The organism is Microcoleus sp. Pol17C6 (assembly GCF_036701145.1).
Lineage (GTDB): Bacteria > Cyanobacteriota > Cyanobacteriia > Cyanobacteriales > Microcoleaceae > Microcoleus.
In genome coordinates this window covers 1-57039 of the sequence record NZ_JAUBQH010000030.1, presented here as the reverse complement: position 1 = coordinate 57039, position 57039 = coordinate 1, and the positions used below count along the sequence as shown (strand labels likewise).

The window sequence follows — 57039 nt, the reverse complement described above, 5'->3', positions numbered from 1 at the left end:
TGAGTTTTGAGGACCACCTCTTTCATGTTCAGGAGAATTTCTAGAACATCCTCACGTACCCCTTCGATCGTGGCAAACTCGTGATTGACGCCCGCGATTCGGACTGAAGTTACTGCCGTTCCTTCCAAATTTGACAGCAGAACTCGCCGAAGCGCATTCCCAACAGTTGTTCCTTGACCGCGATCGAGCGGTTCCAGGACAAATTTTCCGTACTGACTGCGGTCTTTGTCAGTGTTAGACTCTATACATTCAATTTGAAACTGCGCCACGGAGTGACCTCCCTTTTCCACTTTGGATTTTTGATTTTGGATTTTAGATTGCAGAGCATACCCCTGAACGGATTTCGGATTTTGGATGGACGGGGCAACAGTTAGAACCATTAGTTTTTGACTTTAAGCAGTTAGCCATTATCCAAAATCTAAAATCTAAAATCTCAAATCGTTTTAGACTCTACGCCGCTTGGGAGGGCGACAGCCGTTGTGAGGAATTGGGGTAACATCTCTAATCAGGGTGATTTCCAGTCCCGCCCCTTGCAGCGCCCGGATTGCAGTTTCTCTACCTGCTCCGGGCCCGCTCACCATTACTTCTATTTGGCGCATTCCTTGGTCGTTGGCTCTGCGGGCAGCACTTTCTGCTGCTGTTTGAGCGGCAAAGGGAGTTCCCTTCTTAGCTCCTTTAAAACCGCTGGAACCTGCCGATGCCCAGGATATCACTTCGCCGTTGAGGTCGGTAATAGTTACAATCGTGTTGTTAAAGGTAGACTGGATGTAGCCTACCCCATTGGGTACATTCCGTTTCTGCTTTTTTGCACCAGATTTCTTGCCTGTTTGTGGTCGCGCCATATTAGTCTCTTTAACGTTTCTCTCAACTAATGTCCCGAAGCGCTAGGAGCCAGCAGCCCCCAGCGTATTTTTCCAAAAAAGATGTTACTTCTTGGAAGGTGCCTTTTTCTTGCCCGCAACTGTTCGGCGGACGCCACGACGGGTTCTGGCATTGGTACGGGTTCGTTGTCCCCGCACCGGCAGACCCAAACGGTGACGCCGACCGCGATAAGTTCCGATGTCCATCAGGCGCTTGATGTTCATTGACTCCCAGCGCCGGAGGTCTCCTTCGATTTGGTATGTGGTTTCTACATGAGCCCGCAGAGCTGTCACGTCGGCCTCTGTTAAATCCTTGACGCGAGTGTCAGGATTTACGCCTGTTGCAGCGATAATTTTTTGGGCCCGCGACAAGCCTATTCCGTAAATGTATGTCAGACCTATTTCGACGCGCTTATCGCGTGGAAGGTCTACCCCGGCAATCCGTGCCACACTTTTTGTCTCCCTAGTTTTCCTGTTTGGCTACAATGTTCAATTAGGATGCACCTGCGTGCAGTGCCCAATCTTCGTTTTTTCTAACCTTGGCGCTGTTTGTGTTTCGGGTTAGTGCATATCACCATCACTCGACCGCGACGGCGGATGACGCGACATTTCTCACAAATTTTTTTGACAGATGCTCGAACTTTCATCTTTCTTCCTGCCTGGAGAACCCCGCTCTACCGGAGAGCAGGCACGCTGGGACTGCCCGTAGAGCGGTGGGAGGAGAGGCTGGGCAAGGTGTAGGCCTCTCCTCGATTAAATTGTATAAAGTGCGGGTTGTTTCATGAAGGAGCCCGCTTGCACCCACTCCCATTGCTGGGTAAAGTTCGCCTGCGCCAGAGTGTTGGCGAGCGATACTTTTACGGTGTAACAATGACTTAACCCGGTACACCGGTAGGTTGTTGACGCCCTTCTCGGCAACACTACAAACGTAGCATTATAGCATAAATTTGAAGCTTTTTACCAAATTCTCTCTAAATTAAACTTAGAATTCGTTTTTAGAAAGTTTTATCTAAGCCTATTTTTTCCGAAGGCGATAAGTAATCCTGCCTTTGGTCAAGTCATAGGGAGTCAATTCGACTTTGACGCGATCGCCAGGCAGAATTTTGATGTAGTTGCGGCGGATCTTGCCGGAAATGTGAGCCAGCACGTTAAACCCATTATCTAGGTCAACGCGAAACATCGCATTGGGCAGGGATTCCGTCACTGTCCCTTCCATTTCAATTAAATCTTGCTTAGACAATTTGGTATTTACCTCAACTCTACATTTGATTAACTAGGAGTGTCCCGGCGTTGGCCTCCAAACCTATTTACTGGTAGGAGTCAAACGGGAGCGGGGGGCAATAATTAGGGCGACTCGATAGACTTTAATACTCAACCAACCGCTTGTTTTAGCTTTACTTGAGTAAAGTTGTGGCAATTAGTATCGAGTTCAATCCGGTCTCTAGCAACCCTCACAAAACCTGATAGCACAAAAAGCTCCTAGTTAACATATCTTAGCAAAAGCTTGTGAGTAACAAGCTGTATTGAGAGGGTTCAAGAGTCGATCGAGAGAGCTTGCTGCAGTTCAGCAGTGACTAATTCCATTGCTCGATCGCCATCAACCGCAACTAACTGTTGACGGCCGCTGTAAAAATCAATCAAAGGCTCAGTTTGCTCGCGATAAACTTGCAACCGACGGCGGATCGTCTCCTCATTGTCATCCTGCCGGCCCCGCGACAGCAGGCGAGACACCAAAATGTCGTCAGGCACGTCGAGATTAACAGCTTTGAGACCACATTTGGGGTTCGATGTACTCTCCTCGGCACCGCTAAGCTTGTGCAGCAGTTTGTCTAAAAAAGTTGCCTGGGCGACAGTGCGGGGAAAGCCGTCGAGAATCCAGCCCGCATTCGCGTCCGGTTCATTCAAGCGTTCCTGCACGATATCCATCAGCAATTGGTCGGGAACCAACTCACCCCTATCCATGTAAGATTGCGCCTTTAGGCCCAAGGCAGTTTTCGCCACCACACAGGCGCGCAGGATTTCGCCCGTAGAAATGTGGGGTATTTTCCAGAGAGCGGCTAATATCTGAGCCTGAGTTCCCTTTCCCGCCCCAGGAGGTCCCATGAAAATAAATTGCATTACGATTACTTCACCATTCCTTCATATCGCTGGGAGATGACGTAAGTTTGAATTTGCTTAGCAGTTTCGATCGCCACACCTACTAAAATCAGTAGGGAAGTTGCGCCAAAACCTCTAAAAGTTTGCACACCGATCGCGCTTTCTACAGCAGTTGGTACAATAGCCACCAGACCTAGAAAAATCGCTCCCAAGAAAGTCAAACGGTTCAAAACCTTCTCCACATAATCACTCGTTTTCTGACCCGGACGAATTCCAGGAATGCTAGCGCCCATTTTCTTCAAGTTCTGAGACATATCTACGGGGTTGACAATCAACGAAGCGTAGAAATAGCTGAAGAACAGAATCAAAGTTAGATAAAACAGCGCGTAAGCCCAAGGGGCAGGGCCGTTCGGACTCAAAACATTAGCAACTTGAACCAAAAACGGGTTATTGAGAGACTGAGCGAGGAAAGAAGGCACAATCAACACCGAAGATGCAAAAATAATCGGCATCACTCCGCCTTGATTCAAGCGCAGGGGCAGATAACTCCGGCTCTCCCGATAAACTTTGCGGCCGACTTGGCGACGGGCCGAAATAATCGGAATGCGGCGAGTACCTTCCTGAACAAAAACAATCCCGACAATCGTTACCAAAAAGACCAGCAGCAGAACGACTACGCGGCCGACAACTTGCGTGTCCCCACTTTGAGCCAATTCAAAAGTTTGTCCCAAAGAGCGCGGCAATACCGACACAATATTGATAAAAATCAGCAGCGACGCTCCGTTCCCGATACCTCGTTCCGTCACCACTTCCGATATCCACATCACAAACATTGAGCCGGCTGTCAGAGCCAAAGCAGTTTGTGCTATGAATAAAGGCGATGGAGACTGAGCAAAAGGGCTGACCCAAATCGCAATGCCAATACTTTGCAGAATTGCCCAGCCCAAAGAAACGTAGCGAGTAATTTGAGAAATTTTGCGTCGCCCCGCTTCTCCTTCATTTTTCTGCAAGTCTTCTAAGCTTGGCAGAGCCGCAGTTAGAAGTTGCACAATAATTGAAGCATTAATGTAGGGCAAAATCCCCAACGCGAAAATCCCCAACGCTGACAAGCCGCCTCCTGAGAACAAGTCCAGAAAGCCAATTAAAGGGCTATTTTGGACGTTTTGGGCAAAGGCGACTCGATCGATGCCGGGGACTGGCAAGTGGACACCCAGGCGTACTAAAATCAGTAAGCCAACGGTTACGAGGATGCGGCCTCGTAAACCAGCAGCTTGAGCCATCTGCATGAACGTCTCTTGTGCAGTTGGCGCTTTCTCTCTACTAACGTCCATAGTTACGATTTTGGATTTTAGATTTGGGATTTTCGACTAAATCATTTTCTGATAGCAAGCTTGAGGATTTGAGATTTGGACAGACTCTCAAACCTCAAATCTTCACGCAACTAATTCACAACTTCCGCCTGCAGCTTCAATTTTGGTGCGAGCACCTGCGGTAAAAGCCGAGGCGCGCACTTGCAAAGGTACATTCAGTTCACCATCTCCTAAGATTTTCAGCGGCCCGTCGTCTGTGGTGACAATTTTTGCTTGGATCAAAGAGGTGAGAGTAACTTCGGTGTTTGCTGGCAGCGATGCTAATTTACTTACATTAATGGTAGTGTACTCTTTCCGGTTCACTAGAGGGAAGCTTTTCAACTTGGGGAGACGGCGGTAGAGAGGATTTTGACCTCCTTCAAAACCGGGTCTAGTGCCGCTACCGGCTCTAGATTTTTGACCGCGCATCCCTTTGCCGGAGCTCGCGCCTTGACCGGCAGAAATACCTCTGCCCAAGCGTCGGGGGCGCTTTTGGGAGCCTGCTTTGGGTCGGGCGTCTTGCAATCTCATAGTTTTAGTAATTGGTAATTGGTAATTGGTATGTAGAGAGGGGGTACGCAGTAGTTTTGAGTGCGTGAGTTTTAAGTTGCGGATTTTTTTATTTTCACCGCAAGCACTTAACACTCAAAACTTACAGTTTCCCATTCTCGCGTGCCCTAACCGTAGAGATTTTCTACTGGAATTCCGCGCTCTTGAGCAACTTCGGACAAGGTGCGGAGGGTGGAGAGGGCATTGACTGCGGCTCGGGCGTTGTTTAAGGGATTTCCAGAACCTAGCTGTTTGGCTAAGATGTTGCGGACTCCTGCTAGTTCGAGAACAGTTCGCACTGCTCCCCCTGCAATTACCCCGGTTCCCGGAGCGGCCGGCCGCATCATCACTTTAGCTCCGCCGCCGTCACCGTTGATGGGGTGAGGGATGGAGTTAGATTTGGTGAGGGGGACTTCAATTAGGTGCTTTTTGCCGTCAGCGACGCCTTTTTTAACGGCACCGATTACGTCGCTAGCTTTGCCGACTCCTACTCCAACTTGACCGCGTTCGTTGCCGATAATGACTATGGCGCGGAAGCTGAGTTTTTTACCACCTTTAACTACTTTGGTAACGCGCCGAATCTGAACAACCCGTTCTTGCCATTCGGATTCTTTTTCGCGCCCTTTGTTGTTGCTGCTGCTTTTTTTCTTGTTGCGCTGTTCTTTTTGTTCTGCCATAGTTTTGTCCTGTGGGAATTAGTAATTGGTGAAAGGCGATCGGCAAGTGGTAATTGTTTGAGTAAAAAGTAAAAATAGAAGAAATCTGGATTTTGCCTTTTAACTTTCAACTTTTGACTTTTTACTTTTTAATTACTCATTACCCGCTACCCATTACCCCCTCTAGAAGTCTAACCCCGCTTCGCGAGCTGCTTCTGCGAGGGCTTTGACACGACCGTGATAGAGGTTGCCCCCCCGATCGAATACGACTTTGACTATGCCAGCGCTGGAACAGCGTTTGGCAATCAACTGACCGACTTGCACGCTCGCGGAGCAGTTGCCGCCAGAACTGAGAGTTGACTTCAATTCGGGATCGAGGGTTGACGCGGCGGCCAAAGTGTGCTGGGCGGTGTCGTCGATTACTTGAGCGTAGATGTGCTGCTCTGAACGAAATACCGCTAGTCTGGGACGTTCGGCGGTGCCGAACACCTTGCGCCGAACACGGCGGTGTCTGCGCTGGACTGATTCTTTGCGAGTAAGCTTCATTGTTACTTCTTACCTGTTTTGCCTGTTTTACCAGCTTTGCGCCGGACGACTTCGCCGCTGTAGCGAATGCCTTTGCCTTTGTAGACTTCGGGCGGACGCACTGCGCGGATGCGGGCTGCTGTATTGCCTACGAGTTCTTTGTCAATGCCGGAGACAATGACGTTTGTGTTGCCTTCAACTGCCATTGTGATGCCTTCTGGAGGAGGCATTTCAACGGGTTTGCTGTAACCGACGTTTAAAATCAGGTTCCGTCCTTGAACCTGTGCCCGATAACCTGTGCCGATAATTTCGAGACGCCGCTGAAAACCTTGAGATACACCTTCGACCATGTTTGCGACTAGGGTGCGGCACAAGCCGTGCAGTTGTCTGGCGACGCGAGATTCGTCTCGGCGAGTAACGAGTAAAGTCTCGCCTTCAATTCCCATGAGGATTTCGGCTGGGATAACTCGGGAAAGTTCACCTTTAGGGCCTTTGACGGCTACTTTTTGACCGTCTAGGGTGACGGTGACTTTCGTGGGGATGCTAATCGGACGCTTGCCAATTCGCGACATAGTTTTTTGTCCTTTGTTTTTAGTTATTAGTCCTTGATTATTAGTGCTTAGTTATTAGTCCTTAGTGATTGATTTTTGAGTCGGTTGCCAACGACCAGTGACTAATGACTAATGACTAATGACTACCAAACATAACAAAGCACTTCACCGCCCAAACCTTGGCGTCGAGCTTCTCTATCCGTCATAATGCCGCTGGAGGTGGAAATAATGGCTATGCCAATTCCGCCTAACACTCTGGGCAATTCTTTACGGTTCGAGTAAACGCGCAGTCCTGGTTTGCTGACTCGCTTAAGTGCCGTGATAATGGGCTTGCGAGTTTTACCTTTGTACTTTAGAGAAAGCACTAAATGTCGCTTGACCCCTTCTGCTTCTGCTTCTTCAAATTCGCCGATGAAGCCTTCACTTTTGAGGACTTGGGCGATGCTGCGGGTCATTTTTGTAGCTGGAATTTGCGTTGTTTGGTGGCGCGCCATGCAAGAATTGCGAATGCGCGTCAACATATCTGCTATGGTATCGTTAGCTGCCATCTTTTGCTTCTTACTCTAGTGCTTAGTTGTCCCGGAACGGCATTCCCATTTCTTTAAGCAAGGCGCGTCCTTCTTCGTCGGTGTTTGCTGTGGTGATAATTGAAATGTCCATGCCTCGAATTTGATCGATGCGGTCATATTCTATTTCTGGAAAAATTAGCTGTTCTCTCAGACCCAAGCTGTAGTTGCCGCGCCCGTCGAAGCTTTTGGGGCTGATGCCGCGGAAGTCGCGGATTCGGGGGAGTGCGAGGTTGATCAGCCGATCGAGAAAATCGTACATCCGATCGCCGCGCAGCGTCACCATAACGCCGACGGGTACTCCTTTGCGGATTTTGAAGCCTGCGATCGCTTTTTTCGCCCGCGTCACCACTGGTTTTTGACCGGTGATGATGCCAATTTCGTTGATCGACGAATCCAGTGCCTTAGCGTTTTGAGATGCTTCTCCCAAACCGCGGTTCACTGTGACTTTGACGAGTTTGGGAACCTGATGGATATTAGTATATTTAAACTGATCCATCAGTGTGGGAACGATTTTTCCTTGATAAAGAACTTTGAGTTTGTCCGGCATAGTTTTTGTGTTTCGTTAACTGTCCCTGGGCTTGGTCAGGGAATTTGTCGATTGTCCGTCCCACCGATGTTAGCTGTTAGTTATGAGTTGAAAAGTCACTTGTCAGAAGGCGGACTAATGACCGATGACTGATAACAAATCACTATTGATCGATGATTTCTCCAGTTTTTTTGAGCTGCCGCAGTTTCCGACCGTCTTCGCTAAAGGTATAGCAAACGCGGCTAGCTATTTTTTCTTTTTCGGAATAGTGCATGACATTTGAGCTGTGAATGGGAGCCTCAAATGTGAGTATTTTCCCGGACTCTCCCTCTTGCTGGGGCTTGACGTGCTTTGTTCTGATGTTTACACCTTTAACAATTACTTTGCTGACTTTAGGATATGTCTTTAAGATTTCTCCGACTTTTCCTTTCTCTTTGCCAGTAATTATTTGCACGGTGTCGCCCGCTTTGACGTGCATTCTGTAGCGCTGCGGCTCGCTAGTTGGTTTACCCTTTTTTCCGTACATTTTAAAGTACCTCCGGGGCTAAGGAAACGATTTTAGTAAAGTTTTTGTCGCGCAATTCGCGGGCGACGGGGCCGAAGACGCGAGTGCCTTTGGGGTTGCCGTCTACGTTGATAATAACGGCGGCGTTATCGTCAAAACGAATGCTCATGCCACTGTCGCGGCGCAGACCTTTGCGGGTTCTGACAATGACAGCCCGAACGACATCTGATTTTTTGACGGCCATATTGGGGATGGCGTCTTTGACGACGGCAATGATGACATCGCCGACTCCGCCGTAGCGACGGTTGCCGCCTCCCAATACGCGGATGCACATCAGTTTGCGGGCTCCGCTATTGTCGGCGACATTGAGGTATGTCTGGGGTTGAATCATGGTGATTGTTGACTGTTAACTGTTGACTGTTAACTGTTGACTGTTAACTGTTGACTGTTGACGACTAATTGATTAATCAAGTACCGATCGGGCGAGCGCGAGATCGCAATTAACTGTTAGCCGTTTTTTGTCCCAAAAATCTCAGCAACCGTCCAGCGTTTGGTTTTGCTCAGGGGGCGAGTTTCAGTGATGCGGACGCGATCGCCCGATTTGCACTGATTTTCTTCGTCATGAGCTTTGTAGCGCTTGGTGCGGACTACGATTTTGCCGTATTTGGTGTGGGAGGAGCGGTTTTCGATTGCTACCACGACGGTTTTATCCATCTTGTCGCTGACTACTACGCCAACTCGTTCTTTAATTGCCATAGCTACCTATTTTTGTTGTGCAATTGACTTGTTTTTAGCTACTGTGCGAGCCGAGGCTAGGTTGCTGCTCACTCTTGGCTGACTTCTGGGCTGGGAGCCGAACCTGCGGCTTCTTGAGCTGCGGCTGATTTTTCTGCCGCTTCTTTCTCAGCAACGATTTGGCGCTCGCGTTCAACTGTCATCAATTGAGCTAGCCGGTGTTTGGCGTGCTTGAACAGGTGAGGCTTTTCCATGCGGCCGGTAGCTTGCTGGAGCCGCAATTCCATTAGTTGGCGCTTGACGGCTAAAATTTGCTCTGCTACTGCAGCATCGCTTAATTCTCTAGCTTCTTTAATCTTGGTCAAAGACATAATTGTGTGCTTTCTCGTTAGCGAGCGGTATGACAGAAGACATAATTGTCTCTTAGGCTGAAGGTCGAAGGAAAGAAAAGTTATGAAAGCCAGATTTTAAAATGCTGTAGCCGTTTAAAATGCTGATTAATACAGACCTAATTCTACCTTCGCTCTTCGCTATGACTGGCCTTCTTCGCGAGTGATGAACTTGGTTTTAATTGGTAACTTGAAAGATGCCAAACGCATTGCTTCGCGGGCAGTTTCTTCACTTACGCCGCCAATTTCAAACATTACCCGGCCCGGTTTGACCACGGCCACCCAAAACTCTGGTGAGCCTTTACCAGAACCCATCCGGGTTTCTGCTGCGCGCTCGGTGACTGGTTTGTCGGGAAAAATGCGAATCCAGATTTTGCCACCCCGGCGGATATAGCGGGTCATGGCGCGGCGTCCGGCTTCTATTTGGCGGGAAGTGATCCAGGCGGGTTCGACGGCTTGGAGCGCGAAGTCGCCAAAGCTAACTGTATTGCCGCGGGTGGCAATACCGCTCATTCGCCCGCGCTGTTGTTTGCGGAATTTCGTTCTTTTAGGGCTTAACATGGCTTTGGGAGTTGGGTAATTGGTAATTGGTAATTGCTAATTGGTGATTGCTAATTGCTAATTGGTTTGGAACAACTCACACTTAACAAGTGACAACTAACAGTTAACAATTAGCTAGCCTTCGTTCGATCGATCTTCAAAGTTCTGGCGGCGGCGCTTTTGTTTGGTGCGGGGCACTGCTGCATTTGGTGCAGCTTCTTGTTCCTGTCCGGGAATAATTTCGCCTTTGAAAACCCAAACTTTAATGCCCAGAATACCGTAGATGGTTTGAGCAGTGCAGTAGGAGTAGTCGATGTCTGCCCGCAGGGTGTGCAATGGGACTCTTCCTTCCCGTGTCCATTCGGTACGGGCAATTTCTGCGCCGTTGAGGCGTCCGCTGACTTGAATTTTGATGCCTTGGATGCCGACTTTTTGGGCGCGGGTGATAGCTTGGCGGACGACTCGGCGGAAAGATACGCGCCGTTCTAGTTGCTGAGCGATGTATTCCGCGATCAGTGTCGCATCGGCGTCTACTCGCTGGACTTCGACGACGTTGATGCGAATTTGGCGGTTGCTACCGAGTTGCTGCTGCAAACCGACGCGCAAGGTTTCGATGCCCGCTCCGCCGCGGCCTACGACAACGCCTGGTCTGGCGGTGAACACTTCTAGGTCGATTTGATCGGCTTTCCGCTCAATTCTGACCGAGGAAATCCCTGCATTGCTGAGGGTTTTACGAACGTACTTGCGAATTTTATAGTCTTCTTGCAAGAGTTCAGGATAGTTTTTGGGATCGGCAAACCAGCGAGAGCGGTGCTCTTGGGTAATGCCGAGGCGAAAACCAATTGGATGTATTTTTTGGCCCATAATAGTTGATGAGTTAATTGGTAATTGGTAATTGGTAATTGGTAATTGGTAATTGGTGATTACCCATTTTTTTCAACTTTAAGCTGTTTATTACCTCTTACGTTTTTCCCTGGTTTAGTTTTCTACGAGCGGAGCTACTACTACGGTAATGTGACAGGTTGGCTTGCGGATTTGGTAGGCGCGACCTTGAGCGCGGGGTCTAAAGCGTTTGAGGACTGGGCCTTGGTCTGCGTAAGCTTGAGAAACTACCAGCTTGGATTTATCCAACCCTGCGTTGTGTTCGGCGTTGGCTACTGCCGATCGCAAAACTTTGACGATTGGTTCGCAGGCGCGGTAGGGCATGAATTCGAGTAAAATCAGCGCTTCTTGGTAGCTTTTGCCGCGAATTTGGTCGAGGACTCGGCGCACTTTGAAGGGGGATGTCCGGATGTAACGGGCGATCGCCTTAATTTCGGATGTGGTATCTATAACCATTTCGATTTGGGTAATTGGTAATTGGTAATTGGGAAAAAGGTAATTGGTAATTGGGAAAAAGTTTGTCCGATTACCTATTACCTGTCACCTAATTCGGCTATCTTTTTGCCTTTTTATCACCACTTTTCGCGTGACCTCTAAAGGTGCGAGTGGGGGAAAATTCTCCGAGTTTGTGACCTACCATTTGGTCGGTGAGGTAGACGGGTACGTGCTGTCTGCCGTTGTGAACGGCGATCGTGTGACCTACCATTTGGGGCAGGATTGTGGAAGATCGCGACCAAGTTTTAATTACTTGTTTTTGGCCGGCGGCGTTGAGTTTTTCGATTTTTGTCATCAGAGCATCTGCGACAAAGGGGCCTTTTTTTAGCGATCGAGACATGATTTTTTTAGTAATTCAGGAGTCATTAGTCAGCTTTCAGCAGTCATTGGTCATCAGTCCTCAGTAATTAGTTAGCAGTTAATAACTAAGCACTGAAGACTGCTGACTGATGACTAGCTTTGTCTACCACCCTTGCCACGCTTGGAAGATTTGCGGCGGCGGCGGACGATTAAAGCGTCGCTGCGCTTGTTTTTGCGTCGAGTTTTTGCACCCAATGCTGGTTTACCCCAAGGAGTGACAGGCCCCGGACGTCCGATGGGAGCTCTGCCTTCGCCACCGCCGTGCGGGTGGTCTACCGGGTTCATGACGCTACCGCGAACGGTGGGTCTGCGACCTTTCCAGCGGGTGCGACCTGCTTTGCCGAGGCTGATGTTTCTGGCGTCTGTGTTGCCGACTTGACCGATAGTGGCATAGCAGTCGGCGCGGACTTTGCGCTGTTCGCCGGATGGCAGTTTGAGGGTAACGTAGCTACCTTCTTTTGCCATTAGCTGAGCGCTGGAGCCGGCGGAGCGAACGATTTGTCCGCCTTTTCCAGGTACTAGCTCGACGTTGTGGATGCTGGTACCGAGGGGAATGTTCTTCAGGGGGAGGGCGTTACCGATCTCGATCGGCGCGTCTGGACCTGAGACAATTACTGTACCGACGTTTAAGTTAAGCGGGTGCAGGATGTACCGTTTTTCGCCGTCTTTGTAGAACAGGAGGGCGATGCGGGCGTTGCGATTGGGGTCATATTCGATCGCCTTGACAGTAGCGGGAATGCTGTGTTTGTCGCGGCGGAAGTCGATGTCTCTATAAAGCCGTTTGTGACCGCCTCCCCGGTGGCGACAGGTGATGACGCCTCGGTTGTTGCGGCCTTGTTTGGTGTGCTTATTACTGGTTAGAGACTTTTCTGGTTCTGATTTGGTAATTTCAGCAAAGTCCGAGACGGTTTGTTCTCGGGTGCTGGACGTATAAGGTCGGTAAGAACGGATGCCCATAATCGATTTTAGATTTTAGATTTTAGATTTGGGATGCAAGGACTTGGCGGTTTTGGATTTTAGATTTGGGATTATCAGTTAACTTGGTAACTTTCTGGGTTTGGTATTTTCACCAGTTAACCGCAATCTAAAATCTAAAATCTAAAATCCAAAATTGGCTAAACTTCTGGGAATAGGAGTTTGCGGATCGAGTCTCCGTCGGTCAGAGTTACGGTTGCTCGCTTGTAACAAGGTTTAAAGCCGACGAATTTGCCAACTCGACGCTTTTTGCGCGGCGGGTTTTGGGTGTTGACGCCGATGACTTTGACCTTAAATAGTTCTTCGATTGCAGCTTTGATTTGAGGCTTGGTCGCTTTGGGGGCTACGTCGAATGTGAATTGATTTAATTCCATCATTCGGGTAGCTTTCTCGGTGAGAATCGGACGCTGGATCAAATCTGCGTAGTCGCGGGGGTCGATTTTACTCACCGTAAATCTCCTGAATTTTAGCTATGGCTGTAGATGTGACGATAATTTTGTCAGCCGCGAGAACGTCGTAAACATTCAGGGAGGTTGCCAAGATGACGTTTACTAATTCGATGTTGCGTCCTGATAAGTAGACGTTTGGTTGCGGTTCTGGCAAGATTAACAGAACTTTTGTATCGGGTTCAATACCCCAGCGGGCGATCGCACTCAGCAATTCTTTGCTTTTCGGTCTCGGAAATTGCTCTGCAAATTCTTCAACCACAATGATGTCTTCGGTGCGACTTTGGAATGCTGTCCGCAAAGCGAGACGGCGTTCCTTTTTGTTCATTTTGACTTCAAAGTCTCTCGGTTTTGGCCCGAAGATGACACCGCCGCCCCGCCACAGCGGAGAACGGATCGAACCTGCTCTGGCTCGGCCGGTGCCTTTTTGACGCCAGGGTTTGCGGCCACCGCCTCTGACTTCCGATCGAGTTTTGGTGCAAGCATTTCCTTGACGAGCGTTATTCAGTTGCCGCGTCAATGCTCTGTGAACGATGTGAGACGCATTTTCTTCTTTGGCTACGCGCAGTTCTAAAGTTGTTTCCCCAACTTCTTCGCCTTGCCAATTTCGGACTACACAATTAACCATATCTTTTGTCCTTTGTCTGTTGTTAGTTGTCTGTTGTTAGTTGTCTGTTGTCTGTTGTCTGTCGTCTGTTGTCTGTTCTCAGGTCTTAGTTTTCAGGTCTTAGTTTTCAGCTTTTAGTTCTTAGTTATTGCTTGCTACTAACGGCCAACCACTATCTACTGACTGCTGACTACTGACTACTTACTACTGACTAACGTCCTACTTTTTTCTCAGGCACAACATTGACTAAGGCGCCAGCTTTGCCGGGAACTGCTCCCTTAATTAGCAGCAAATTCTGCTCTGTATCCACCCGGACAATTGTTAGTTTGCGGACGGTGACTTGAACGTTGCCCATACGTCCTGCCATTCTTTTGCCGGGATAAACGCGACCGGGAGTAGTTCCAGGCCCGATCGATCCAGGCTCGCGGTGGTTCTTGGAACCGTGAGACATGGGGCCTCGTTTAAAGTTGTGGCGCTTTTGAAAACCTGCAAAACCTTTACCGATGCTTGTACCGATGACATCTACTATTTGTCCCGGTGTAAAGGTATCTGCTTTTAGTTGTTGACCTAATTCAAATGAACTGGTGTCTTCCAATCGGTATTCCTGCAAGTGGCGCAGTGGATTCGCCCCCGACTTGGCAAGGTGTCCTAGTTCTGGCTTGTTGAGAGCCTTTGGTTTGACTTCGTTGTATCCAACTTGAACGGCACCGTAGCCGTCAGTTTGTTTTGTTTTGATTTGAGTTACTGTACAAGGCCCTGCTTGTATGACGGTGACGGGGATGGCTCTCCCTTCGGCGTCAAACACTTGAGTCATGCCTAGTTTAGTGCCAAGAATGCCTACAGACACGGATTTTCTTCCTTTTATTTACGCAAGAGGTTTCGGATTGCGAAATTTACGTCAATCCGCTTGCTCTTGTGCAGAAACATTTATTTCAGTGTTCCTGCAATTAACTGTTATCAACCAACAGCCTTCCTCGGTGTTTAAAATTTGAGTTTTAAATTTGGGAGCGAGCTTGTGGAAGTCTTGCAAGGGTTGAGATTCGCGGCTTTTTACCGACTCTATCTCCGAGTTTTGTCTCGGTCTTGCTTGTTTGTGCCAGGACTTGAGCAGCAAACCACTCAGTATCCTTTACGGCGACAATTCACAATAGTACATGAAGTGTTTGCCGTTTGTCAAGGGCGCGATGAGAATTTTTCGCCTCAACTTTAGGATTTATAATATTTCCAGCTCGCAAGCAGCGATCGACCAAATTTTGATACAGCAGGAAACACAAATTTATGGGACTGATTACGACGGGATCTGATCTGATTCGGGATTTGGAAAAGTCGGGGTCGCTGGCCCTGTACGTTCCTTTAGAGGGAGGATTTGAGGGGCGCTACCTCCGCCGGCTGAGGGCAGCGGGCTACGGTGGGTACACGATTTCGGCGCGGGGTTTGGGCGATTTGGCGATGTATTTAACGGAGGTTCACGGGGTACGACCGCCGCATTTGGGCAAGAAAACTACTGGCAACGAAGGGGCGGTTGGTTATACATACTACGTGCCGCCGATGTTGAAAACTCAATTAGACAATTTGCCACCGAAAGCAAAAGGATTGGTGCTGTGGATTATTGAAGGGCAAATTTTGTCGAGTCAGGAGATTGAGTATTTGACTGTTTTGCCGACGTTAGAACCACGAGTTAAAATAGCAGTGGAGATGGGGGGCGATCGAGCTTTTAGCTGGAAGCCACTTAAAGATGCTTTAGTTGCAGCTTAAATTCTGCTATTTTAGATCGCAAATCTACTAAAAAAACCAGCGAGCAACTAAAGCTCAACAGCTTCTGCTCGCTGGTTTTGATATTTTGGGGAAAAACTTAATTAACAGGAAAAATCTTATGCTTCAGAACCGCGATTATACCATCATTATTGACAAAAGCGGCAGTATGTACACAAAAGACCAGATGGGCGGTAAAAGTCGGTGGGCGCTCATGCAAGAATCGACGATCGCATTGGCGAATAAATGCGAAGAACTTGATCCTGATGGCATAACAGTTTATGTGTTTTCCGGTCGCTTCAAGCGCTACGACAACGTAACATCAGCTAAAGTAGTGCAAATTTTCCAAGAAAACGAACCTTCGGGAACTACGAATTTAGCTGCTGTTCTGCAAGACGCTCTGAACAGTTATTTTCAGCGCAAAGCATCCGGTAAGACCAAGCTAAATGGGGAAACAATATTAGTGGTGACGGACGGGGAACCGGACGATCGCAAAGAAGTGATGAAAACGATTATAGAGGCTTCCCGGAAGCTCGATCGAGATGAAGAGTTGGCGATTTCTTTCATTCAAGTAGGGAATGCGCCGGAAGCTACTAAGTTTCTCAAGATATTGGATGACGAACTGCAAAGCGCCGGGGCTAAATTCGATATCGTTGATACTGTCACGATGGATGATATTGAAGGAATGACCCTGACAGAGGTATTGCTGAATGCAATAACTGATTAAGGAGGCGGGCGAAGTTTCCGTGATTATATTGGGACCAGTTAGCCCAGCAGCATTTTTTAGGGGGTTTAAGTTATGGAATCGATCGATCGCCTGTTAGGTGAACTGAAGGCAGAGTATCAAGCATCTCAGAAAATTGCTGAGTTGAAAAGTCAGGCGCCGGCGCAAGCACAAACGCCGTCAAATGCAACATTTAAAACATCAGATATAAATTTGTATGCTAGTCCTTTGGATAAGGATTTAGCTCAAATTAAGGCTGAGTACGAATCGCAAAATAAAGCTCAGGAAGTCGCTTCACTGCAACCGCTTAAGGCTGAGCACGAAACGCAAAATAAAGCTCAGGAAGTCGCTTCACTGCAACCGCAACCCGCAGAAAAAGTCGCGGAACCACAGTTGGACGTACAAACGCACAGGCAGAAAGTTAGGCAAGCTCAGGTTTGGCTGAAAAAGTTGGATAAAAATTCCGATGAGGGATATTGGTTCGATCAATTTGCTTTTAAGTATTCTTCGAGGATAGATGCCGCGATAGACTATTTGCAAGCAGTGAATGAGTTTGATTGATTGAACTACACGGTATTCACGATTTTTAATGCCGTTTTTTGGTTGATTGCCATCTCTATTTGTTGTAAGGACACGGCAGTGCTATGTCTTTACAAAGCGTAAAATACAGATCATTTGTATTACGCGGGATTTAGGACATGGCAGTGCCGTATCCCTGTAAATTGCCCTGGGGGGGTAACAACCAGCCTGAAACCCAGAGGTGGTGAGGATTGAGCCAATGTGTGCTAAAAAAAGATAGGCAGCATAATTGTTACACGCTTGCCTATCCAAAAAATAATGATACCAACATTTTACCAGACTCATTTAAAAAAACAACTGACGAAAGCTCAGTTTCTTGTAATGACAATTTTGCTATCTGTGATGCAATCCGAAAAACAAGTGAGATTAGAAAGACTGGCACGGGTATTTCCTTATCCAATTACAACAGAAAGTAGGCGTAGAAAAATACAAAGATTTCTGGATTTACCAAACTTAACTATCTCATTAATTTGGTTTCCCTTGATTACTTATTGGTTGACCACTTATTGCCCCATTGGTACTCGTTTATCAATCGCAATTGACCGCAGTCAATGGGGGCGCATTAATCTTTTTATGGTGACGCTAATCTGGGAAAAAAGAGCAATTCCATTATACTGGTCATTATTGCCAAAATTAGGAAACAGTAACTTGGAGGAGCAAACAGCAAATTTACAGCAAATTTTACCATTGTTTTCAGAATATAAAGTCATCGTTTTAGGGGATCGTGAATTTTGTTCTGTTGATTGAGGAAATTGGCTTAAATCAAAGGGTGTGTCGTTTTGCTTAAGACTTAAAAAGAATCATTGTATCGAAATAGAACATTTAATTTGGCAACGGTTAGATGAATTAGGGATAGTACCAGGAACCTCTTTATATCTTCAAGGAAAAAGAGTGAGAAAAAGTCGGCCTGCCACCGGATTTGAGCTTGCTTGTAAATGGAAAAGAAATTATGGGAAATATCAAGTTAAAGAAGCTTGGTTTATTCTCACGGATTTAGGTTCATTGCCAGCAGCAATCAATGCTTATAAGCAGCGGATGGGCATTGAAGAAATGTTTCGAGACTGTAAAAAAGGAGGCTACGATCTTGAAGGAACTAGCCTCGAAGGAAACAGACTTATTAATATGATTCTCCTGATGACGCTTGCCTACAGTTCGGCAATATTTCAAGGCACTGAATTGAGAAAAAAGCAGGTACAAAAATATGTATCTCGTCGCAAAGAACCCAAGAAAAAATATCGTAGACGGAGTACATTTGGTGTTGGCGTAGATGCCGAAAAGTGGGTTCATTATCTCGAACAATATTCTTTCGATGTGGAACAGTTAATGAAGTTAAGTCCTTCTAAACGCCGCTTTTATCAACAAGGTATGCGGGCTGCAACCCTTATACAGTCTATCTCGTAGACCTCTTTGTCACCCCCCCAGGTAAATTGCCATAAAATAAAAATCATTTATAGGAACACAGCACAGTTATTTCCTGTGGCTGCCACAACCACGGGGAGGATTGCTCCTATACTAAATTTTTGGACACAGATGTAGGATGCAATAAAAACAAAGCCGCCTTTTTTGCTGTATCTTCAGATAGCTGAATTTGTTTTAACTCAACAATACCTTCACTGATAAAAGTATCTCTCAAAGCAGCTTTTTCTCCGCTGTTAAAAGTCGTTTCGTAAAACACTTCTCTAATTCCAGCCGCAATAACTAATTTCAAACAATAGATGCAGGGTTCTAAAGTGACGTAAATACTAGCCCCAGCAGTAGATATACCGTGTTTAGCAGCTTTGGCGATCGCATTTGCTTCCGCGTGAACCGCCCTTGAGGGCAAAGTTTTGCTGGCGTCGCAACTACTCAAACCAGGATAGCAGAAGCCTTGAGTAGTACAGTGTGCCGAACCTGACGGCGAACCGTTGTAACCCGTTGCTAAAACTTGCCTGTTTTTAGTTATCACCGCGCCTACAGGAAAAGCCAGACAAGTCGATCGAGTAGCGGCCAATTTTGCTAACATTAAGAAGTATTCGTCCCAATTCGGTCTTTCTTCTTCTAGATTCATTTTCTATCCTGAATGTATTGGTTGCTGGTTTTCAGACACTCGGCCGCCTTTTGCAATTCTATTCCCAAATAACCAATATGCTCGGGTTGGATGGCAGGGGAAGCCGCACAAATTTCTCGCACTAACTTGAGAGGGTTTTTTCCAGAATAACAGGTGACAACTTCGCCGCTGCCCGGGGTGGTTTGCGTGACAACTATTTGATTGTCGGCTACTTCAACTAAAAAATTGCCTGCTGCATCGAAAAAGTCTCGATCTTCGCAGATTTTAGCATATTGGGTTTGAATGAGTCGATCGGCATTTTCAAAGGTATCGTCATACAAGTGAGCAGATTGACTCAGCGTTACCAACGGGCCCATCGTCAAATTATAATCGGAACGCCTCGCAATTTCATCTCGAATGTGCTGCTGCAAAGCCCGCAAACCCATTGCATTTGCCGGCCAAGCCGCAAACATATCGTTACTGCGGAGAGTTGCGGTTAGCGATATTTCACCGTCCACAACTCGCACCCAAATGTGATTTAAACAAGGACTGCCACTGTGCTGGTGGTCGGATGAACCGTCAGGTCTTCTGTTAACATTTCCGCCCGCATCCCACAGACTAATTACAGCACTTGCTGCGTCAATTTCCTTAATTAGTTTGGCAATAACTTCTTCAATTTGATCTCGTCCAAACCATGACCGCATCCGCTGTGCGTAGGTATATTTAATGCCTTCGCTATATGGGGCATCTTCCAGCATTTGCGGTTTGTACTGTTCGAGGAAATCACGGTCTATTGGTAAGTAATTCGGTTCGGGAAAATAGAACTCCGCAGGTTCATCTGTAATCACTGCCATTAAGTCGATTAATTCTTGCCACTGTCCGTCGTAACCAGTCGGCCGTAAGGTGCCGGTGGTCTTAATTCGGTGGATGATTTTTACCCATGTTTCGGCGATAGTTTTGCCTTCGATTCTGTGTCCGTATTTCTGGCCGGGAAGTACAGTCGGGACGATTTCAACTAATGGAAAAGTTACGGTTTCTCCCCAAGGTTCAACCACTGCTTTTTCGGAAAAAAACTTTACAAAAGTTACTGTTTCTGCTATATTTATTGCTTCTTTCCATTCGATTGAATGACGCAATAGTTCTAAGGCTTCTGCTGATATTTCAATATCAATGTAGCCAAATATTGAAGATTTAATTAACCAGCAATCTCTACCAGTATCGCTTTTGCCGACTTCAAAGCCGTTGCGAAAAAAGTCGATTAAGCACGCTGCTGCACCGGAGTTACGGTCTTCTTTGGTAGCGTTGAGAATTACTAAAAAGCGGACGTGGGGATTGCACAGCAAGTTTCTAATTAAGAAGTTGATGCCGCGAGTAGGAGAGTATAGTTGTCCGATGACAGCAAATTCGTTGGGTTGTAATTTTTTGCCGATCGCACTTTTTACTGTCCAGCCACTGACAATGGCTGTTTGCCCCGTTCCGCAAATTAATTGATTTGGCTTGTATAGGGGTTTGTACTCAAATTTATTGACGAGATTTGTGGCTGTCATGGTTTACCGTTTTTTGCACCGCGTACTACTATATCAATAGTTTGGATGGTTTGAAGGGGCACTATCAATCATCTTTATGCCACCGCTGCAAGGATTTGTTATGCTGCGTCAACGCAAATCTTTGCCTGAATGTCTTTTACCGCGATCGCCTTCAGCGGAATTGAAATCACAAACTCTGTACCTTCACCTAAAGTTGAGTTGACTTCTAAAGTTCCAGAGTGTTTCTGGACTACGATTTGATGAGCGATCGCCAATCCTAGGCCTGTTCCTTGCCCCACGCCTTTAGTGGTAAACAGATGCTCAAAGATTTTTGGCTTCACCGCATCCGTCATCCCAATCCCATTATCCTGAATTCGGATCACTACCTGAGATTCCGACAATTGGGTTTTGACAGTAATCTGGTTGGGTTTGGTTTTGATCTGAGCAAAACTGCGCCCTTGATTTGATTCCTCAAGGGCATCGATCGCATTTGCCAGCACATTCATAAATACCTGATTCAACTGTCCGGCAAAGCATTCTACCTCTGGCAGATCGCCATAGTCTGTGATGACTTGAATTTCCGGGCGACATTCGTTGGCTTTGAGGCGATGCTTGAGAATCAACAGCGTGCTGTCAATGCCGTCGTGGATATTGCAAGTAATTGGGAGTTCGCAATCCGAACGCGAGAAGGTTCTTAAACTGGTGCTGATTGTGCGAATGCGATCGACTCCTTCTTGCATCGAATCGATTAATTTGGGTAGATCCTCTTGTAAGTATTCCAAGTCTATTTCCTCCACGAATGCCTGAAGCGTGGTACTTGGATAAGGGAGTTCTTTTTGGTAGAGAGCGATCAGTTTAAAGAGGTCTTTAATATAGTCCTGAGCGGGATTCAGATTGCCCGCAATAAAGCCAAGTGGGTTATTAATCTCGTGCGCGACACCCGCCACTAAATTGCCCAAAGCAGACATCTTTTCGGTGTGGACTAAGTGACACTGAGACTGTTGCAGTTGTGTGAAGGCTGCTTCTAAATCAGCCGTTTGCTCAGCTACACGCTGTTCGAGATTTTTCGTTAACTGCCGTAGCTGCAAATGAGTTTTTACCCGTGCTAGCATCTCCTTTTCTTGAAAGGGTTTGGTGATGTAGTCCACAGCACCCAAGTCAAATCCTTTCTCCTTACTATCGGCATCGGAGACAGCGGTCATAAAAATGATCGGAATGCTGGCTGTCCTGGGATCTGCCTTCAGACGTTGGCAGGTTTCAAAGCCGTCAATTCCTGGCATTTGAACATCGAGCAAGATCAGATCGGGAGGATAAACTTGGACTCGCTTAAGAGCGCGATCGCCGTTGATTGCGGTTGCTACTTCATACCCCGCATCACTTAAGGTTTCACAAACCACTTCTAAGTTTGCAGGGGTATCATCCACCACCAGAATTAATTGAGGACTAGACATCGGCTTTTTTCTCTGTGAGGTGTTGTTGTAGCAACTCTTCAATTTCTTCGTCTTTAAATTGCTTGGCAAGCGGAAGAATTTGTGATGCAAAATCAGCGTAGCGAGGGTTAGAGTGAGCAAGATGCTCTGTGTGTTCTCGTAGCCGTTTTAAGTTGCCTTGCTGTGCCAGTTGTAGTAACGCCCTTAACTCTAAAGTCGAAGGAATCATCCCTTCAGGCTTATCTAATGCAGTCGTTAGAGTGGATGGCCCAGAGTCGTTTGAGGCTGTCATTTCATATTTCCACTTTAATTCCAAATGAGTGGCTAAGAGGTTAAATAATTCACTGACTTCCACTGGCTTGGCCAGGAAATCATTTCCCCCTGCATCTAAACTCATCTGTTGATAGGCTTGTGATACTGATGCAGAAGAGACAAGGATCTTCTGGTGTTGCAACTCATTTGCACTGCGAACCTGTTTGAGCAGTTCAAAGCCATCCATGACTGGCATTGCCAAGTCTGTAATCACTAAGTCAGGTTGAGACTGTCGTATTTTTTCCAATCCTTCTTGTCCATTTTCTGCCTCAGTAAGTTGGAATCCTAGTGGATATAACAAGTTGACGAGAACGGCTCGGTTTTCCCAACGATCGTCTACAACAAGAATGCTGCGTCGTTGTCCTTCGTAACCAATAATTTGTTTTCCAGTTGTGAGGGAGTTTTGCTCGGCCCAATCGGTGGCGATCGCCATTTCCACCTCAAAAAAGAACTCACTACCGACTCCGGGTTGGCTTTTAACTTGGATTTTTCCGTTCATAAGTTGGACAATCCTTTGGCTGATCGCGAGTCCTAAACCCGTACCCTCGACTTGGCGCTGGCGATCGCCCACTTGTTCAAAAGCCTGAAAAATTTTATCCAAATGATCGGGCGCAATTCCTACGCCCGTATCCTCAACTTGAAATTTGAAAGAGTGAGTGGACGGATTGGGATGATTCTCAACTACGGCAACCTTGAGCGTGACACAACCTTTGTCGGTGAATTTAATCGCATTTCCCACCAAGTTGAGTAACACCTGACGCAGCCGTTTTTCATCGGCAAAAATCCCTTCAGGCAACTGCGGATCGGGCTGGTAAACGAAGTTAATGCCTTTTTGGTCGGCACGAATGCCGCAGATTTCAGCGACACCTTGGAGGAATGAGGGAAAGTGAATCCCTTTAGGTGTGAGTTCTAATTTGCCGGCTTCAATTTTGGACAAGTCCAACACATCGTTAATCAGGGTCAGCAAATGAGAACCACACTGGTGAATGATTTCTACCCCATGACGTTCTTTAGCTGGCAATGCGCTGCTGCGGTTGAGGATTTGAGCATAGCCCAAAATACCGTTGAGAGGAGTGCGAAGTTCGTGGCTCATGTTGGCGAGAAATTCGCTTTTTGCTTTGTTGGCATTGTCTGCAGCTTCCTTTGCATACTTGAGTTCGGCGGTGCGTTTTTCAACTCGCTGTTCAAGCTGCTGGTTAGTTTGCTCTAGGGCGGTAAAGGAATCGCGCAATTGCTGCGCCATTCGGTTAAAGGATTGAGCAAGTACACCCAGTTCTTTAACGCCAGAGGTTTCGACGTTTTGGTCGAGTTTTCCTTCGGCGATCGCTTCCGATGCGTGACTGAGCAGCAAAATGGGTCGAGCAATCCAGCGCGAGGTGTAGATACCCAAAACGGTTGCCAGTCCTAATGCGCCTAAACACAGCCAAATCGTGTTGACTGTATTGGCATTAATTCGTCCCATGAAATCTGATTCCGGCATGGCGACGACTACGAGCCAGTCCAATCCCCATTCGTCCTGCCAGGGAGTTACTTGAACAAACTCCCGCTCACCCTCGATCTCAAAGTCTACGCGCTGGATGGTTTGAATGGTTTTCAGATCGCCGAAGCGATCGCCGAGATACTTGGACGTGGCTTGAATTAGGGCGTCCTTACTCTCAAAGCCCCGCAGTCGCTGAGGTTTGCCGTTGGTCACTGAAAACACCGGCGCATCGCTAGAGCTGGCAACGATTAATCCGTTGCGCTCCAGAATGAATACCTTGCTGGATTGACTAACCTTAATTTCACGTAAAAAGTCACTAATTTGCGAAAGGCGTTGCTCGACCCCCACGCTGCCGATCAACTGACCATTCTTGTCATAGATGGGGCGACTCGTGGCGATCGACAAGGGGTAGTTATTAGTCTCCCATTGATAGATCTCGCTCCACCCTGGCTTGCCCGTCTCGACACCTTTGGCGTACCAGCCTTCTTTCTGGAACTGATACGCTTTGGTGATTTCAAACATTTTAGTTGGCTTGCTTTGGTCATTTGTAATGTAGTTGTACAAATCTGGATTGCCGTACCGCTTCGGTAGCACCAGGCTAATGTCAGGATTGCCGTGGTTCGGAATGGTTGACTCGCGGTAATATCCCGAGGCGATAAAGTCCCCCGTTTTAGACCCGTACAGGATATAGCCAACTTTGTAGGTTTTTACCTGCTTTGCAAAGAATTGAGCCAGACGATCGGCATCCTGTAAGTTCAGCAATCCCAGGTCAATTTGCTCGCCGTTGATTTGCGTCAAATAGCGGGTTGCAGCGGCATAGCTGTCGAGGTGCTGATCCACACGGTTACTCACCTCTGTTTGCAAGTTAGTCGCTAGCTCATTCACTGCTTTTTGTCCATTTCGCAGCGACAGATACCCTGTTAATCCTACGGCAGCGAAGATTTGCAGGATGAATGGAACAACCAGACCGGTTCGCAGGGGAACCTTACTAAAGCCTTTAGCAGCACCAATTGTGGACTTCGACAGCATAGCGTTCAGAACAGTAAAGATAGGGTACAGGCCTGAGAGTTCCCAAACTTGGTTTAGAGGCACCAGATTTTATCTGCAATAAACAGGAAAAATATCGGCTTCGGTTGGACTTCTAAAAAAGCATTGCGGTTCAAGTTTTATAGCGTCAAATCCCGCACCACTTGGTAGCGGAAATCGACACCAACGCTAACAATTGATGTCCTACCTCCAACGACCAGTCGCATTAGCAAGTTGCCAGTCACTTTCTCTTTTTCACGGAGAGCAACAATGGCTGAGTTAGATGTGGCGTTGGTTGGTGGAGTGGCAGGGAGGCTGTTATCACCTCGGATCTGTTAGCAGACTGTTGTATTTAGTAGATCGGGCGATCGTTCTGGCTCAAATTTCAAGGCGATCGCACACACTCCACCAAAAATATCTCAACCCCATTACAATCGAAGACTACCGCTTATAGAATCAACTTCACATCTTTTGGGCGAGGGGAGCATCTCATATTTGTAAAAACACTTCTTCTGGCTCCTTCTTCCTCTTTCCTCCTGTCTCCTGCCTCCAATGGCTCCTTATTTCTTCCTCTTTCCTCGCAGCCTCGCGCCTGACAGTCTGTAGCCTCCAAACTCCAATTTCTAGCTTGGCTGCAAAAGTGGGATGCTCCCGGGGCGATCGAGTAAAATTGACAAAAAGAGGTAAATTTAATCAGATTGGGGTTTAAAATGGGTTATTCCAGCGATGTCAGCGACAAAGAGTGGGAAATTATTGAGCCATTACTGTTCCAAAAGAAGAAAACCAAACCTCCGGTGTGGACTTGCGCGGCAAATCCTTTTCGGGGATATTTTATCAACTCAAGAACGGTTGTAATTGGTCAGACTTTCCCAGAGCTCTACCACAATATTCTACTGTCTTCTGGCATTACCCCAATTGGTGTGAGGACTGTGTACTTGATCTGATTATGACCGAGTTACATAGTAAGGTGCGCTAACAAGTCAAAAAAAACCGCTGTGGACAACCCTAATAATGATTGACTCACTCATGGGAGAAAAACACCCTTCTACGCTAGTGAGGAGTCTAAAGGGTTTTGTTTCTACAGATGCACCGTTTAGCATCAAAAGACATCTAGCTGTCGATATACTTGGCTTTCCCTTCTTTACCCACTGTACCAAAGCTAGCTTATCTGATGATCTGCAAGCTGATTGAAATTCTTTCCCAAAACATCGATTACTTCAAATCTAAACCTGCCGAACTTCCCAAAACTACCATATTGTTAGACAACGGGTACCACCCTGAGAAACGCAACTCTTGCCTTGGAGGAGATTTATCCTCAGATTATGGCTAAGATTAAATTTGAACTCGCAGCCGCGCCATCAAAAGCCGAAAAGTACGCTAAACGGCAATCTGAATTTGTACCCTCGGCGGCTAGATGGGGGAAGAGAACGTTCCAACGCTTGGGTGGAAAGATGCAAAAGCTGGCGTCAAAAACTTTGATGGCACACTCGCTCGTTCAAATGCCAAACTCAAGCTTTGCTTGATCAGACTGATGCTTAGAAGACTAGCCACTGCGTAAAAAGATCTCAAATGGGTTCTATAGATTAGCGGGATTTGCCGATGGCACTGAGCTTGAGTCTGTCCCAAATTTGTCGCTGCTGAGTTTACCGGGAAAACTGGTTGCAGGCAAACTGCCACAGGTACTCTGAACAAAAAAATTATAAAAAAAATAAAAAAGTACGATCGACCGCGTTAGCAATTGCCGATTATTAGCGGCGCACTTATTTTGCACTATCGGGCTGATTGCCGGTTGATGCGTAGATACCATGCCACCAAACCCAACATTTCTCCGAGAAACTGGGTTTACGAGGCCTTGTCCTAATTAAGATACAATAAGAACCACAAAGAAATTGCGATCGACATTATTTGACAGTCAAGCTATGCAATCTACAACTCAGTCCGAGACAGAACTGGCGATGGACGCTCCCAAACACGGATTGCCCGTTACAATCATTACAGGATTTCTCGGCAGCGGCAAAACAACCCTGCTCAACCACATCCTGACCAATCAGCAGGGTTTGAAAACAGCAGTTTTGGTAAATGAATTTGGCGAAATCGGCATCGACAACGAACTGATTGTCACCACCGACGACAACATGGTTGAGCTGAACAACGGCTGCATCTGCTGCACAATTAATGAAGATTTAGTTAATGCAGTTTACAAAGTTCTGGAACGTCAAGAAAATCTCGATTATCTGGTAGTCGAAACAACCGGACTCGCCGACCCGCTGCCAGTAGCGATGACTTTTTTAGGCACAGAACTGCGCGACCTAACTCGTCTCGATTCGATAGTGACAGTAGTAGACGCAGCTAACTACAGCTTAGATTTGTTCAACTCTCAAGCAGCTTACAGTCAAATAGCTTACGGCGATATAATTATCCTCAACAAAACAGATTTGGTTGAAGAAGCAGATTTAGATTTGTTAGAAGTTAAGATTCGCGATGTCAAAGAAGGTGCTCGAATTTTGCGAACAGTAAAATCGCAAGTTCCCCTGCCGCTAGTCCTCAGCGTCGGATTGTTTGAATCGGACAAATATTTCCAATCTGAAAAAACTGCTAGCAGTCACGACCATCACGACCATCACGACCATCACGACCATCACGACCATCACGACCATCACGACCATCACGACCACAGCCATCACGACCATCACGACCACAGCCATCACGACCACTCCGACCATTTAGAAAATGACGGATTTACCTCAATTTCTTTCCAAAGCGACAAGCCGTTTTCTCTGAGAAAATTTCAATATTTCTTAGACAAACAACTGCCAACAAATGTGTTTCGCGCGAAAGGGATTATGTGGTTTGAAGAAAGTCCGAAACGGCATATTTTTCACTTGAGCGGCAAGCGATTTACGATGGACGATGATGAGTGGAAAGGCGATCGCAAAAACCAGCTTGTTCTCATCGGTCAGGGTTTGGATACCGAGACTTTGCGATCGCAACTCGAAAACTGTCTTTGTATGCCTTCAACCAGTCGCGGTAAAGGTTTTGGGAAGAACTAACAGTAAAATATTCTTTTCACCTAAACCAAAGAGCGTCGCGGTCTAATTGTTTTCGCGATCGCGAACTGGAGATGGATGGGGACAATGAAGGGCGATCGCCCTCTAAGAAAAAGAGTGCCCTCCAAGAAAAAGAGCGCCCTCGAATAAAAAGAGCGATCGACCTATTTTATTGTTGCTAACAAAAACAGAGCCGCACACTTATACTGTCCGCCGATCTCAAAAGCACGATCGCCAGTGCTTTCAAAGGTGCAGAGTTGCGTTGGTTTTACGTAATCTCTGCACCTTTATGCTGTTCCCACCACCTCTCACCACTCCTACTTCCCACAAGCAGCGCAATAGTTGGCAAACTCAACGAGGTCTGGGAGTTTCCCGTGATAGTCTCACGTTCCTTGTTTTCGGCTAAGCTATTACAACAAGCTTGCAAGAAGACGGGCTATGAGCAATCGGCGGCTAAAAAGAATTCGTGATTGTATTTCGCTCTTTTTATTACGACTCAAAAGGAATTTTTGGTGTTTTTGGGTAAAAATTCAAGATGACATTTTTCTTTTTTTTGCTAATTGTTTGTTAGCCCTTCTCAAATTGATTGGTTACGCTGCCTTGTTTTTGGGTTTGATTTTAATGCTGGGTCATTTCTGTCTAGTTGACATACAAATTAGCCGTGCGCGCATAACCCTCCAATCTCAGTGTCCTGAACCAGTGATCGAGCCTAAGCCTGCCGTGTCATTTAAGACTCAGGCGGGTCAACTATAAACTTGCCTTTGAAGCCCCCACGCTTAATCTAAGATTTAGTGGTGAGTGGCTGACAATTTCATTTTCATCGCGACACGGCGATGGCGCTGCTGTTCAAATAATCCTAAGACGCTACCAAAAAGCAAGTCAATGCGAGTCATCATCCAGCGAGTAAAATCATCTCAAGTCGAAATAGAAGGTCAAATTGTCGGCAAAATTGGCCGCGGGCTTAACTTGCTTGTAGGTATTGCAGACACCGACACCGAAGAAGAACTCGATTGGATGGCTCGCAAATGCCTGGAACTGCGTTTGTTTCCCGACTCTGCCGGGGATACCGGGCGCTGGGACAAGTCCGTACAAGACATCGGCGGCGAGTTGCTGGTTGTGAGTCAGTTTACGCTCTACGGGGACTGCCGCAAAGGTCGGCGACCTTCCTTTGACAGAGCAGCGGCTCCTGGAAGAGCGGAAATTTTTTATGATAAATTTGTCGAAAAGTTGCGCCAGAGCGGCTTAAAAGTCGAAACAGGCTTGTTTGGAGCGATGATGCAAGTCTCGATCGAGAATGACGGGCCGGTGACTTTGGTATTAGAGAAAGAATCAGGGTGAATTGTTTGCCAACAAAGCTCTCTTTGCTTCTTTCTTATTCCTTCTTCCTTCTTGGATAAGATCAAATTTCCAGATTAACCGGGTTTCCGAATTACTGTGCCGTAGCTTCAGAATACATTGCAGTTAGCTACACTCTGCCGAGTCTCGATTCCACAATCTATAACGGTCAAAACCGCCTCAAATAGCCAGTTATTAGATTGTCCACTCAGCGGCCTGGCAGCACCCTCAATTTTCCTCGCGCTCGCCCACCCAAATAACAGCTCAGAATGCTTGTACAGTAAGGCTTTAACGGCAATAAAATCAATCTTCCACAGCCAGCGCTTAGAATCAGATTCAGCAGCCAAAAACTGTTGCATGAGAGAGTGGAACACTGGCATCACTGCGGTTATCTCTACTTCCGTAACATTCAATGTATAGAGAGTTGAATCAGCACAGCAAGCGAAACCGCCAGCAACTGCCACCTCACTCTCTGACAAATGTCCTCGCACACCCGCTGTGCCCTACCACCCGATAAACGCCATGACTCTCAAAACTGCCACCAACACCGTCAACTGCAACACCGCTTCTGACATCAACAGCATTCCGGCTGCATCCAGCGAACAAACCGCCGAAATCAATTCTCTTCCAAGCATCGATGTCCTCGCTTTGGCTAACTTCGCCCTCAAAGAATTGCAAGCGGAAATGAAAACTTCCAGCCGCAGCGCTCAAGCAGTGGCGATGCGGATTGCTAAGGAAGTCGAACGGATTTGCCAAAAAAGCGATCGCATCCAAATTTCCGGCGAAGTTGAAGCTTGGCAAATCACCTTGGCCGAGCATCGGTTGCAAAAAACCCTGCAATACTACCGCCTCGGTTCCAAACAAGGCCGCGTCGAACTGCATTCTCACCTCGCGGCTATGATTTACCGCCATGTTGCTTCTTTCCGCTCGAACTTGAACTTCCAAGCTCGCTACAACATGATTGAAGACTTTTTGCAAGGCTTTTACATCGAATCTCTGCGAGCTTTCCGCCGCGAACACCAACTCGATGTCACCTACCAGCCCCGCACGCAGCTAGAATTGGCTGAGTACATGGCTTTCACCGAACACTACGCGAAGCGCCAAATCGGTTTACCCGGCCGCAACCGCCAACGCCTGATCGTGTTGCGCGCTCAAGGATTTGCCAAGGGCCAACCTCCCGAAACTGCGATCGACATTGAAATGGCTGTAGAATCCGGCAAGGGAGAAGAAGCGGAAATGTACAGCCGCTCTCCGGCGCTGCAACAAGTGCGCGAGCAAATGGTATCGGAAACTGTCGATCCGGCTGATGCTGTGCTGCGCGATCGAGTTGTATCGGAATTGATCGCCTATCTGGAATCGCAAAATCAGCCAGAATGCGTGAATTACTTAACTTTAAAATTGCAAGACCTTTCGGCTTCAGAAATTGACCGCGCGCTCGGTTTGTCTTCCCGCCAACGCGACTACTTGCAACAGCGATTTAAGTACCACGTCGAAAAATTTGCCCGCACTCAAAATTGGAAACTTGTCCACGAATGGCTGGGTGCTGATGTGGATCAAAAGCTGGGAATGACTTCGGACAAATGGGAAGCATTTCGCGCTCAACTTGCGCCCGAAATGCAGCAACTGTTAGAAATGAAGCGGAATCAAGAAAGCGACAAGGCGATCGCCACCGCCCTCAAATGCACTGCCAAACAAGTCCAAAAACGCTGGGCGCAACTGTTGGAGCTGGCTAGCCAGACTCGCAACAGCAGCCAAGCTTAACTGGTACTCCAATATGAATGCAACTGTTTTCTTGAGACTGGAAAATGCGATCGGGTGCGGCACCTGCACAGGACTGCCCGCCCCGGCGTCCGCTCTCAAATCAACAAGGGCTGCTACTAAATTATCGCCGCTTTTTGGCCTATTCAATTTATTAAAACAACATTACTTTTTTTAATATCTTTCGTTCCCTGGTTAGGCCGGGGAATTTGTTTTTATTAGTCATTAGTCATTAGTTCTCAGTTATGGAAAATTGCTTGCTGAAGAGGCAGCATTGCATTGCATCATATATTTATAATGATATTTAAACATAGGGAGTAGCATAATCAAGGCAAAGTTGTTCAAAGTTCAAATTGTGAAACTTGAGGGGGCGGAAGATGGATAAAAAATGACAATTCATCTATCCAGAGACAGAAAAAAAATCAAATAAATATCCTCATCGTACTATTCTGTTTCATTTAATACTTCATAAGAAGGAAGCATCAAATTTGAGTTATATCTAAAATGGGGGCATAAGTTGATGTAGATAGAAAGGGAAGGATTCCTATGTTACTTTACAAAATTGAAGATTTTAATCCCAACTACCGCGAAGCTGCTTTTAATGGCGAAGATATCAAAGGTCTGGATATCTATGCTGGAAATACAGATGAGAAGATTGGCTCCATCGATACCGCGCTAGTTGATGAGACAGGACGTTTCCGATATTTTGTTGTTGACACGGGTTTCTGGATATTTGGCAAGAAGGTATTAGTTCCAGTTGCTCTTTGTCGAGTGGATGTTGATGCAGAGCGCATCTACGCAACGGGTTTGAGCAGTCAAGACCAAGCAGAAAGACTACCCAGGTATGAGGATGGAATGGTGGTGGATTACGATTATGAAGAACAAGTTCGGGGTGTTTATCGTACTCTAACTGTAGAAGCGTCTGCACCTGTAGAAGCATCATTGCCTTTAGAAACCTCATTGCCTGTACAAGCATCTCCACCAGTTTCTATGCCGCGCTCTGTCTCTAACCAAGCTAGGGCTGCTGGTTATGATCGCAACACCTACACTTACGAACAAGAGCCTCAATTGTATCAGATGAACGAGCGCGAACATCACAAATTCCGACTCTACGAAGAACGACTGGTTGCAGAAAAAAGCCGTCACAAAACTGGCGAGGTAGCAATTGGCAAGCGAGTTGAAACCGAAACGGCACGGGTTTCAATTCCCACAGAAAAAGAGCGAGTGGTAATTGAGAGTATAACTCCAGAAAAGGCAGGTGCGCCAGTAACTCGGGATACTCCCTTCAAGCAGGAAAAGGTGATGCGTATGGAAGTTTACGAAGAAACTGCTGATATCAAAAAAGAAGCTTTCGTGCGCGAAGAAGTTAACATCAGGAAAGAAGTGGAAACGGAAATTGTTGAGGCAACGAAAACACTGCGTCGTGAAGAGTTGGACGTGAAGACGGAAGGGCGTTAGAGTGCGACTGAATTGAACAAGGGTTTGTAGTTGCGTTGTCTTCGACCACATGAGGGTTGAAGCGCAAATACGAACCTAAAGGCTCACTAAGACTGCCCAAAAATCTGAGATTCCTCATGTCTAATTCCTGGTGTTGACCGTTAATTAAGTGCAGCACTTTTAGCTTTGTTGTTTAGCATCTATGCGACCAGTTTTTAGTAAAGCCTGAGCCAGTTGCAGCTCAATAAGCTCAGTAGCCATTTCCTGATGTTCCGCCTAATTACTGGGCGCGTCCATTTATTAAATCTTTAGCTAAAAAAGGTATTGTTACAGGATAAGTTGATAGAACATTTAGACCTAAACACGCTGTGGAACCGGACGAATTTGCGGCATGATCCGCCTAGCCTTTGAGCGAGCAAAGATTAGGAACATACCCAATGCAAGTGCCTTTAATGATGTACTCAGGGCTATTGGGCAGAACCTCCATTCAAGAAGCCTATTATAAAGATGCCGACAAAATTCCTAAAGATGTGGTTGATGAAGTGGCAGCAGCGACAAAAGCAAATATCCCGTTCAACTATCCAGACCCCAGAGTTCTTAATCAAACCGAGTTGCTCAGTCGGGGGAGTGCTACGGCGCTAATTCATCAAGCTTTGGTTTATCAAGGTCCCATCGAACCACTGTTTAATAATGAGGAAGCTACGAAATACATTCCTGCTAGTCCTGCTAAAAGGAATAATTTATTTTTAAAGCAGTATCAATCCTAAAAGCGATCGCATTTACATACTGATTTTCCCATTAACTTTTTGTCAGCGCGGGCACTACTTTTTCGCCAAACACCTCAATAAACGGCTCTTGTTCTCGGTTAACGTTGTGCAAAATTAGTTGATCGAACCCCAATTCCATATCTTTTTGCAACCACTCAATATGCTGCTCTTGGTCTGCCGAGATGCGGACGTGTTGATATAACTCCTCTGGTTGCACAAACTCCCCGGCGGCCTCAAATTGATCGGGTGTTATCAGTTCTGTCAGCATTTTAGTTTGGAAGATGTTATTACGCCATTGATGATGAGCGCCTTGTAGTGCTTTCTCTGCATTAGTGTCATAGGAAAGCTGCACTTTCAAAATCATTGGTTTTCCTTCTCCGCCACCGCGACGAAACGCATCGACGACTTTTTTTAACTTTTCAGGTGGGCGAGAAGTAGTAATTAATCCATCTGCCCAACTGCCCAACCATTCTGCGGTTTCTGGGGTAACTGCGGCGCCGATAATTAATGGGAGAATTTCCGGGCGGGTATAGAGTTTTGCATCTTCTACGCACACTAAACCCCGATGGGTGACGGTTTCTCCTGCCCAAAGAGCGCGGATAATATCGACACATTCTTTGAGGCGCGTGTTGCGATCGCTCTTAGTAGGCCACTTATCCCCAGTAATATGTTCGTTCAACGCTTGACCGCTGCCAACCGTGAGCCAAAAACGATTTGGAAACATTTCTGCCAACGTTGCCGCAGCTTGGGCAATAATAGCCGGATGATACCGCTGTCCGGGAGCGCAAACAACCCGATAGGAAAGCCTCGGCGTTGCTTGCATTGCTGCACCCAACCAAGACCAAGCAAAACCGCTTTGTCCTTGCGCTTCACTCCAGGGATGAAAGTGATCGGAAGAAAGGGCATGGGTAAAGCCAGCTTGTTCTGCCATTTGGACATATTTCAACAGTTCGCTGGGCTTAAACTGTTCGTGGGAAGCGTGATAACCAATTTGTGCCATAAGTTTTTAGGAGTTTTGAGTTGACTAGGGGCGGTACATCCTTACCCGCCCTGAGTTTTGAGTTAAAATATCCAGAGTTAAAAGCAGGTGATTGAATCAGGATGCCTAGTAAAAGTTTTGAGTTTTGAGTTAGATAAGTTTTGAATTCACCCAAAATAATCTTGCACTCAAAATTCATAACTTTCTGTATAACGGTTAAGCTTATGAGCGTAAAATTCGCCTATAGCGAGCTTCAATTACCGAGTAGATGCCATAGGCAATTAAACCCAAAGGTACTAAAGCCAAAATCAGTGGACTAAAAGGCTGTTGTGCCACAATTGCCAACACCTCGCCCAATCCCTTCGTTTGACTGGCATCCGAGAGCCTTGCTGCTTGAATTAAGAAAAAACCAATTATAACGAAAACAATTCCACGGGCAGCAATTCCAAATCGACCCAACCTTGTCGCCCACTTTTGCTCGGTTTGGCTCATTTCATCTAGCTTGAAATGGCGGCGAAATTTGGCTTTATATGCTTCGTAGAAATAAGAAAAGCCTACACCAATAACAATTGATCCTGCCAATCCTACCAGCCATTGTCCAAATGGTTGCGCTAAAATTTGGGCTGTCAAATCTTCGGTTGTATTGCTATTACTACGGCCCGAACCCATTATCAGTTTTACAGCCGTTAAAGCCAAACCTGCGTAAGCTAAAGCACTTAAGGCGTAGCCAATGCGTTGGGCAATTCGCTTGGCATCCATTTTCTGTCCTTGGTGTTCTGGGTCGAGAATTGTCTGAACGATACGCCAAAGGGCATAACCAATAATGCCAATCGTTACCAGAAATAGTAGAAATTTACCGAACGGTTGGTTAACAATTTCTGATAATGCACCGCTAGTATCCGTTGTCCTGCCGCCCATACTAAAGGCTGCTTGTGCTGCTAGAAAACCGACAATAAAGTAAACTAAGCCTTTGGAAGCATATCCCAATCTTGCCAGTCGCTCAAACCAGGGATGAGAAGCTGTCTGTCCAATTGAGTCTTTAATACTGTCGGTGGGTGAGTTGTGGCGTTTCATATTTTTTATACTTTAGTTGTTAACGACTGCTGGTCTAGGCATATGGTGAATTCCTTTCCTGTTAACTGACTTTTTAAACAAATAATTTGTATTATTTATTAATTCAATAATTACCTTCTTTAGAGATTTTTTTCATCTGTCTTGAGCGGGAGTTTCAGAGGTGGATGGATTGATAAATTTCCTATTTATTACCCTTGACAAATCTAGCTTTATGGGCTATGAGATAGCTTCCCTGATGGAGCAGTCTGCCAGCAGTATAGTATATCCTTGATTTAAAATTATTTAACAAAATTTTTAATAACAATTAGAATTGGGGGCGCTAAAAATAATCCCACAAAACCCAAGAATAATCTGAATACTGTCTAGAGTTTCAGGGGTAATTGGGAAGCCAAGATACCTGCTTTTTTATAAGGATAGGGCTGACAAAATTTCCTGCTGCAAATTGTTTGATTAGGAAATATAGCAACAACACCTCGCCTGCTTTCCAAGGCGAATCTAATAAAAGCAGCCGTGCTGAAATTACGCTTAAAAATTCGCCTATATAGGGAATGAAAGCGAATATAAATGCCACAATCCCGTTAACAAAAAGCCGTGTCACTTGCTAAGCAAACAAATTAATAATGCTCGTAATATAGCAAGCATAAATCATTGGTGAATTTCTTAATAACTCCCCTTACTAAGAGGAGGGTTGGGGTGGGTAAAAAATTTATGAATTCTGCAAGGATTGCTATAGCACTAAAACTCATGCTTTATGCAATGCCTGCCAACCAACCCATTAAACCCTCTTCGCATTTTGAGATAATTTCATCCGCTCGCTGAGGTAAAAAGCGATAAAAAGGTTGATATTTGCGTGGCGGTATGGCATCGAATTTACCAGAACTATGGTCAAAAATATAACTAATAAGCTATGGGTAATCAGGGTTAGATAGTAGGAATACAACAGATAAATAGGCGAATTGGTTCACCTAAAAATAGTTTAAATTTGTTGGGTTAAATGGTCAATACTGGGAATGGGGTCAAAAATTTGTCCGGGTAATCTTGCTTGCAACCAATAGCACCCAACTCGCATAGGAATAGTTGGGAATCTGCAATAACTGCCCTAACTAGCTTATGGACGTTGTAAGAATGGATGCGCCCCAGTGCGGGAGTTGGGAATCAAGCGTCTATCGCCAATAGTCCGATCGCACTTAACTCAAAGCTGTATCATAAATTTTTCCTCAATCATCTTCCATCAGGTGGATATTTTCTTATGGCATCAGACAGATGGCAAGGTTGGGCTAGTTTGATTAAATGGTATGTAGAAGCAAGATTTTGAAATGGTGAACAAAGACAATAGACGTTTTGCCTAAGTCGATTTTTAAGACTCTAAATTCCCATTGTCGCAAGAAGTTGATTGTTCAGAACCGGGAGGATTTTAGGAGAATCAAATCAACCACAACGGCAGTGTCCGTGTTGAGTTCAACCTTTTATTTACCGGAAATTGCCGAATTCGGTTCTCAAACATCCGGCATCCTGTCCTGCCGTTAACTGACTTTTCAGGAAAACTCTAATAGCTAACCACCAGGCGATCGCTTGCGACAGGAAGACAAGCAGAACCTATTTCTTACGTCGTTTGCTTTGATGCTCAATTCAGCAATAAGGTGTATATAATGAATCAACTGAATCAACCAGAACCCTTGTCGCAACCGCTGACCCAAAGCGAATTCGTCGCAACTTTTCGCTTGTTTAGTAGATTTAGCTTTTGGATACAGTTATTCTTTGGTGCTGTTTCCGGCATTGTTTTATTATTTGCTATGTTGGGTCGCAACATGAGCGATCAAACCAATAATAATGCAGGTATTGGGTTCGGCATATTTTTAGCGATAGTTGGTCTGTTATTGCTGTGCTTTAGAATTTTTTGGGATTTTCGCTATCGCCTTTTAGGCCGACTTTTGCACGCCGAAAATTCCCAAGTATATCCCAGTAAAGAACATATTACTCACACCTTACGAGTTGGATTAATTTCTAGTTTGGTGGGGGTATTAATCGCGTTTGTCGCTTCTGAAGAAACAGTTGCTGTAGTCCTAGCAAAAACTCTTAGTCAGCCCCAAGCGATGGCAGCTTATGCGCCAGAAAATGTGATTCGTTCCCTAGATATTTTTGTGACGATGGCAAACGTCAATCTGGTTGGCGCTCACTTTTTTGGAGCTGTTACTTCTCTTGGGTTACTCAATTGGGTAGAAGATTAGTTGGCAGCATGGGCGATCGCTAAAGGCAAACACAGCTCCTATGTCGTTAGGAGTGAGAAAGGCTGACCGATTTAACTAAGGTTTGTGGTTTTGCACTGTCTTGGCGAAACAGAGCGAAGACAGTGCAGCTACAAGCTAAACAAGTTGGCTATTTGGATGAACATATAATCGGAAATTGGTAACGATCGCTCCTCGTAATGGTAGTCAGCCTGATCAACCGTTATTTTTTTATTTATTTAAAAAACGTAATTTATTATCTTGATAGATATTTCATCTACCTTTATATTGATATATTTTTAATTGGGACAAATATGACTTAGAATCAGATTCCGAAAGATGAGCTATAGCCGTGGCATTCAGCTTCCTAAATAGCCCTGTGGCCGGGTTTCTGAACACAGCCATGCTACACCGTTTCTCTATTAAGAAATTTACTGCAATGAAAGACCTCTGGTATAAAAATGCAATTGTCTACTCCCTTGATGTTGAAACCTTCATGGACTCGGACGGCGATGGTGTAGGCGACTTTCAGGGACTTATCAACCGCCTAGACTATTTATCCGCGCTAGGAATTACTTGTTTGTGGTTGCTGCCGTTTTATCCTTCCCCTAACCGCGACAATGGTTACGACGTGATGGATTACTACAACATTGATCCGCGACTGGGAACCCTGGGAGATTTTGTCGAGTTCATGCACCAAGCAAGGGAACGAGGCATTCGCGTGCTGATCGATCTGGTAGTAAATCATACGTCCAATCAGCATCCTTGGTTTGTGGCAGCCAAAAGCGATAAAAACTCCAAGTATCGCGATTACTATGTGTGGTCAGAAAATCCACCCAAAACTGATCCAGAATTGCTGGTGTTTCCCGATGCCGAGGACAGTATTTGGGAGTATGACGAACAAGCAAACGCTTACTATTTGCATCACTTCTATAAAGAACAGCCAGATTTGAATATTGCCAATCCGGCGGTACGAGAAGAAATATGCAAAATTATGGGTTTTTGGTTAGAACTGGGGGTGTCTGGATTTCGCATTGATGCTGTTCCCTTTTTAATTAAAGGAATTGGCATCGAAGGTGCAGACCCCGAAAGCCTGCGAGGTTTCTTGGAAGAAATGAGAGAGTTTGTCTCATCGCGTCAGGGTGATGCTGTGTTGCTGGCAGAAGCAAATGTCGATCGCGAGCAAATTCCTATCTACTTTGATAAGGGCGACAGAATGCACATCCTGTTCAACTTTTTGCTGAACCAGCATCTGTTTTTGGCCCTGGCGCGTCAAGAATCCACAGCGCTGCGCGAGGGACTAAAAACCTTACCGGATATTCCTGCTATTTGTCAGTGGCTTAATTTTGTGCGCCACCATGATGAACTGACGCTAGACCGCATTACTTCATCGGAACGAGAGGAAATTTTTGCAGCATTTGCCCCTGATGAAACGATGCAAATTTTCGGGCGCGGGATTCGTCGTCGCTTACCACCGATGATGGGAGGCGATCGCCGCCGCATTGAACTGGTCTACAGCTTGCTTTTCACCCTGCCTGGTACACCCATGCTGCGCTATGGGGAAGAAATTGGCATGGGCGACGATCTTTCGCTGGAAGGTCGAGACAGCGTTCGCACCGTGATGCAATGGTCAGATGCAGCTAATGGTGGCTTCTCGACGGCTGCAACTGATACTCTTGCCAGACCTGCGATCGCCCACGGAGAATACGGTTACAAACAAGTCAATGTCGTCGCAGCGCAGCGCGATCCTGCCTCATTAATTAACTGGATGGAACGTGCAATTAGCATCCGCAAGCAATGTCCTGAGTGGGGTAGGGGCAAGTGGCACATTCTCGAAACCGACTCTCCCTCCGTGTTAGCCCACTGCTGCGACTGGCAAGGCAGGACGGTGATTGCTGTGCACAATTTAGCCGACAAACCTTGTACCGCTACGCTGAAATTTCACGAATACACCCCTCTGTTCGATTTATTTGGCGATCGCCTGTATGAATCTCTCGGTGCCGACTCGCCCTCTATTCCCTTAGAACCCTACGGCTATCGCTGGTTTCGAGCCAATCGAATCTTGGGGTAAAAAAGTTAATGTTGATGGGAACACTAGCGACTCTAACTATTAGGAATTTACTTCGCTGATTAGGTAAACAACGCGGTTTCTGGCCCCCATCCGTAAGTCCTATATATAATTTTTAGGCGGGGATAAAAAATTTTTTCCTTTGAGGTGCGGCTGATGTTTCCAGTGTGGTTGCAGGCAGGATTTTGGGGTTTACTAGGGGGGTCGGCATTGCTACTGGGAGCGGCGGTGGGTTACTTTGTCAGCATTCCCCAGCGCGCGATCGCAACAATTATGGCTTTTGGCGCTGGTGTGCTGATTTCAGCGCTATCCTTTGAACTGATGGATGAAGCTTACAAGCGCGGCGGTTTCGACTCTACAGCGATCGGCTTTTTGGGGGGCGCTACTGTCTACACAGCCGCCAATTGGTTTTTGAGTCAACAGGGAGCAAAACACCGCAAGCGATCGGGCGCATTGCACCCAGCTAAAACAGAGTCAGGCGATGGCGGATTAGCCATCGCCCTCGGCGCGCTGTTAGATGGAATACCGGAGTCGATCGTCGTTGGTGTCAGCATGATTTCTGGAGGCGGTGTTAGTTGGGTGACAGTAGCAGCAATTTTTCTTTCCAACATTCCCGAAGGGCTCTCCAGCGCCGCCGGTATGAAAAAAGCAGGGAGATCGATCGGTTACGTTTTTGGAGTTTGGGGCGCGATCGCAGTTATTTCCGGTATCGCATCATTGTTAGGATATACGGTTTTCAGTGGCTTTTCTGCGGAAGTAATAGCCGCTACTACCGCAGTAGCAGCCGGGGGTATTTTAGCCATGATCTCAGATACTATGATTCCCGAAGCATTCGAGGAAACTCACGATTTTGCTGGACTAATTACTGTCTGCGGTTTTTTAGCTGCTTTTGTACTCAGTAAATTAGCCGAAAGATAATTGATAATTAGCCATGGTGATCACTAAAGTAATGTAGAATTGCTGACACTTATAGTGTTTTTGATATAGACACATACGAATTTAATATGTTGCCAAGCTGTATCTGACAGGGAAAAAGCTTATAATCAACCTTAAAGACCGCAGCCACTCAAGAGGTGTTGAAAAATTTATGTGTCTCGAATCAGGGTATATCCTGCACGAAAGCTACGAAATTATCGCTTTGTTGGGACAGGGAGGGTTTGCTAGAACCTACACGGCTGCACAAATAAACCAACCTAATAATCCTCTGTGCGTCGTTAAAGAAATTCCTTTTCCCTCATCGAACGATCCGCGCGTCTTGGAGAGGGCAAGGAAGCGATTTGAAAGGGAGGCTAGCGCTTTGCGCCGTCTCGGCAACAACTCGCGCATTCCCGAATTATTCGATAGCTTTGAAAAAAAAGACCATTTTTATTTAGTGCAAGAATACGTTAAAGGACATCCGCTTAGTCAAGAACTCACTGCGGGCGATCAGTGGAATGAGCAACAAACTGTTGCTTTGTTGCGGGAAGTTCTGGAAATATTAACATCAGTCCACCAAGAAAATATTATTCACCGCGATATTACACCTTTTAACTTAATTCGGCGCAAAACTGATCAAAAAATTGTTTTAATTGATTTTGGGGCCGTCAAAGAAATCGGCACTTTTACCTCTAACTCTACTGGTGAAATATTCAGCTCGCAGGCGATCGGCACCAGGGGTTATATGCCTGCCGAACAACACGATACGCGGTCTCTCCCGCAACCATATAATGATATTTATGCAGTAGGAATTATCGCGATTCAAGCCCTCACCGGGCGGCGTCCCACCAATCTGCCGCAAGACCCCGAAACTGGTGAAATTGTCTGGGATTATTTAACATCTGAACCGGTTTGCAACAAGCTCAAAAATATTTTAACCAAGATGGTGCGTTTCCACTTTCAAGACCGCTACCAATCTGTTGATGAAGTTTTGCAAGACTTGGATTTGTCGATCGTCGCAGGGCCCCAAGTACCCAAAACTTCGCGGAAGTTGCGATCGCGCTTTCGCTGGCTGCTGTTCGGCGTTGCGGGGATTGCAGCTTTTGGGGCGATCGTATTTTTAATCCCCAGAATTTCCCCGCTAATCTCGATAATTTCCCCGCCGGGAAAAACGCTGCCTACACCCTCCGCCGATGGTGTAAGTTCCGGCGAAAAACTCTTAGTGCAAACCTCCGCCCTGTGGTCAAAACAAAGGGGAATCAATGAGTTTGCCGACTCAAATTATCCCGAAGCTTTAAAATTGCTCAAACAGTCCTGGCGGGAAGACCGCAGAGATCCAGAAACTTTAATTTACATCAACAATGCTTTGCTGAAGGCAATAAATGCAGAATATTACACGATCGCAATTGTTGTCCCTATCCGCCGCAATCAGGACGGCAGCATCCTCAACGCAAATTTAGCCGAAGAACTGCTGCGTGGCATTGCTCAAGCTCAAACCGAAGTTAATTTAGGTCTTCTGGCTGCAAATGAGAACAATAAAGATTTTCCCGGTCAAGGCTTTCTCGAACCAAAAGCTATTAGGAAAAAAGGTCTGAAAGTCATCATTGCTGATGATGGCAATATCAAATCCTATGCCGTTCAAAGGGCTAATTATCTGGTCGCTCAGCCCGATATTCTAGCAGTCATCGGACACTACACCAGCGACATGACTGTGGAAACAGTAGATATTTACAATCAAAATCAACTAATCGCCATTTCTCCGGGAAGCACCACAGAAGAACTGACGCGAAAACCTCGAAAATTTTTCTTTCGGACGGCTCCGACAACTAGCCTAGAAGCTGAAGCTTTAGTAAATCAACTGTTATTGGTCGATGAGAAAAAAGCCGCAGTATTTTACAATCCCAACAGTCCGTTCAGCGCTTCTTTGTGGGAAGAATTCAAAAAGCAATTTGAAGCAAAAGGAGGCTCGACTTTTAGGCTAAGTAATTATTACGACTTATCTAAAAATAATTTTAACGCCGAAGCAGCCATCCAAAAAGTTGAGAATACCGGAAAAACAGCCTTACTTGTCATTCCCGACGGTCAAGTCACTAATTCCCTGGAAAATGCGATCGAAATGATAAAAGCTAACGGCGATCGCAATTGGATTGTCGGGCCCTGGACTCTCTACGAGCCGAGAACGTTAGAAGTAGCAAAACAGTTAAAGTCTATTGAAAAACTGGGAATATCCCTGTTTTGGCATCCGCTAGCAAGCTTTGACAAAAAGTTTCCTGTCAACGCGGAAAAATTGTGGGGAGGCCCGGTAAATACTCGATCGGCTTTAACCTACGATGCCGCCCGGACACTGATTAAAGCCCTAGAAATGCAGCCAGAACCTAGCCGCGAAGGCATGCAAAAAACCTTAGCCGATCCAAACTTTAAAGCCGAGGGAGCCACGGGTATAATTGAGTTTGATTCAAAGACGGGAAATCGGAAAAATCCTCCCAAACGAGTAGCGCATATTGTACCCTGTTCTACAGCAATATATGGCGTTACCTTTGTGCCGATCGAATTTCCCACAGCCGCAGCTGCAGGTTTAAAGTGCGATTGAATTGATATCTTGTGCCATTGTCAACAAACCTGTAGAGGGCGGACAGGATGCCTACCCCACAAAAAAATTTACTCTTGGTGGAATAGGCCGGAAAGCCTGTTGTTAAGAATGATGCAATATGTGGGAGTAATTGATATCTTCCGGCCTTGTCAACAAACCGTCGGGGACGAGTTTTACCAAATATAATTGCCTAAAATCAATATTCTCATAAACTCGCCCCCACCCGACGATAAAATGCTGGATAGAGAATTGTGCAAGATGTGCGAGTGAATTGATATCTTGTGCCGAACGCAACAATCCGATAGATGTTTCAATCCTACAGCCGACTATTGCCACAGGTGCAACATATCAATTTATTAGATATATTAAACAAGGTTAGTTTTTTCTATAATAACGCTTATGGCTGTCAATCTCGCTTCCTCAACAAGTTCTAGTCTCAAACCAGAAGCCCAAAATATCTCAGCACTCAAACAAGTCTTTCAGACAATTGATGCCGATAGCTGTCCGGGTTCCTATAATTTTCATATGCACACAGTCTACTCCGACGGGCGATTGCAGCCAGAGAAATTGATGGAACAAGCCATAGCCCGCGGCCTCAAGGGCTTAGCTATCACCGACCACCACAGCACCGAAGGCTACGTTAAAGCTCAAATTTGGCTGGACAATTGGAAATTAAACCATCCCGACAAAAATAGCGAAGCACCTAGTCTTTGGACAGGCGCTGAAATTAATGCCGAATTGCTCAACAATGAGGTACACATTCTCAGTTACGCCTTCGATCCGCAACATCCCAGTCTCAAACCATACCTACGAGGTAAAAGCACTGAAGGCACTTATTGTTATTCAGCAGCCAGGGTAATTGAAGCTATTCATGAAGCAGGAGGTTTAGCAGTTCTGGCACATCCTTGCAGGTATCGATCGACTGCGGATAAACTAATCCCAGAAGCCTCTCGTTTCGGCATTGACGGTGTAGAGATTTACTATGCTTACGGTAATCCCAATCCTTGGAAACCGAGTCCCATACAAACTGCTTTAGTCAAAGATTTAGCAGAAAGTTATGGTTTGCTGGGAACTTGTGGCACGGACTCTCACGGTCTGAGTCTTCTAGTCCGAATCTAGATACTTGGGAAATAAGAAGTGCTTTACCCTGTCCTTGCCAGTCTAAGCGTTAGCGGATATATGTCTTATGAAAGCAATCACAATGACCCAAAAACAAACAGTTTCTCAGGTCATATTATGTCCGCTAAAATGACTACCATAAAATTGTTTGATAGTGAAAACTTCAGTCCTAATAAAAGTCTGAGGACTGAAGTTTCCACTACTTGCCTTATAACGGCTATTTGACGGGACGTGATATCATTGCGATCGCCAGGATGAGCTTTCGGTATCCAAAAGTAAGCAATTGCTTTTTTCAGGTAATATAGTTGCAACTTCTAGAGACCTGGCTCCCTAAATAGCAGTCGCCCTTCTACCGTTCGGGGAACAACTGACAGGCCCGGTTAGTTGGCTGATTTGCCCAATCCAAGCGAGAATTCCCAAATCGATCCATCCAACCTTCCAAATAAGCTCGATTAGCCTTTTTTTCCTCTGGGTCGGAGGTATTCATGGGATGAGGTGCTAAACCCAAAATAGTCGCCGTCGTCACGCAAAACATCGACTTCTGAAAACTCTGGCAAATTTGCACCCGCACATCGTCTTCACCCCGACAGCTAGTGCGATAAACTTCGTGCAAATAATCCGGCAGAAAATGCCGCATATCTTGCATCAATTGAGTTGGCGGAATCCCTGCACCTCCAATAGGTAAAGGGTCAGCAAACAAAGCCCCGTAGGCAAATTCTCTTTGTTCTTCCGGGATTTGATGAGCTTGAGCATTGTATGAAACTGTGCCAAAAAACGCAGTGCCCCGAAAGAAAACAGCCTCTACATAAGGCACGGCTACATCTGGTAAAAATGTCAAATTTGCCGTCGCTGGTAGTATATCGTAGACTTGAGGGCCAATCTTGACGCTGTAGGTAATCGGTAGGCTGGCCGCGGCTACTAAACCGGCTTTGACAAAATCAACTACATCAGAAATAGACTTAGTTTCTCCTCGATCGTAGGAATCAGATAAGTCTATGAACAAATCGCTCATTACTCGCCAAAACTGACCGAGACCGGTGTAGTAAGCTAGCATCCGCACTTGTTCGGGCAAAAAATCAGGAAATGCTTTGTGGAGGGCTTGCATGAAAAAATTACCTTTCAGCTTAGCCGCGATCGCTTTTTCGACCAAACTGCTAAATTCCGGGGAATCCAAATAAGTGTCCAAACCGCCGCCGCCGTGCCAAAGCATTGTTCTCATGCAATACTCAGCATACTCAAAATTAATGCGATCGTGCCATAAATAGCGCATTAATTTGGGCACGGTCACATCTCCGTTGAAATATTTAAAAAACGGGAAAAGCACTAAAAACTGTTCTTCTGCAATATAATTGAGATTGCGAGAATAGGCATCTAAAACAATACCATAACTTTTCAGCACGCCGACAACTTCAACTACATTTTCCGTAGACTCAGGCAGTAAAGCTTTGCCTGATTCTAAGAGGTCAATGTATACGGCTAGGGGATGGGAAGAGGGTTTTAATACGGTACTTTTCATTTTTATTTAACCTGAATTGAAGGAAGGCACGACACGGATTTGAACACGGATACACTGATGAAGGGAATAGGTAGGGACACGCCAGTGCCGTGTCCCTACAGCCGTCTGCTGTATTTCATGGGATTGAAAACTGCCATACGACTAAAGTCCGATGCTACGAACCTAGGTCATATTTTATTTCAAGTTTTGAGCAATCACTTTAACTTGGGGTGGCACATTAGCTACCATTCCGATCGCAGTTTTTTCGCTCAAACCAACTAAAACTCCCGGCTGCACTCCCATGATGGCGATAATTATTGCTAAAACCAGCGAAGGAATACGATCGCGCCAGCGGACTTGCGGCAAATTTACCACCACATCCGAAAGGCGGCCGAAAAAGGCGCGGTTGACCATAATTAAAAAGTAAACTGAAGTTAAACCAGTGCCGATCATGCAGAGGAAAGTTTGCACCGGAAACACTGGCAAACTGCCCCGAAATATCAAAAATTCAGCAATAAATCCAGCCAAACCCGGAATGCCGGCACTTGCCATCACACCGAGGATCATTAAACTGCCAATCATCGGCAAACCGCGATCTGGATTGAATAAACCTTTGAGCACATCGATGTTGCGGGTGCCGGATTTTTTGTAAACAACGCCGACACTCAAAAATAGCAGCCCCGAAATTAAACCGTGGCTAACCATTTGCAAAACAGTTCCCAGCATACTAATGGGAGTAGCTGCGGCGCTAGCTAACAAAATGTAGCCCATGTGAGCGATCGAACTGTAAGCTACAATTTTTTTCATATCTTTTTGGGCGATCGCGCAACTCGCTCCGTAAAGCACGCTTACCACAGCCCAACTCGCCAACCAAGGTGCCGCCACCGCCCACGCATCGGGAAACAAACCCAAACCAAAGCGCAGCATCCCATAAGTTCCCAGCTTCAAAAGCACCCCCGCCAGCAGCACCGAAACCGGCGTCGAAGCTTCTACGTGAGCATCCGGCAGCCAAGTATGAAAAGGCACCAAAGGCATCTTAATTCCAAAAGCCAGCAACACCCCTGCCAGCAAAACAATTTGCCTTACCAAAGGCAATGGCAATCCTCCTTGCAAATGCGATGCGCCCGCTGCACCAACCATATCGAAACTAGAAGCACCGCTAAGCCAACCAGTCCCCAAGAAAGCAGCCAACAGCACAATTCCCGAAAATGCAGTATAGATTAAAAACTTAGTAGCAGCGTAACCCCGGCGCTCGCCTCCCCAAATCGCAATTAACAGGTAAAGCGGAATCAATTCTACCTCAAAAAACAGGAAAAATAGCAGCAAATTTTGAGATAAAAAAGCCCCTGTTACGCCGCCGGTAATTAACAGAATCAAAGAATAATAAAGTCGAGGTCTGCGGATCGACTCATCCGTAGCGTAAATAGCTATTCCTGTCAGCAGAGTATTTAAAATTACCAAAGGCAGAGCCAAACCATCAACACCGAGATTGTAATTCAATCCCAAAACATCTACCCAAGGAATAAATTCCGAAAATTGCAACTGACTGGTACTGGCATCAAACTGAACTGCCAAAATCACCGAGAGAATAAAAGTTATACCCGCAATGGCGATCGCGACATTCCGAACTATTTTAGAACTCACTGAACCGGGCCAGAGCCCAATCAGGGCAGCAGCCAACATTGGTATCCAGATTAAAGCACTGAGCATCAATTAAAACTTTCCTTTGTTACACAGTATTTAGAGCTATATTTAACATTAACGCAAAGCAACTACATATAAAAGCGATCGGCTAATTTTCTTGTTAACATAGATTCAAATGTCTCTGGAATCCTCCTATGACCTCAAGTCTTACAGATCGAGAAGATTTGCAAATTAAATCCGGTTCTCCTTCCACCCGCCTCACCGTTGCCGACTTGGAAGAACTGCAAGGTATACTCTGCGAAGCACATCTAGACTACCAACTCGAACTGGTAGACGGGAAGATTATCGTTATGGGCCCATCAGACATTGTATCGAGCGAAATTGGACTTGAGTTTGGCAGTCTTTTGCGTAACTGGGTCAAACCCCGCAAACTCTGACGAGTGTTTGAGTCCAGCGGCGGGTTTATTCTCCCCAATTCAAATCTTACAGCACCGGACGTTTCGTTTGTGGTAGCCGATCGCCTCAAACAAAGTAAAAGGTATTTTGCCGAACTTGTTCCCGACTTAGTGGTAGAAATCAAATCTCAGTCTGATCGCCTCAAACCCCTCCGAGAAAAAATTTTATCATTCATCGAACTCGGAGCCAAAGTAGGAATATTAATCGACCCAGACAAGCATACAGTAACAATTTACACTCCGATAGCCGAGCCAATGGTATTGAGAGACGGCGACATGATTTCAATTCCCGAACTTTTGCCAGGTTGGGAAGTTCCAGTGACCGAATTATGGCCGATCGATTTTGAATAAAACTCGATAAAAAAGCAGACAAAGCCAGACTAAAATCATCTGCGTTCATCTGCGTTCATCCGCCCTCATCTGCGGTTAAAAATTAAATAACATCAGACCAAAAGCAGACAAACCCCGAAAAATTCATCTGCAAACCTCTACAGTTTAAAACTGCCAAATAATCAACGCCAGCAACACAGCAACCCCCCCCGCAATAGTCAACACATAAAACTGCGACTGACCAGTGCCAGTGTACTTCAACCCTTCACCGCTGAAAATTGTGGCAAAACCGAACAAATTCACAGCCCCATCCACCACATACTTATCAGTCCAAGCGCTGATTTTAGAAATAAAAGCCACAGCCCAAACGACAGTCAAGCGGTAAACTCGATCGATATAAAAATCGTAAGCAAACAAATCCTGCAACGCCGGCACCGGCAGCCGTACCGGTCGAGGTAATACCCCGTACCAATAAATCGCCACCCCAACCGCAACGCCAATCAACCCAGATAACAACAACAGTGGCGTATCCAGCGTCTTCAAAAGCAAATTTAAAGCATCAAAATCTCCCGTTTCCGCCCAAGGCCCAGTCCAACTAATTAATAGTTGCCACTCCTGCAACATCCAAGGAACTAATAGCCCCATTACCGTCAAAATTACCATCGGCAAAGCCATCGGCCAACCAACTTCTGGAGCTCTGCGAGTTTTCGGCTGCGGTTTTCCCACAAACACTAAACCGAATATGCGAGTTAAATTTAGCGCTGTCAAACCGTTAACTAAAAGCAGCACTATTACCAGCCACAAAGGCACAGTCCAAAAACCGTTGAGCCAGCGCCGCATCGCCCAAAAGTTCCCCAAAGGCAACAGCGCTACCATCCCCGCAGCGCCTACTAAATAAGCCGTAGTCGTGGCAGGCATCTTCGACCACAACCCACCCATTTCTGTTAAATCTTGAGTGTTAGTTGTGGTAATAATTGACCCGACGCTCATGAATAATAGACCTTTGGCGATCGAGTGCGCGAACAGCAACAGCAAAGCAATGTCAACTTGATTTAGCCCCACGGCGATAAACACCAAACCCAAAGAAGCGCTGGTAGAATGCGATAGTGCTCTTTTGATGTCGATTTGGGCGATCGCTACCAAGGAAGCGCCAACAGCCGTCACCGCACCCAAAACCACCAGCACCGCATCTGCGATCGGCGAAAGCGCTAAAACAGGCTGAAGTTTAATCAAAACATAAGCCCCAGCGCCTACAACTACCGTATTCCGCATAATCGAAGCCGGGTTGGGCCCTTCCATCGCCTCGTCGAGCCATAGATGGAAGGGAAATTGAGCACACTTGGCCGTAGGTGCGGAGATTAAAGCCAAACCTAAAAGAGTGGCGACTACAGGAGACAAAGTTGCAGTTTCAGCCCATGTTTCCAAATCGGAAAAATTCAAACTTCCTGCTAAAGTTGAAAGCGTCACTACTCCCATCAGCAGTGGCACGTCTCCTACACGCTTGGTTAAAAACGCATCTCTAGCGGCTGTTACTACCAGCGGTTGAGCGTACCAAAACCCGACTAGCAAGTAAGTTGAAAGCGTCAGCACTTCCAACAAAGCGTAAGTTAGAAGCAGCGAGTCGCTAATGGCAATGCCGCTAATTGCCGCTTCAAAAAAACCCATCAGCCCAAAAAATCGAGCTAGCGCCCAGTCTTTTTCCATGTAGCCTAGAGCGTAAATTTGTGCTAGCAAACTCAGAACACTAACTAACTCCATTGCTCCGACGCTGACCGTGGAGATTTCTATTGCAAAAGACAAATCTAAATCTGCTGCTTGCACCCAGTGGACGAGCAACTGTTGGGGCGGTTGATCCCAAGTCGCTGTAAAAATAACTGACCCGTGCAGGAAAGCCAACACCGTCATCAGCAAATTGAAGTAAGCCGCAGGCCTCGGGCCTGTTCTCCGAACGGTTCCCGTAGACCACGGCAAAGTTAAAATTGCGCCTATTAAGCCATATAAAGGTACCCACCAACAGGCTTGGAGGAGAAATTGAGTCATTTAATTTATCCCTTAAACTTGAAATTACGGGCTGCCTTTATACAAAAACAGTTGCGGGCGATCGCGTGATACCCTAAAACTTTGACTAAACCCGATCGTATAGTTCTGGCAAAATAATTTGCACCCAAGATTCACTATACATTAAAGCATCTAAACTGAGAATTCTCTCAACACAAAATTACTTGCTTAGTAGAAGAGGCACTCAAAGAAAAAAATGCCTGCCGATGGGCCAAGACTGCCTTTTTTGCCGATTTCCCTGCGATCCCCCTTTTGAAATCCCCAATTTTTCCGGCAGTGATTAGCTCCGACTTCACATACCGAACTCTACTTTATGAGTATTATTACTTACTTTAATCCCCCCTCGCTCTCGGTATCTACCCCTCTAAATATTAAGATTATTAAATAAATATTAAATTATTTTAAGTAACATAAAAAATTTTAATTTTTGTTATTAAACATTATGATGTTAGTTTATATTGTCAAGGTGGACAGATTCCCCTATTCTTATAGGATAGGAAGCTTTACACTGCATTACTAAAAAATGTGGGCCTCCCCGTCCAAATTTTTAGATTTCTCAAAGATTTGTAACGGTAATTTCGCTCATCCTCAAAGGAGATTCAAAAATGTCAATTGCCGTGGGAATGATTGAGACAAAAGGTTTTCCCGCTGTGGTGGAAGCTGCCGATGCTATGGTCAAAGCTGCCCGCGTTACCCTCGTGGGCTATGAAAAAATCGGCAGCGCCCGCGTTACCGTAATTGTGCGCGGCAACGTGTCGGAAGTCCAAGCCTCAGTCGCAGCAGGAGTGGAATCCGTCAAGCGTGTGAACGGCGGAGAAGTCGTCTCTACCCACATCATCGCTCGCCCCCACGAAAACCTAGAATACGTTCTGCCGATTCGATATACAGAAGCAGTAGAACAGTTCCGAGGCTACTAAGTTCTTAGCGCACAAAAATTTCGTTAAAGGAAAATTTGTGCGATCGTCAAAAATTAACTGTTTAGTTCCCCAAATATTCAATCAGGAGTAAAACCAATGGCAATTGCAGTTGGCATGATCGAAACCCTAGGCTTCCCCGCAGTGGTAGAAGCCGCTGACGCGATGGTCAAAGCAGCCCGCGTCACCTTGGTAGGCTACGAAAAAATCGGTAGCGCTCGGGTTACGGTCATTGTAAGAGGAGATGTCTCGGAAGTGCAAGCTTCTGTCGCAGCCGGAGTAGAGTCAGTGAAGCGCGTTAACGGCGGACAAGTGATGTCCACCCACATTATCGCCCGCCCTCACGAAAACTTAGAGTACGTGCTGCCGATTCGCTACACGGAAGCTGTAGAACAGTTCCGTGAAGGCGTTAGCGGCATTCGCCCCCTCAACAGATCATAAGATAGGCGATCGGCTGTTAGGGGCGTTTGGTAATTAAAAATTAAAAATTAAAAATCGCGCTGTTTTTGATTTAGCATTTTTAATTTTTAATTGAGGTGGGTATGGGATATTGGTTATTAGTCATGAGTCATGAGTCATAAGTCATTAGTTACTAGACGAAGCTCTAAAAAGCGGACAGCGGACTGAGGACAGAGCTAATTAAAAAAAGACAAGTGACAGTGTAAAAATGACAGTTACCAATTACCTATTACCTATTACCTAAAATGCAAATGGCCAAAGTTCTCGGCACAGTTGTCAGTACCCAAAAAGAGCCGACACTGAGAGGATCGAAATTTCTACTGCTGCAATTCATCGATGAGGAAGGTTCGCCAGTTCCCGGCTATGAGGTAGCCGCTGACTGTGTGGGCGCTGGTATAGATGAATGGGTTTTAGTAACCCGAGGCAGCGCAGCCCGGATCGCGCCCGGAAGCGAAAACCGTCCGATCGATGCTCTAGTAGTAGGCATTATAGATACTGTCAATGTAGAAAACCGCCTCATTTACAGTAAAAAAGACGACCCGTACGGCTAGTTGCAACCGTTAGCAGTTAACAGTTAGTGGAAAAATAACTAACAACTAACAACTAACAACTAACAACTAACAACTAACAACTAACAAAAAATTTTTCAGCTTAGGAGAACTTAATTTATGGCAGTCCGCAACGTTGCGGCTCCCCCGACGCCTTGGTCGAAAAACTTGGCTGAGCCCCAAATTCACGACACCGCCTTCGTACATTCCTTTTCTAATATTATTGGGGATGTGCATATCGGTTCTAATGTGATGATTGCCCCCGGGACATCTATCCGCGCCGATGAAGGCACTCCTTTTTATATCGGACAAGGAAGCAACATTCAAGACGGAGTAGTGATTCACGGCCTAGAACAAGGCCGAGTCACAGGAGACGACGACAAATCCTATTCTGTGTGGGTGGGGAAAAATACTTCCCTCACCCACATGAGTTTAATTCACGGCCCGGCATACGTGGGCGACAACTGCTTTATCGGCTTTCGCTCTACGGTGTTCAATGCCAGAGTGGGGAACGGCTGCATTGTCATGATGCACGTACTAATTAAAGATGTGGAGATTCCCCCCGGTAAGTACGTACCTTCGGGAGCCATCATCACTAATCAGAAGCAAGCCGATCGCTTGCCTGACGTTCAAGATTCTGACATTCAATTTGCGACCCATGTCATCGGCATCAATGACGCTCTGAGAACGGGTTATCGCTGCGCTGAGAACATCGCCTGTCTAGCACCAATTCGCAACGAGCAAACTAAAAACCCAAATATGACTCAAACCAAATATTCTACCCATGCCGGCACCCAATTGAGTTCAACTCTTGCCGATAGCATCCGCAATTTACTAGCCCAAGGATACAGCGTGGGAGCCGAACACGCCGACGCACGCCGCTTCCGGACCGGTTCTTGGCGCACTTGCGGCCCGATTGCCTCAAAGCGCGACTCTGAAGTAATCGCGGCTTTGTCAGCTTGCATGGCCGAGCACCAAGGAGAATACGTCCGCTTGATCGGGATTGACACCAAAGCCAAGCGCCGCGTACTAGAAGAAATCGTCCAAAGACCGGGAGACAACGGCTCTAACGGTTCAAACGGTGCGAAAACTCACCAATCTAACGGTAAAGTTGCACAACAAGCTTCACACCACAATAGCGGTTCCGTGTCAAGCGGAAAATTGAGTGCCGAAACAGTGGCTCAGGTTCGCGGCTTGCTAGCTCAAGGCTACAAGGTGGGGACGGAACACGCCGACGCCCGCCGCTTCCGCACCAGTTCTTGGCAAAGCGGGGCTTCACTGCAAGTCAGAAACGAATCTGAGGCGATCGCCGCTTTGGAAGCTGTGATGAATCAGTACCCAGGCGAATACGTGCGCTTGATCGGGATTGACCCGAAAGCTAAGCGACGCATAGTTGAAGAAATTATTCAGCGTCCCGACGGCCCAGTTGCTCAATCGGCTAAGCCTGCAGCAACCTCGGGATACAAAGCAGCTTCGACTGGTTCGGCCAGCAGCGGAAGTTTGACCGGCAAGACGATCGACCAAATCCGCAACCTGCTTTCCCAAGGCTACAAAATTGGCACGGAACACGCCGACGCGCGCCGTTTCCGCACCGGTTCTTGGAGCAGTTGTGCTCCGATCTCATCCAACCGCGAATCCGAAGTGATTTCTGCCCTCGAAAGCTGTCTCAAAGAACACAGCGGCGAGTACGTCCGCTTGCTCGGCATCGACTCCAAGGCGAAGCGCCGGGTACTCGAAGAAATTATCCAACGACCTTAATTTGCCTGGTAATTAGCCTGTTTCTTCCGTTAAGCCCTCGCACTGGGGCAAACGGGAGAAACCCAAGCGGATTGAAGTAGGATTTGAGATAGTTAAAAAGCTCGAATGAGAAATGTTGGTCAAAATCTAGAATCTTCGGAAAGTTTCTATAAAACGTTAAAGCATCAAGATTCTCAGTATTAGTAAATTATCGTTTCTTAGATTGACATGGTTAAATTTATCAGTCGAGAAAATCCATAATTTAAAGTCGTTTTATCGAAAAAAATAGCTCCTTTCATGGTGAAGTCGAATGTATTTATCGCCACTGCAATTAAGTAGCAACTCTCAGATTTTGATGAGTGGCGATGTAGTTGTGAATGAGGGTGCGGCGATCGCCCCTGGAGCAATCCTGCAAGCAGAGCCGGGCAGCCGGATCTCGATCGCCGCCGGTGCCTGTATCGGTATGGGAGTTATCCTTCACGCCCGTGAAGGTACTCTGGAAATCGCGGCGGGCGTTATTCTGGGTGCAGGAGTGCTGGTGGTAGGTGCCGGAACGATCGGGGAAAATGCCTGTATTGGCGCCGGGACGACCCTAATCAATCCTTGTATCGAGAAAATGCAAATTATGGCAGCAGGTTCTCTAATGGGAGATACCAGCCGCCAAGCCGCCGCAGAAGAAGCAACCGCAACAGCGCCAACAGCAGCGCCAACATCACCAGAAACCCCCGAAGCCACTACGCCACCAGTGGATCGACAGATCGAGCCGATCGAGCCGCCACAACCCGCCCAAACACCGCCTCAAACAGCGCCGGAGACTGCCCCAGAACCGCCGGAATCCACTGCCGCAGAGCCGCCCCAACCAGGGGAAACGCCAACTATTCTGTACGGTCAAGCTCACATCAATCGGCTGTTGGGGACGCTGTTTCCGCACCGGCAAGCTTTTAATCGACCGGAGGAAAACGGCCAAACTCTATCGGGCGGTTCCGGGTAGCCGTCATTTCCGCAAAAGGCAGCTATGCTGAAGGCAGAAAGATCAAATATAAATAGGTAATCTCATATTATTGGTAGCTCAGCAATTGGTAAGGCCTTGCCGCAGCAATCTGTGTCTTGTAGCTCGTGCAGTCTGTCTTCTCATCTGAGAAACTATAAACTATCAACAAATTTTTATTTTGGGAAGTTTCTAAGGGTAATAGAAGATGGACGGACAAACAGATCGTAACAGTCACGAAGAGCGATCGCAGCGCCAGGAATACTTCAAAGACACTGCTTTGGGTTTGGTATCCACCAAGAGTTTTCCGGCAATTGTGGGGACTGCTGACATGATGCTGAAGTCGGCAGGAGTGATTTTAGTAGGATACGAAAAAATTGGTTCCGGCCACTGTACCGCGATCGTCCGGGGCAGAATTTCGGATGTGCGTTTGGCTGTGGAAGCTGGAGCTCAAACTGCCGAACAGTTCGGGCAGTTTGTTTCTAAGTTGGTGATTCCTAGACCTTTGGCTAATTTGGAAGTGGTTTTGCCGATCGGCTTTCGGCTGACTGAACTTTCGGAAAAAGGCAGTTATTCTCGGCTTAGCAATCAGGCGATCGGTTTGCTCGAAACCCGGGGATTTCCGGCAATGGTCGGTGCTTGCGATGCTATGCTCAAATCCGCAGACGTACACTTGGCAGCTTACGAGAAAATTGGCGCCGGCTTGTGCACGGCAATTATTCGCGGTGCAGTTGCAGATGTAGCAGTAGCCGTAGAAGCGGGGATGTACGAAGCTGAGCGAATTGGCGAGTTGAACGCGGTGATGGTAATTCCCAGGCCTTTGGAAGATTTGGAACAAACTTTACCGCTGGCGAGTTGCTGGATCGAGCAGCGTAAACCTGTGATGATGCCCGTGTCGGTTAAGGAAAAGGAACAAGAATTGATCGAACTTCCAGATTTGGAGAAATTGAGGGTTTATGTGGAAGAGGAAATCAATCGGTAATTGGTAATTAGGCAACAAAAGTTTGTAGAGACGTGCTGCTGCAAATACTGAGACGCAGTTTGTCAAAAAAATATAGAGTTTACTCGGTGGGACTGCTGGCAACAATTTATACTGAGTAGCGGTCTCAAACTTAATTTGCCGATCGAGCCGATCGCCGCCGCATCAAGAGACACAGAGCACCAAGTAAAACTAGACTTTTGAGAGCAAGTCGATCGTCGGGTAAACTATCGAACTGACTAATAAGTAAATCCAGCGGACGTGCAGAGCCTTTCAACAGGATTTAACTACTGTTAAAATAAACCACAAATTCTGTTTAGGGTAGATTTCCGGGAATCATTTAAGAGTTACTTTGACCGCAGGTGGATGCTCTTTAAACAGATTAACGGCTGTCTAACTCCAGACTGACTGCACAGGAATCAACCCCCAGAATCAAGCAATCCTGAAAGTGGACCTATGAACCTCAAACAATTTTACAAGCGCGGTTTGCACAGCGCCAAGAAAGGAAACTATGAAGCGGCACTTGAGGACTTCGATCAGATACTGCAACTCAATCCCGCCGATGCCAAAGCCTATAACAATCGCGGCTTGGTTTACTATTACATGAAAGACTACCAAAAAGCGATCGCAGACCTCAGCCAAGCCCTAGATATCAACCCTAATTTGTTCGAGGCTTACTTGAATCGAGGCAATGCTTGGCGTCATCTCGGAGAACACGAAAAAGCCATTGAGGATCTAAACTGTGCTTTAGCAAATAAGCCTAACAGCCACGCTATCTACAACAACCGGGGACTTGTACTTGCTAATTTAGGAAATTACGAAGAAGCAATAGAAGACTACAATCGAGCTCTATCTATCAATTCCAACAATTATAAAACCTATTACAACCGGGGGCGCGCTTACTACCTTTTGGGAGAAAAAGAGGCAGCAACAGAAAACTTTAACGAAACGCTGCGGTTGAATCCCAAATATATCAAAGCTTACATAAATCGCGGTCTCTGTTACCACCAATTAGGAGACAATACGCAGGCGCTGGCCGATTACAACACAGCACTCGCGATCGATCCACAAAATGTTTATGCCTATTATAACAGAGGTTGCGTTCGCTATAAATTAAAACAAATGCAGCTTGCAATTGAAGACTTTGACAAAGCCGTAGAACTCGATCCGAACTATGTTAAAGCTTATCTCAACCGGGGTTTAGCGCTGTATAAACTTGGAGATATTACGGCAGCCAATAAGGATTTCTACCATGTAATGTGCATTAATGCTGAAGCTTATTTATACTACCAAGCACAGAGGTGTACGCCTGATATTAATTCGTACTTCAAGGAAGCGCCACAGGTCGAACTTAATAATGCTGCTGAATACTACAACACAACATTAAATACGATGTCAACTTCCTTAAGTTCAGCAGCATTAAACGCGGTCTGGAATCAAGAAGATTTGGAGAACCGAGACTCGATTATCTGTGAAGGTGAATTTATTAATGATTGATTTAGTCAGTAGTCAGTAGCCCTTAGTCATTAGACTTATTGCCTAAATCTTTGAGCGAGGAAAGCGCAGATGCAACCCACATTCCGCAGATGTGTGTGGAATTTTTTTATCAGTTGTAAAAAGTTGGAGTCAAAAAGTTTTTCCGTTTAA

Annotated in this window: 60 protein-coding genes and 3 pseudogenes (1 of these 63 only partly in view); 26 read left to right on the top strand and 37 right to left on the bottom strand. The window is 46.3% G+C overall.

Annotation, left to right across the window (positions count from 1 at the left end):
* The 25 genes from QUA25_RS16455 to rplC form a co-directional block, all read right to left on the bottom strand.
* A protein-coding gene (locus QUA25_RS16455) for a DNA-directed RNA polymerase subunit alpha (RefSeq protein ID WP_332958426.1) crosses the window boundary here: on the bottom strand, positions 1–269 show its 5' end (the start). 676 nt of this gene lie to the left of the window's left edge; the window shows 269 of its 945 coding nt (coding positions 1–269); its start codon is at positions 267–269; its stop codon lies off the left edge, out of view.
* Between the two features lie 174 nt (positions 270–443).
* Complete coding sequence (gene rpsK, locus QUA25_RS16450; protein WP_332978136.1) at positions 444–842, bottom strand: 30S ribosomal protein S11; 399 nt, start codon at positions 840–842, stop codon at positions 444–446.
* Positions 843–926: 84 nt separating this feature from the next.
* A complete protein-coding gene (rpsM, locus tag QUA25_RS16445) occupies positions 927–1310 on the bottom strand; it encodes a 30S ribosomal protein S13 (RefSeq protein WP_006634981.1) in 384 nt (127 codons plus the stop codon).
* Positions 1311–1393: 83 nt separating this feature from the next.
* Positions 1394–1507 (bottom strand): 50S ribosomal protein L36, encoded by a 114-nt coding sequence (gene rpmJ / locus QUA25_RS16440; protein WP_015178722.1) that lies wholly within the window; start codon positions 1505–1507, stop codon positions 1394–1396.
* A 368-nt stretch (positions 1508–1875) separates the two neighbouring features.
* The gene (gene infA, locus QUA25_RS16435; RefSeq protein ID WP_006276978.1) at positions 1876–2100 is read right to left on the bottom strand and encodes a translation initiation factor IF-1; all 225 of its coding nucleotides are present in this window, start codon (positions 2098–2100) and stop codon (positions 1876–1878) included.
* Positions 2101–2393: 293 nt separating this feature from the next.
* The gene (locus QUA25_RS16430) at positions 2394–2978 is read right to left on the bottom strand and encodes an adenylate kinase (RefSeq protein ID WP_333039630.1); all 585 of its coding nucleotides are present in this window, start codon (positions 2976–2978) and stop codon (positions 2394–2396) included.
* A gap of 5 nt (positions 2979–2983) precedes the next feature.
* Entirely contained in the window at positions 2984–4288 is a 1305-nt protein-coding gene (gene secY, locus QUA25_RS16425; protein WP_333039629.1) for a preprotein translocase subunit SecY, read from the bottom strand.
* Between the two features lie 102 nt (positions 4289–4390).
* Positions 4391–4837, bottom strand: a complete 447-nt coding sequence (gene rplO, locus QUA25_RS16420; RefSeq protein ID WP_006634984.1) for a 50S ribosomal protein L15 — start codon at positions 4835–4837, stop codon at positions 4391–4393.
* 146 nt (positions 4838–4983) lie between these two features.
* Positions 4984–5532 (bottom strand): 30S ribosomal protein S5, encoded by a 549-nt coding sequence (gene rpsE / locus QUA25_RS16415; protein ID WP_190745441.1) that lies wholly within the window; start codon positions 5530–5532, stop codon positions 4984–4986.
* Positions 5533–5694: 162 nt separating this feature from the next.
* Positions 5695–6057: a 50S ribosomal protein L18 gene (rplR, locus tag QUA25_RS16410; protein ID WP_333039624.1), complete on the bottom strand. Its 363-nt coding sequence runs from the start codon at positions 6055–6057 to the stop codon at positions 5695–5697.
* 2 nt (positions 6058–6059) lie between these two features.
* Positions 6060–6608 (bottom strand): 50S ribosomal protein L6, encoded by a 549-nt coding sequence (gene rplF / locus QUA25_RS16405; protein WP_333039622.1) that lies wholly within the window; start codon positions 6606–6608, stop codon positions 6060–6062.
* Positions 6609–6730: 122 nt separating this feature from the next.
* Entirely contained in the window at positions 6731–7135 is a 405-nt protein-coding gene (gene rpsH / locus QUA25_RS16400) for a 30S ribosomal protein S8 (protein WP_190657976.1), read from the bottom strand.
* Positions 7136–7157: 22 nt separating this feature from the next.
* Entirely contained in the window at positions 7158–7703 is a 546-nt protein-coding gene (gene rplE, locus QUA25_RS16395) for a 50S ribosomal protein L5 (RefSeq protein ID WP_006634989.1), read from the bottom strand.
* A gap of 142 nt (positions 7704–7845) precedes the next feature.
* Complete coding sequence (gene rplX, locus QUA25_RS16390) at positions 7846–8208, bottom strand: 50S ribosomal protein L24 (protein WP_242719707.1); 363 nt, start codon at positions 8206–8208, stop codon at positions 7846–7848.
* 1 nt (position 8209) lies between these two features.
* Complete coding sequence (rplN, locus tag QUA25_RS16385) at positions 8210–8578, bottom strand: 50S ribosomal protein L14 (RefSeq protein ID WP_006634991.1); 369 nt, start codon at positions 8576–8578, stop codon at positions 8210–8212.
* A 116-nt stretch (positions 8579–8694) separates the two neighbouring features.
* Positions 8695–8943, bottom strand: coding sequence for a 30S ribosomal protein S17 (gene rpsQ / locus QUA25_RS16380; protein WP_006634992.1), 249 nt, complete (start codon positions 8941–8943; stop codon positions 8695–8697).
* Between the two features lie 68 nt (positions 8944–9011).
* Positions 9012–9293 (bottom strand): 50S ribosomal protein L29, encoded by a 282-nt coding sequence (gene rpmC / locus QUA25_RS16375; RefSeq protein ID WP_333039617.1) that lies wholly within the window; start codon positions 9291–9293, stop codon positions 9012–9014.
* A 159-nt stretch (positions 9294–9452) separates the two neighbouring features.
* Complete coding sequence (rplP, locus tag QUA25_RS16370; RefSeq protein ID WP_333039615.1) at positions 9453–9872, bottom strand: 50S ribosomal protein L16; 420 nt, start codon at positions 9870–9872, stop codon at positions 9453–9455.
* Between the two features lie 114 nt (positions 9873–9986).
* Positions 9987–10715 (bottom strand): 30S ribosomal protein S3, encoded by a 729-nt coding sequence (gene rpsC, locus QUA25_RS16365; RefSeq protein ID WP_242719701.1) that lies wholly within the window; start codon positions 10713–10715, stop codon positions 9987–9989.
* A gap of 114 nt (positions 10716–10829) precedes the next feature.
* Positions 10830–11189 (bottom strand): 50S ribosomal protein L22, encoded by a 360-nt coding sequence (rplV, locus tag QUA25_RS16360; RefSeq protein ID WP_006634996.1) that lies wholly within the window; start codon positions 11187–11189, stop codon positions 10830–10832.
* Between the two features lie 97 nt (positions 11190–11286).
* Positions 11287–11568 carry a 30S ribosomal protein S19 gene (gene rpsS, locus QUA25_RS16355; protein ID WP_006634997.1) on the bottom strand — a complete coding sequence of 94 codons (282 nt, stop codon included), beginning with the start codon at positions 11566–11568 and terminating at the stop codon, positions 11287–11289.
* Positions 11569–11681: 113 nt separating this feature from the next.
* Positions 11682–12545: a 50S ribosomal protein L2 gene (gene rplB, locus QUA25_RS16350; protein WP_333039612.1), complete on the bottom strand. Its 864-nt coding sequence runs from the start codon at positions 12543–12545 to the stop codon at positions 11682–11684.
* 158 nt (positions 12546–12703) lie between these two features.
* The gene (locus QUA25_RS16345; protein WP_006634999.1) at positions 12704–13012 is read right to left on the bottom strand and encodes a 50S ribosomal protein L23; all 309 of its coding nucleotides are present in this window, start codon (positions 13010–13012) and stop codon (positions 12704–12706) included.
* Positions 13005–13637: a 50S ribosomal protein L4 gene (rplD, locus tag QUA25_RS16340; RefSeq protein WP_190657994.1), complete on the bottom strand. Its 633-nt coding sequence runs from the start codon at positions 13635–13637 to the stop codon at positions 13005–13007. The genes QUA25_RS16345 and rplD overlap by 8 nt, the downstream gene beginning before the upstream one ends.
* A 190-nt stretch (positions 13638–13827) precedes the next feature.
* The gene (gene rplC, locus QUA25_RS16335; protein ID WP_333039608.1) at positions 13828–14463 is read right to left on the bottom strand and encodes a 50S ribosomal protein L3; all 636 of its coding nucleotides are present in this window, start codon (positions 14461–14463) and stop codon (positions 13828–13830) included.
* A gap of 431 nt (positions 14464–14894) precedes the next feature.
* On the opposite strand from rplC, the gene QUA25_RS16330 reads away from it, so the two are divergent.
* From QUA25_RS16330 to QUA25_RS16315, 4 genes and pseudogenes are all read left to right on the top strand, one after another.
* Entirely contained in the window at positions 14895–15371 is a 477-nt protein-coding gene (locus QUA25_RS16330; protein WP_333039606.1) for an NAD(P)H-quinone oxidoreductase subunit N, read from the top strand.
* A gap of 118 nt (positions 15372–15489) precedes the next feature.
* Positions 15490–16095, top strand: coding sequence for a VWA domain-containing protein (locus QUA25_RS16325; protein WP_333039604.1), 606 nt, complete (start codon positions 15490–15492; stop codon positions 16093–16095).
* A 72-nt stretch (positions 16096–16167) separates the two neighbouring features.
* Positions 16168–16653 (top strand): salt stress protein, Slr1339 family, encoded by a 486-nt coding sequence (locus tag QUA25_RS16320; protein ID WP_333039602.1) that lies wholly within the window; start codon positions 16168–16170, stop codon positions 16651–16653.
* Positions 16654–16929: 276 nt separating this feature from the next.
* Positions 16930–18072, top strand: a pseudogene (locus QUA25_RS16315) (IS4 family transposase).
* A 106-nt stretch (positions 18073–18178) separates the two neighbouring features.
* On the opposite strand, the gene QUA25_RS16310 reads toward QUA25_RS16315, so the two are convergent.
* The 4 genes from QUA25_RS16310 to QUA25_RS16295 all read right to left on the bottom strand — a co-directional run bounded on the left by QUA25_RS16310 (position 18179) and on the right by QUA25_RS16295 (position 24474).
* Positions 18179–18718, bottom strand: a complete 540-nt coding sequence (locus QUA25_RS16310) for a dCMP deaminase family protein (RefSeq protein WP_333039601.1) — start codon at positions 18716–18718, stop codon at positions 18179–18181.
* The gene (locus QUA25_RS16305; RefSeq protein ID WP_333039599.1) at positions 18715–20244 is read right to left on the bottom strand and encodes a thymidylate synthase; all 1530 of its coding nucleotides are present in this window, start codon (positions 20242–20244) and stop codon (positions 18715–18717) included. The genes QUA25_RS16310 and QUA25_RS16305 overlap by 4 nt, the downstream gene beginning before the upstream one ends.
* Before the next feature lie 98 nt (positions 20245–20342).
* The gene (locus QUA25_RS16300) at positions 20343–21674 is read right to left on the bottom strand and encodes a response regulator (RefSeq protein WP_333039597.1); all 1332 of its coding nucleotides are present in this window, start codon (positions 21672–21674) and stop codon (positions 20343–20345) included.
* Complete coding sequence (locus QUA25_RS16295) at positions 21667–24474, bottom strand: ATP-binding protein (protein ID WP_333039596.1); 2808 nt, start codon at positions 24472–24474, stop codon at positions 21667–21669. Before QUA25_RS16295 ends, QUA25_RS16300 begins: the two co-directional genes overlap by 8 nt.
* Before the next feature lie 280 nt (positions 24475–24754).
* On the opposite strand from QUA25_RS16295, the gene QUA25_RS16290 reads away from it, so the two are divergent.
* The 5 genes from QUA25_RS16290 to dtd all read left to right on the top strand — a co-directional run bounded on the left by QUA25_RS16290 (position 24755) and on the right by dtd (position 28856).
* Positions 24755–24925 (top strand): hypothetical protein, encoded by a 171-nt coding sequence (locus QUA25_RS16290; RefSeq protein WP_333039595.1) that lies wholly within the window; start codon positions 24755–24757, stop codon positions 24923–24925.
* A 342-nt stretch (positions 24926–25267) separates the two neighbouring features.
* Positions 25268–25447 (top strand): transposase, encoded by a 180-nt coding sequence (locus tag QUA25_RS29520; protein WP_445242227.1) that lies wholly within the window; start codon positions 25268–25270, stop codon positions 25445–25447.
* A gap of 346 nt (positions 25448–25793) precedes the next feature.
* A complete protein-coding gene (locus tag QUA25_RS16280) occupies positions 25794–25994 on the top strand; it encodes a hypothetical protein (protein ID WP_333039592.1) in 201 nt (66 codons plus the stop codon).
* A gap of 396 nt (positions 25995–26390) precedes the next feature.
* A complete protein-coding gene (locus tag QUA25_RS16275) occupies positions 26391–27521 on the top strand; it encodes a GTP-binding protein (protein ID WP_333039591.1) in 1131 nt (376 codons plus the stop codon).
* A gap of 879 nt (positions 27522–28400) precedes the next feature.
* Positions 28401–28856: a D-aminoacyl-tRNA deacylase gene (dtd, locus tag QUA25_RS16270; RefSeq protein WP_333039589.1), complete on the top strand. Its 456-nt coding sequence runs from the start codon at positions 28401–28403 to the stop codon at positions 28854–28856.
* Positions 28857–28963: 107 nt separating this feature from the next.
* Here dtd and QUA25_RS16265 read toward each other — a convergent pair whose 3' ends face one another.
* Positions 28964–29332 carry a hypothetical protein gene (locus QUA25_RS16265; RefSeq protein ID WP_333039588.1) on the bottom strand — a complete coding sequence of 123 codons (369 nt, stop codon included), beginning with the start codon at positions 29330–29332 and terminating at the stop codon, positions 28964–28966.
* A 43-nt stretch (positions 29333–29375) separates the two neighbouring features.
* On the opposite strand from QUA25_RS16265, the gene QUA25_RS16260 reads away from it, so the two are divergent.
* From QUA25_RS16260 to QUA25_RS16250, 4 genes and pseudogenes are all read left to right on the top strand, one after another.
* On the top strand, positions 29376–30614 hold the full coding sequence (locus QUA25_RS16260) for a HetZ-related protein (RefSeq protein ID WP_333039586.1): 1239 nt from the start codon (positions 29376–29378) through the stop codon (positions 30612–30614).
* 543 nt (positions 30615–31157) lie between these two features.
* Entirely contained in the window at positions 31158–32069 is a 912-nt protein-coding gene (locus QUA25_RS16255) for a DUF2382 domain-containing protein (protein ID WP_333039584.1), read from the top strand.
* Positions 32070–32317: 248 nt separating this feature from the next.
* Positions 32318–32386, top strand: a pseudogene (locus tag QUA25_RS29515) (hypothetical protein); the annotation flags it as partial.
* Positions 32387–32485: 99 nt separating this feature from the next.
* Positions 32486–32815: a hypothetical protein gene (locus QUA25_RS16250; protein WP_333039582.1), complete on the top strand. Its 330-nt coding sequence runs from the start codon at positions 32486–32488 to the stop codon at positions 32813–32815.
* Between the two features lie 31 nt (positions 32816–32846).
* Here QUA25_RS16250 and QUA25_RS16245 read toward each other — a convergent pair whose 3' ends face one another.
* The 3 genes from QUA25_RS16245 to QUA25_RS16235 form a co-directional block, all read right to left on the bottom strand.
* Positions 32847–33815, bottom strand: a complete 969-nt coding sequence (locus QUA25_RS16245; protein WP_333039580.1) for a TIGR03885 family FMN-dependent LLM class oxidoreductase — start codon at positions 33813–33815, stop codon at positions 32847–32849.
* A gap of 201 nt (positions 33816–34016) precedes the next feature.
* On the bottom strand, positions 34017–34868 hold the full coding sequence (locus tag QUA25_RS16240; RefSeq protein WP_333039579.1) for a DUF1206 domain-containing protein: 852 nt from the start codon (positions 34866–34868) through the stop codon (positions 34017–34019).
* 370 nt (positions 34869–35238) lie between these two features.
* Entirely contained in the window at positions 35239–35439 is a 201-nt protein-coding gene (locus QUA25_RS16235) for an AI-2E family transporter (RefSeq protein WP_333039659.1), read from the bottom strand.
* Between the two features lie 1078 nt (positions 35440–36517).
* On the opposite strand from QUA25_RS16235, the gene QUA25_RS16230 reads away from it, so the two are divergent.
* From QUA25_RS16230 to QUA25_RS16210, 5 genes are all read left to right on the top strand, one after another.
* The gene (locus QUA25_RS16230) at positions 36518–37096 is read left to right on the top strand and encodes a DUF3611 family protein (protein WP_333039578.1); all 579 of its coding nucleotides are present in this window, start codon (positions 36518–36520) and stop codon (positions 37094–37096) included.
* Positions 37097–37532: 436 nt separating this feature from the next.
* Positions 37533–39164 carry an alpha-amylase family protein gene (locus QUA25_RS16225; protein WP_333039577.1) on the top strand — a complete coding sequence of 544 codons (1632 nt, stop codon included), beginning with the start codon at positions 37533–37535 and terminating at the stop codon, positions 39162–39164.
* A 153-nt stretch (positions 39165–39317) separates the two neighbouring features.
* Positions 39318–40079: a ZIP family zinc transporter gene (locus tag QUA25_RS16220; RefSeq protein ID WP_333039575.1), complete on the top strand. Its 762-nt coding sequence runs from the start codon at positions 39318–39320 to the stop codon at positions 40077–40079.
* A gap of 169 nt (positions 40080–40248) precedes the next feature.
* Positions 40249–42666, top strand: a complete 2418-nt coding sequence (locus QUA25_RS16215; protein ID WP_333039573.1) for a bifunctional serine/threonine-protein kinase/ABC transporter substrate-binding protein — start codon at positions 40249–40251, stop codon at positions 42664–42666.
* Positions 42667–43065: 399 nt separating this feature from the next.
* The gene (locus QUA25_RS16210; protein WP_333039572.1) at positions 43066–43785 is read left to right on the top strand and encodes a PHP domain-containing protein; all 720 of its coding nucleotides are present in this window, start codon (positions 43066–43068) and stop codon (positions 43783–43785) included.
* A gap of 349 nt (positions 43786–44134) precedes the next feature.
* Here QUA25_RS16210 and QUA25_RS16205 read toward each other — a convergent pair whose 3' ends face one another.
* Both QUA25_RS16205 and QUA25_RS16200 read right to left on the bottom strand, forming a co-directional pair.
* Positions 44135–45301, bottom strand: coding sequence for a CO2 hydration protein (locus QUA25_RS16205; protein WP_333039571.1), 1167 nt, complete (start codon positions 45299–45301; stop codon positions 44135–44137).
* A gap of 174 nt (positions 45302–45475) precedes the next feature.
* The gene (locus tag QUA25_RS16200) at positions 45476–46990 is read right to left on the bottom strand and encodes an NADH-quinone oxidoreductase subunit M (RefSeq protein ID WP_333039569.1); all 1515 of its coding nucleotides are present in this window, start codon (positions 46988–46990) and stop codon (positions 45476–45478) included.
* Positions 46991–47118: 128 nt separating this feature from the next.
* On the opposite strand from QUA25_RS16200, the pseudogene QUA25_RS16195 reads away from it, so the two are divergent.
* Positions 47119–47730: pseudogene (locus QUA25_RS16195) on the top strand (Uma2 family endonuclease).
* Positions 47731–47874: 144 nt separating this feature from the next.
* Here the strand turns inward: QUA25_RS16195 and QUA25_RS16190 are convergent.
* Positions 47875–49749: an NAD(P)H-quinone oxidoreductase subunit F gene (locus QUA25_RS16190; protein WP_333039567.1), complete on the bottom strand. Its 1875-nt coding sequence runs from the start codon at positions 49747–49749 to the stop codon at positions 47875–47877.
* Between the two features lie 623 nt (positions 49750–50372).
* Here QUA25_RS16190 and QUA25_RS16185 point away from each other — a divergent pair.
* From QUA25_RS16185 to QUA25_RS16160, 6 genes are all read left to right on the top strand, one after another.
* Entirely contained in the window at positions 50373–50684 is a 312-nt protein-coding gene (locus tag QUA25_RS16185; RefSeq protein WP_006635059.1) for a carbon dioxide-concentrating mechanism protein CcmK, read from the top strand.
* A 96-nt stretch (positions 50685–50780) separates the two neighbouring features.
* Positions 50781–51122 (top strand): carbon dioxide-concentrating mechanism protein CcmK, encoded by a 342-nt coding sequence (locus QUA25_RS16180; RefSeq protein ID WP_006635058.1) that lies wholly within the window; start codon positions 50781–50783, stop codon positions 51120–51122.
* A 263-nt stretch (positions 51123–51385) separates the two neighbouring features.
* A complete protein-coding gene (locus QUA25_RS16175; RefSeq protein WP_006635057.1) occupies positions 51386–51691 on the top strand; it encodes a EutN/CcmL family microcompartment protein in 306 nt (101 codons plus the stop codon).
* Positions 51692–51808: 117 nt separating this feature from the next.
* Positions 51809–53446 carry a ribulose bisphosphate carboxylase small subunit gene (locus tag QUA25_RS16170; RefSeq protein ID WP_333039564.1) on the top strand — a complete coding sequence of 546 codons (1638 nt, stop codon included), beginning with the start codon at positions 51809–51811 and terminating at the stop codon, positions 53444–53446.
* Positions 53447–53735: 289 nt separating this feature from the next.
* Positions 53736–54416, top strand: coding sequence for a carbon dioxide concentrating mechanism protein (locus QUA25_RS16165; RefSeq protein ID WP_333039562.1), 681 nt, complete (start codon positions 53736–53738; stop codon positions 54414–54416).
* A gap of 205 nt (positions 54417–54621) precedes the next feature.
* A complete protein-coding gene (locus tag QUA25_RS16160; RefSeq protein WP_190731639.1) occupies positions 54622–55395 on the top strand; it encodes a BMC domain-containing protein in 774 nt (257 codons plus the stop codon).
* A gap of 130 nt (positions 55396–55525) precedes the next feature.
* Here the strand turns inward: QUA25_RS16160 and QUA25_RS16155 are convergent, their stop codons facing one another.
* Positions 55526–55669, bottom strand: coding sequence for a hypothetical protein (locus QUA25_RS16155; protein ID WP_333039560.1), 144 nt, complete (start codon positions 55667–55669; stop codon positions 55526–55528).
* Positions 55670–55848: 179 nt separating this feature from the next.
* Between QUA25_RS16155 and QUA25_RS16150 the strand changes: the two genes are divergently transcribed.
* Positions 55849–56889 (top strand): tetratricopeptide repeat protein, encoded by a 1041-nt coding sequence (locus QUA25_RS16150; protein WP_333039558.1) that lies wholly within the window; start codon positions 55849–55851, stop codon positions 56887–56889.
* Positions 56890–57039: the final 150 nt, after the last annotated feature.

Excerpts from the sequence above, each read along its gene's own strand:
- rpsK (WP_332978136.1), bottom strand. The coding sequence starts at position 842 with ATGGCGCGACCACAAACAGGCAAGAAATCTGGTGCAAAAAAGCAGAAA.
- rpmJ (WP_015178722.1), bottom strand. The coding sequence starts at position 1,507 with ATGAAAGTTCGAGCATCTGTCAAAAAAATTTGTGAGAAATGTCGCGTC.
- QUA25_RS16430 (WP_333039630.1), bottom strand. The coding sequence starts at position 2,978 with ATGCAATTTATTTTCATGGGACCTCCTGGGGCGGGAAAGGGAACTCAG.
- secY (WP_333039629.1), bottom strand. The coding sequence starts at position 4,288 with ATGGACGTTAGTAGAGAGAAAGCGCCAACTGCACAAGAGACGTTCATG.
- rplO (WP_006634984.1), bottom strand. The coding sequence starts at position 4,837 with ATGAGATTGCAAGACGCCCGACCCAAAGCAGGCTCCCAAAAGCGCCCC.
- rpsE (WP_190745441.1), bottom strand. The coding sequence starts at position 5,532 with ATGGCAGAACAAAAAGAACAGCGCAACAAGAAAAAAAGCAGCAGCAAC.
- rplR (WP_333039624.1), bottom strand. The coding sequence starts at position 6,057 with ATGAAGCTTACTCGCAAAGAATCAGTCCAGCGCAGACACCGCCGTGTT.
- rplF (WP_333039622.1), bottom strand. The coding sequence starts at position 6,608 with ATGTCGCGAATTGGCAAGCGTCCGATTAGCATCCCCACGAAAGTCACC.
- rpsH (WP_190657976.1), bottom strand. The coding sequence starts at position 7,135 with ATGGCAGCTAACGATACCATAGCAGATATGTTGACGCGCATTCGCAAT.
- rplE (WP_006634989.1), bottom strand. The coding sequence starts at position 7,703 with ATGCCGGACAAACTCAAAGTTCTTTATCAAGGAAAAATCGTTCCCACA.
- rplX (WP_242719707.1), bottom strand. The coding sequence starts at position 8,208 with ATGTACGGAAAAAAGGGTAAACCAACTAGCGAGCCGCAGCGCTACAGA.
- rplN (WP_006634991.1), bottom strand. The coding sequence starts at position 8,578 with ATGATTCAACCCCAGACATACCTCAATGTCGCCGACAATAGCGGAGCC.
- rpsQ (WP_006634992.1), bottom strand. The coding sequence starts at position 8,943 with ATGGCAATTAAAGAACGAGTTGGCGTAGTAGTCAGCGACAAGATGGAT.
- rpmC (WP_333039617.1), bottom strand. The coding sequence starts at position 9,293 with ATGTCTTTGACCAAGATTAAAGAAGCTAGAGAATTAAGCGATGCTGCA.
- rplP (WP_333039615.1), bottom strand. The coding sequence starts at position 9,872 with ATGTTAAGCCCTAAAAGAACGAAATTCCGCAAACAACAGCGCGGGCGA.
- rpsC (WP_242719701.1), bottom strand. The coding sequence starts at position 10,715 with ATGGGCCAAAAAATACATCCAATTGGTTTTCGCCTCGGCATTACCCAA.
- rplV (WP_006634996.1), bottom strand. The coding sequence starts at position 11,189 with ATGGTTATAGATACCACATCCGAAATTAAGGCGATCGCCCGTTACATC.
- rpsS (WP_006634997.1), bottom strand. The coding sequence starts at position 11,568 with ATGTCTCGATCGCTAAAAAAAGGCCCCTTTGTCGCAGATGCTCTGATG.
- rplB (WP_333039612.1), bottom strand. The coding sequence starts at position 12,545 with ATGGGCATCCGTTCTTACCGACCTTATACGTCCAGCACCCGAGAACAA.
- rplD (WP_190657994.1), bottom strand. The coding sequence starts at position 13,637 with ATGGTTAATTGTGTAGTCCGAAATTGGCAAGGCGAAGAAGTTGGGGAA.
- QUA25_RS16330 (WP_333039606.1), top strand. The coding sequence starts at position 14,895 with ATGGGACTGATTACGACGGGATCTGATCTGATTCGGGATTTGGAAAAG.
- QUA25_RS16325 (WP_333039604.1), top strand. The coding sequence starts at position 15,490 with ATGCTTCAGAACCGCGATTATACCATCATTATTGACAAAAGCGGCAGT.
- QUA25_RS16320 (WP_333039602.1), top strand. The coding sequence starts at position 16,168 with ATGGAATCGATCGATCGCCTGTTAGGTGAACTGAAGGCAGAGTATCAA.
- QUA25_RS16310 (WP_333039601.1), bottom strand. The coding sequence starts at position 18,718 with ATGAATCTAGAAGAAGAAAGACCGAATTGGGACGAATACTTCTTAATG.
- QUA25_RS16305 (WP_333039599.1), bottom strand. The coding sequence starts at position 20,244 with ATGACAGCCACAAATCTCGTCAATAAATTTGAGTACAAACCCCTATAC.
- QUA25_RS16300 (WP_333039597.1), bottom strand. The coding sequence starts at position 21,674 with ATGTCTAGTCCTCAATTAATTCTGGTGGTGGATGATACCCCTGCAAAC.
- QUA25_RS16295 (WP_333039596.1), bottom strand. The coding sequence starts at position 24,474 with ATGCTGTCGAAGTCCACAATTGGTGCTGCTAAAGGCTTTAGTAAGGTT.
- QUA25_RS16290 (WP_333039595.1), top strand. The coding sequence starts at position 24,755 with ATGTGGCGTTGGTTGGTGGAGTGGCAGGGAGGCTGTTATCACCTCGGA.
- QUA25_RS16280 (WP_333039592.1), top strand. The coding sequence starts at position 25,794 with ATGGCTAAGATTAAATTTGAACTCGCAGCCGCGCCATCAAAAGCCGAA.
- QUA25_RS16275 (WP_333039591.1), top strand. The coding sequence starts at position 26,391 with ATGCAATCTACAACTCAGTCCGAGACAGAACTGGCGATGGACGCTCCC.
- dtd (WP_333039589.1), top strand. The coding sequence starts at position 28,401 with ATGCGAGTCATCATCCAGCGAGTAAAATCATCTCAAGTCGAAATAGAA.
- QUA25_RS16260 (WP_333039586.1), top strand. The coding sequence starts at position 29,376 with ATGACTCTCAAAACTGCCACCAACACCGTCAACTGCAACACCGCTTCT.
- QUA25_RS16255 (WP_333039584.1), top strand. The coding sequence starts at position 31,158 with ATGTTACTTTACAAAATTGAAGATTTTAATCCCAACTACCGCGAAGCT.
- QUA25_RS16250 (WP_333039582.1), top strand. The coding sequence starts at position 32,486 with ATGCAAGTGCCTTTAATGATGTACTCAGGGCTATTGGGCAGAACCTCC.
- QUA25_RS16245 (WP_333039580.1), bottom strand. The coding sequence starts at position 33,815 with ATGGCACAAATTGGTTATCACGCTTCCCACGAACAGTTTAAGCCCAGC.
- QUA25_RS16240 (WP_333039579.1), bottom strand. The coding sequence starts at position 34,868 with ATGAAACGCCACAACTCACCCACCGACAGTATTAAAGACTCAATTGGA.
- QUA25_RS16230 (WP_333039578.1), top strand. The coding sequence starts at position 36,518 with ATGAATCAACTGAATCAACCAGAACCCTTGTCGCAACCGCTGACCCAA.
- QUA25_RS16225 (WP_333039577.1), top strand. The coding sequence starts at position 37,533 with ATGAAAGACCTCTGGTATAAAAATGCAATTGTCTACTCCCTTGATGTT.
- QUA25_RS16220 (WP_333039575.1), top strand. The coding sequence starts at position 39,318 with ATGTTTCCAGTGTGGTTGCAGGCAGGATTTTGGGGTTTACTAGGGGGG.
- QUA25_RS16215 (WP_333039573.1), top strand. The coding sequence starts at position 40,249 with ATGTGTCTCGAATCAGGGTATATCCTGCACGAAAGCTACGAAATTATC.
- QUA25_RS16210 (WP_333039572.1), top strand. The coding sequence starts at position 43,066 with ATGGCTGTCAATCTCGCTTCCTCAACAAGTTCTAGTCTCAAACCAGAA.
- QUA25_RS16205 (WP_333039571.1), bottom strand. The coding sequence starts at position 45,301 with ATGAAAAGTACCGTATTAAAACCCTCTTCCCATCCCCTAGCCGTATAC.
- QUA25_RS16200 (WP_333039569.1), bottom strand. The coding sequence starts at position 46,990 with ATGCTCAGTGCTTTAATCTGGATACCAATGTTGGCTGCTGCCCTGATT.
- QUA25_RS16190 (WP_333039567.1), bottom strand. The coding sequence starts at position 49,749 with ATGACTCAATTTCTCCTCCAAGCCTGTTGGTGGGTACCTTTATATGGC.
- QUA25_RS16185 (WP_006635059.1), top strand. The coding sequence starts at position 50,373 with ATGTCAATTGCCGTGGGAATGATTGAGACAAAAGGTTTTCCCGCTGTG.
- QUA25_RS16180 (WP_006635058.1), top strand. The coding sequence starts at position 50,781 with ATGGCAATTGCAGTTGGCATGATCGAAACCCTAGGCTTCCCCGCAGTG.
- QUA25_RS16175 (WP_006635057.1), top strand. The coding sequence starts at position 51,386 with ATGCAAATGGCCAAAGTTCTCGGCACAGTTGTCAGTACCCAAAAAGAG.
- QUA25_RS16170 (WP_333039564.1), top strand. The coding sequence starts at position 51,809 with ATGGCAGTCCGCAACGTTGCGGCTCCCCCGACGCCTTGGTCGAAAAAC.
- QUA25_RS16165 (WP_333039562.1), top strand. The coding sequence starts at position 53,736 with ATGTATTTATCGCCACTGCAATTAAGTAGCAACTCTCAGATTTTGATG.
- QUA25_RS16160 (WP_190731639.1), top strand. The coding sequence starts at position 54,622 with ATGGACGGACAAACAGATCGTAACAGTCACGAAGAGCGATCGCAGCGC.
- QUA25_RS16150 (WP_333039558.1), top strand. The coding sequence starts at position 55,849 with ATGAACCTCAAACAATTTTACAAGCGCGGTTTGCACAGCGCCAAGAAA.